This window comes from Pseudomonas xanthosomatis (assembly GCF_019139835.1).
In the GTDB taxonomy this organism is placed as follows: Bacteria; Pseudomonadota; Gammaproteobacteria; order Pseudomonadales; family Pseudomonadaceae; genus Aquipseudomonas; species Aquipseudomonas fakonensis.
The window spans coordinates 1,905,540-1,960,621 of record NZ_CP077075.1; the positions used below are offsets into that span (position 1 = coordinate 1,905,540).

A 55,082-nucleotide genomic window follows, 5' to 3' on the forward strand; every position below is an offset into this window, starting at 1 on the left:
GTTGAAGTTGAGTGCTGGCGTTAGTGCACAGGGTGATTGTGCGGATACAACACCAGGGTCAGTTCGCCATGGCAGCCGCAAGCCTTGGACTGGCAGCGGGTTGTCAGGCGAGGAGCGGAGTGCTTTGCCAGTATTCGAATACCGGGCCCGGCACGCCGCTGATTATAGCAATGCTCACGGCCAAGACCACGGGTAGTGCACCGGGCTGTGAAGTTGTACGAGTTCGTTAACCGATTGGTCCTTGCGCAACAGCGGAAGTTCAAACGGCTTTTATTGAAAGTTTCAGCTGCCAAGAGCGGAAATGAAAACCGGGGGCGGAAATGAAAAACGGCCTCGCGGTTGGGCGAGGCCGTTGCCTGGGACTTCTACGGTGGGTACCTGACCAGTCTCTCCAAAGAAGCCACATGTGGCAGGGGAAAGGTATAAGCAAAAGTGTCGGCGGTCAATTGCGATTATCGGCCGTTCGTTCGATAATCGCACAAGCTCCCGATTTTTTGAGGCATGCCCATGAATGACGAAACCAGCAGCCTGATGGCCATCGAGCCGCCACGCGGCACCAGCGCGGCGTTGGCCCCGCCAATCGTGGCGTCGCCGGCCAAGCGTATCCAGGCGTTTACCGGCGATCCGGATTTCATGACCTCGCTGGCCCGTGGCCTGGCGGTGATCCAGGCGTTCCAGGAGCGCAAGCGCCACCTGACCATCGCGCAGATCAGCCACCGCACGGAAATCCCCCGCGCCGCCGTGCGCCGATGCCTGCACACGCTGATCAAGCTGGGTTATGCCACTACTGACGGGCGCACCTATTCGCTGCTGCCCAAGGTACTGACCCTGGGCCATGCCTACCTTTCGTCGACGCCGCTGGCGGTGTCGGCACAGCCGTACCTGGACCGTATCAGTGACCAGTTGCACGAAGCGGCCAACATGGCCACCCTCGAAGGTGACGACATTCTTTATATAGCCCGTTCAGCGACAGTCGAGCGGCTGATTTCGGTGGACCTGTCGGTGGGCGGGCGCCTGCCGGCCTATTGCACCTCGATGGGCCGCATCCTGCTGGCGGCGCTGGATGACGCCAGCCTGCACGAATACCTCGAGCGCGCCGACCTCAAGGCCCGCACCAGCCGCACCCTGCATGACCACGACTCGTTGTTTGCCTGTATCCAGCAGGTGCGCGAGCAGGGCTGGTGCGTGGTGGACCAGGAGCTGGAGCAGGGCCTGCGCTCGATTGCCGTGCCGATCTACGATGCTTCCGGGCAGGTGCTGGCGGCGTTGAACGTCAGCACCCATGTGGGGCGGGTTAGCCGCACGGAGCTGGAGCAGCGCTTCTTGCCGATCCTGCTGGCCGCCAGCCGCGACCTGTGCCATCAGCTGTTTGGTTGAGGCATAACCCCTGTAGGAGCCGGCTTGTCGGCGATGAGGCCATCAGCATCAGTGCAAGGCTCACCGGCCCTATCGCCGGCAAGCCGGCTCCTGCAGGGTATCTGCTGGCTCTGGAACAGCGCCGTACCTGTAGGAGCTGGCTTGCCAGCGATCAGGCCCTGACAGGCGCAGCAAAAGAGATGGCCTGCACCATAATCGAACACCTCGCCACTTTCCTGTTCGATAAACGCACAATGTCGCTTGCGATGAATTGCGCAGCCCACGCCTGCTGATTAATGTCTTTCGCACAAGTCGGCTTTGCCGACCCAGACAATAACAACAGGGCCACAAAGGGCACCCCCATGACTACCCGCACACTCCCGTTGCACTCCGGCTGACCAAGGCCACCGCACCCTCAGACATTTCCCGTTCCTGCGCCTGAGCCGTACGCAGTAGCCTGCCTGCGCCTTTCATCCGGATAACAACAATGAACAAACCGCAATCCACCGTCGGCAACTGCCTCGACGTCCAGTCGTTCATCAACGACCAGCCGCTGTCCCGCTACCAGTGGCGGGTGGTGATTTTGTGTTTTCTGATCGTCTTCCTCGATGGCCTGGACACCGCAGCCATGGGCTTCATCGCACCGGCACTGTCCCAGGAGTGGGGCATCGACCGCGCAAGCCTGGGCCCGGTGATGAGCGCCGCGCTGATCGGCATGGTGTTCGGCGCCCTGGGCTCCGGCCCGCTGGCCGACCGCTTCGGGCGCAAGGGCGTGCTGGTGGGGGCGGTGCTGGTGTTCGGCGGCTTCAGCCTGGCCTCGGCCTACGCCACCAACGTCGACCAGTTGCTGGTGCTGCGCTTTCTGACCGGCCTGGGCCTGGGCGCCGGCATGCCAAATGCCACCACGCTGCTGTCTGAATACACCCCCGAGCGCCTCAAGTCGCTGCTGGTGACCAGCATGTTCTGCGGCTTCAACTTAGGTATGGCCGGCGGCGGCTTCATTTCCGCCAAGCTGATCCCGGCCTACGGCTGGCACAGCCTGCTGGTGATCGGCGGGGTGCTGCCGCTGCTGCTGGCGGTGGTGCTGCTGGCCTGGTTGCCGGAGTCGGCGCGCTTTCTGGTGGTGCGCAACCGCGGTACCGACAAAGTACGCAAGACCCTGGCCCCGATCGCCCCGGCAGTGGTGGCCCAGGCGTCGAGTTTCAGCGTGCCGGAGCAAAAGGTTGTGGCCGCGCGCAACGTGTTCGCGGTGATCTTCTCCGGCACCTTCGGGCTGGGCACCGTGCTGTTGTGGCTGACCTACTTCATGGGCCTGGTGATCGTCTACCTGCTGACCAGCTGGCTGCCGACCCTGATGCGTGACAGCGGCGCGAGCATGGAGCAGGCGGCGTTCATCGGCGCGCTGTTCCAGTTCGGTGGTGTGCTCAGCGCGGTGGCGGTGGGCTGGGCGATGGACCGTTTCAACCCGCACAAGGTGATCGGCATCTTCTACCTGCTGGCCGGGGTGTTCGCCTACGCGGTAGGGCAGAGCCTGGGCAACATCACCGTGCTGGCGACCCTGGTGCTGGTGGCGGGCATGTGCGTCAACGGCGCGCAATCGGCGATGCCGTCGCTGGCTGCGCGTTTCTACCCGACCCAGGCGCGCGCCACCGGGGTGTCGTGGATGCTCGGCATCGGCCGCTTCGGTGCGATTCTCGGGGCCTGGAGCGGGGCTACCCTGCTGGGGCTGGGCTGGAACTTCGAACAAGTGCTGACCGCGCTGCTGGTACCGGCGGCGCTGGCCACGGTCGGGGTGGTGGTGAAGGGGCTGGTGAGCCACGCCGACGCGACCTGATTCCCGTGTGGTGGCGCGATCCCCTGTAGGAGCGGCGCAAGGCCGCTCCTATCAAGACGCTCTCGCGCAGATGGATAGCAGGGCAACAAATGGTTCGATAATCGCACAAAAGTGCGATTATCGGATTGTCTGAACCCCGCCAGGCTCCTTAATCTGAGCTCATCGCAGCGACGCATCGGCCCGCTGCTCACCGACCGACTCGTCCTGACCAGGAGTCTCCAATGGCAGCAATCCTCTCGCTTCACGAGGCTGTGAAGCAGTTCATCCAGGATGGCGACACCATCGCCCTCGAAGGCTTCACCCACCTGATCCCGACCGCCGCCGGTCACGAGATCATCCGCCAGGGCAAGCGCGACCTCACACTGGTACGCATGACCCCGGACCTGATCTACGACCAGCTGATCGGTGCAGGTTGTGCGCGCAAGCTGATCTTCTCCTGGGGTGGCAACCCCGGTGTCGGCTCGCTGCACCGCCTGCGTGACGCGGTGGAAAAACAGTGGCCGCAGCCCCTGGAGATCGAAGAGCACAGCCACGCAGACCTTGCCAACGCCTATGTGGCCGGCGCTTCGGGCCTGCCGTTCGCGGTGCTGCGCGCCTATGCAGGTTCCGACCTGCCCAAGGTCAACCCGCTGATCAAGAGCGTTACCTGCCCGTTCACCGGCGAGGTGCTCGCCGCGGTACCGTCGGTACGCCCGGACGTGACCGTGATCCACGCGCAAAAGGCCGACCGCAAGGGCAACGTGCTGCTGTGGGGCATCCTTGGCGTGCAGAAGGAAGCCGCCCTGGCCGCCAAGCGCTGCATCGTCACCGTCGAAGAGATCGTCGATGACCTGAACGCCCCGATGAACGCCTGCGTGCTGCCGACCTGGGCCCTGAGCGCGGTGTGCCTGGTGCCAGGCGGCGCCCACCCGTCCTACGCCCATGGCTACTACGAGCGTGACAACCGCTTCTACCAGGCCTGGGACCCGATCGCCCGCAACCGCGAGTCGTTCACTGCCTGGATCGATACCTACATCCGTGGCACCGCCGATTTCAACGAATTCCAGGCCAAGCTGGCCAGCACCGCGGAGGCCGCGCAATGAGCTACTCCACTTCCGAAATGATGACAGTCGCCGCCGCCCGCCGGCTGCGCAACGGTGCCGTGTGTTTCGTCGGCATCGGCCTGCCGTCCAAGGCTGCCAACCTGGCGCGCCTTACCTCGTCGCCCGATGTGGTGCTGATCTACGAGTCCGGCCCGATCGGCGCCAAGCCGAGCGTGCTGCCGCTGTCGATCGGTGACGGCGAGCTGGCCGAGACCGCCGACACCGTGGTGCCCACCGGTGAAATCTTCCGCTACTGGCTGCAGGGCGGGCGCATCGACGTGGGCTTTCTGGGCGCTGCCCAGGTAGACCGCTTCGGCAACATCAACACCACCGTGGTGGGCGATTACTTCGCGCCCAAGACCCGCCTGCCGGGTGCCGGTGGCGCGCCGGAAATCGCCGGTTCCGCCAAGCAGGTGCTGATCATCCTCAAGCAGTCGCCGCGTGCTTTCGTCGACAAGCTCGACTTCATCACCTCGGTCGGCCATGGCGAAGGCGGCGATTCGCGCAAGCGCCTCGGCCTGCCCGGTGAAGGCCCGGTGGGCATCATCACCGACCTGTGCATCATGGAGCCGGAAGCCGGCACCCATGAGTTTGTGGTGACGTCGATCCACCCGGGGGTGACCCGTGAGCAAATCGTAGCTGCCACCGGCTGGGCAATCCGCTTTGCCGACGATGTGCAGCAAACCACGGCCCCGAGCGAGGTGGAGCTGACCGCCCTGCGCGACCTCGAAGCCCGCACCGCCGCCGCCCACGGGCAAGTGGCAGGAGAAGCCTGATGCGCGACGTATTCATCTGCGATGCCATCCGCACCCCCATCGGCCGCTTTGGCGGCGCCTTGGCCGGCGTGCGGGCCGACGACCTGGCCGCGGTGCCGCTCAAGGCGTTGATCGCGCGTAACCCGGGCGTGCAGTGGGAGCAGCTGGACGAGGTATTCTTCGGCTGCGCCAACCAGGCCGGTGAAGACAACCGCAACGTCGCGCGCATGGCCCTGCTGCTGGCCGGCCTGCCCGAGAGCATCCCCGGTGTGACCCTCAACCGCCTGTGCGCTTCGGGCATGGACGCTATCGGCACCGCGTTCCGCGCCATTGCCAGCGGCGAGATGGAGCTGGCGATTGCCGGCGGCGTCGAGTCGATGTCCCGCGCACCGTTTGTCATGGGCAAGGCCGAGAGCGGTTACTCGCGCAACATGAAGCTTGAGGACACCACCATTGGCTGGCGTTTCATCAACCCGCTGATGAAGAACCAGTACGGCGTCGACTCGATGCCCGAGACCGCAGACAACGTGGCCGACGACTATAAAGTGTCGCGCGCCGACCAGGACGCCTTCGCCGTGCGCAGCCAGCAGAAGGCCGCAGCAGCCCAAGCGGCGGGCTTCTTCGCCGAAGAGATCGTGCCGGTGCGCATCGCCCACAAGAAGGGCGAGACCGTGGTCGAACAGGACGAACACCTGCGCCCGGACACCACCCTGGAGGCGCTGGCCAAGCTCAAACCGGTCAACGGCCCGGACAAGACCGTCACCGCCGGCAACGCCTCGGGCGTCAACGACGGCGCCGCTGCGTTGATTCTGGCCTCGGCAGAGGCGGTGAAAAAGCACGGCTTGACCCCGCGTGCCCGGGTACTGGGCATGGCCAGTGCCGGTGTGGCGCCACGGGTGATGGGCATCGGCCCGGTGCCTGCGGTGCGCAAGCTGACCGAGCGCCTGGGCGTGGCGGTAGGCGATTTTGATGTGATCGAGCTCAACGAAGCCTTCGCCAGCCAGGGCCTGGCGGTGCTGCGTGAGCTGGGTGTGGCCGATGATGCGCCGCAGGTGAACCCCAACGGCGGTGCCATCGCCCTTGGCCACCCGCTGGGCATGAGCGGCGCGCGGTTGGTGCTGACGGCGCTGCACCAGCTGGAGAAAACTGGCGGGCGTAAAGGCCTGGCGACCATGTGCGTGGGCGTTGGGCAGGGCTTGGCATTGGCCATCGAGCGGGTTTGACCTGTACCTGTCTATCGCGGGGCAAGCCCGCTCCCACGCCTGTCACCCGTGGGAGCGGGCTTGCCCCGCGATAGGCCATCAGCCAAGACACAAGGCTAATGGCCAGCCCCCCAAGCGGAACGAGTGTGTTACTAGGTATGTCTAGACTTACCCAGGACCCTCCAGGAGCAAACCCACCATGACTTCCAGCTATTACACCGGCGAAGAACGCAGCAAACGCATCTTCGCCATCGTCGGTGCCTCATCGGGCAACCTGGTGGAATGGTTCGACTTCTACGTCTACGCCTTCTGCGCCATTTATTTTGCCCCGGCGTTCTTCCCCTCCGACGACCCCACCGTGCAGTTGCTCAACACCGCCGGTGTATTCGCCGCAGGCTTTTTGATGCGCCCGATCGGCGGCTGGATCTTCGGCCGCCTGGCCGACCGCCACGGGCGCAAGAACTCGCTGATGATCTCGGTGCTGATGATGTGTTTCGGCTCGCTGATGATCGCCTGCCTGCCGACTTACTCAAGCATCGGCACCCTGGCCCCGGCACTGCTGTTGCTGGCGCGGCTGATCCAGGGCCTGTCGGTGGGCGGTGAGTACGGCACCACCGCCACCTACATGAGCGAGGTGGCCCTGCGCGGCCAGCGCGGCTTCTTTGCCTCGTTCCAGTATGTGACCCTGATTGGCGGCCAGTTGCTGGCGGTGCTGGTGGTGGTGATCCTGCAGCAGTTGCTGACCGAAGACGAACTGCGCGCCTGGGGCTGGCGCATCCCGTTCGTGGTCGGCGCCATTGCTGCGTTGATCTCGCTGATGCTGCGCCGTTCGCTGCACGAGACCAGTAGCGCCGAAACCCGCAAGGACAAGGACGCCGGCACCATCAAGGGGCTGTTCCGCAACCACACCGCAGCCTTCATCACCGTGCTCGGCTACACCGCCGGCGGTTCGCTGATTTTCTACACCTTCACTACCTACATGCAGAAGTACCTGGTGAACACCGCCGGCATGAACGCCAAGAGCGCCAGTTTCGTGATGACCGGGGCGCTGTTCCTGTTCATGATTTTGCAGCCGGTGTTCGGCATGCTCTCCGACCGCATTGGCCGGCGTAACTCGATGCTGCTGTTCGGCGCCCTGGGTACGCTGTTCACCGTGCCGCTGCTGATGGCGCTGAAAACCGTGACCAGCCCGTTCATGGCCTTCGTGCTGGTGAGCCTGGCGCTGTGCATCGTCAGTTTCTACACCTCGATCAGCGGCCTGGTGAAGGCCGAGATGTTCCCGCCGCAGGTGCGTGCGCTGGGCGTGGGCCTGGCCTACGCGGTGGCCAACGCCGCCTTTGGCGGTTCGGCCGAGTACGTGGCCCTGGGCCTGAAGACCCTGGGCATGGAGAACACCTTCTACTGGTACGTGACGGCGATGATGGCGATTGCCTTCCTGTTCAGCCTGCGCCTGCCGAAACAGGCCGAGTACCTGCACCATGACCATTAAGGAAGTTGCATGAGCAACCAACTGTTCGACGCCTACTTCACAGCGCCCGCCATGCGCGAGGTGTTCTGCGACCGCGGCCGGCTGCAGGGCATGCTCGACTTCGAAGCGGCCCTGGCCCGCGCCGAGGCCGCTGCCGGGCTGGTACCGCATAGCGCGGTGGCGGCCATCGAGGCGGCCTGCAAGGCCGATCGTTATGACGCCGGCGCCCTGGCCCAGTCCATCGCCACGGCCGGCAACTCGGCGATCCCGCTGGTCAAGGCGCTGGGCAAGGTGATCGCCAGCGGTGTGCCGGAGGCCGAGCGCTACGTGCACCTGGGCGCCACCAGCCAGGACGCCATGGACACCGGGCTGGTGCTGCAACTGCGCGATGCCCTGGGGCTGATCGAAGGTGCCCTCGGCGAGCTGGCCGACAGCCTGGCCCGCCAGGCCCTGCAGCATGCCGACACGCCAATGGTGGGGCGCACCTGGTTGCAGCATGCAACGCCGGTGACCCTGGGCATGAAGCTGGCCGGTGTGCTCGGCGCGCTGACCCGCCACCGCGAACGCCTGAAAGAGCTGCGCCCACGCTTGCTGGTGCTGCAGTTCGGCGGTGCTTCCGGCAGCCTGGCGGCGCTGGGCAGCAAGGCGCTGCCGGTGGCCGAGGCGTTGGCCGAACAACTCAAGCTGAGCCTGCCCGAGCAGCCTTGGCACACCCAGCGTGACCGCCTGGTGGAATTCGCCTCGGTGCTGGGCATGATCGCCGGCAGCCTGGGCAAGTTCGGCCGTGATGTCAGCCTGCTGATGCAGACCGAAGCCGCTGAGCTGTTCGAGCCGTCGGCGCCGGGCAAGGGCGGTTCCTCGACCATGCCGCACAAGCGCAACCCGGTGGGCGCGGCGGTGCTGATCGGCGCCGCTACCCGTGTACCGGGGCTGGTGTCGACGCTGTTTGCCGCCATGCCCCAGGAGCACGAACGCAGCTTGGGCCTGTGGCACGCCGAGTGGGAAACCCTGCCGGAGATCTGCTGCCTGGTGTCCGGTGCGCTGCACCAGGCGCAACTGATCGCCGACGGCATGCAGGTGGATGCCGAACGCATACGTCGCAACCTCGACCTGACCCAGGGCCTGGTACTGGCAGAAGCTGTGAGCATCGTGCTGGCCCAGCGCCTGGGCCGCGATCGCGCCCACCATTTGCTCGAGCAATGCTGCCAGCGCGCGGTGGCCGAACAACGCCACCTGCGCGCGGTGCTGGGCGACGAGCCGCAGGTTAGCGCCGAACTGAGCGGCGAAGAACTCGACCGCCTGCTCGACCCTGCCCATTACCTCGGCCAGGCCCGCGTCTGGGTGGCGCGCGCCGTGGCTGAACATCAACGTTTCACTGCCTGAAGGAGACCGCTGTGGCGCACTTGCAACTGGCCGATGGCGTACTGAACTACCAACTCGATGGCCCGGCCGATGCACCCGTGCTGGTGCTGTCCAACTCCCTGGGCACCGACCTGGGCATGTGGGATGCGCAAGTCCCGGCCTGGAGCGAGCATTTTCGTGTATTGCGCTACGACACCCGTGGCCATGGCGCCTCGCTGGTCACCGATGGCCCGTACCGCATCGAACAGCTGGGCCAGGACGTGCTGGCGCTGCTCGATGCACTGGATATCGAACACGCGCACTTTGTCGGCCTGTCCATGGGCGGCCTGATCGGCCAATGGCTGGGCATCAATGCCGGCCACCGCCTGCACAGCCTGACCCTGTGCAACACCGCCGCCAAGATTGCCAACGACGAGGTGTGGAACACCCGCATCGACACCGTGCTCAAGGGCGGCCAGCAGGCCATGGCGGATTTGCGCGATGCCTCCATCGCGCGCTGGTTTACCCCGGCCTTTGCCCAGGCCCAACCCGCCGAGGCCCAGCGCATCTGCCAGATGCTGGCGCGAACCCGCCCTGAAGGCTACGCCGCCAACTGCGCGGCGGTGCGTGATGCAGACTACCGCGAGCAGCTGGCAAGCATCCAGGTGCCGACGCTGATCGTTGCCGGTACCGCGGATGTGGTCACCACCCCAGAGCATGGCCGCTTCATGCAAAGCCGCATCATCAATGCGACCTATGCCGAATTCCCGGCGGCGCACCTGTCCAACGTCGAAATCGGTGCGGCCTTCACCAGCCGTGTGCTCGACTTTTTGCTGGCCCGCTGAGGAACCTGCCATGGATGAGAAACAACGTTACGACGCTGGCATGCAGGTACGCCGCGCGGTGCTCGGCGATGCCCACGTGGACCGCAGCCTGGAAAAACTCAACGATTTCAACGGTGAGTTCCAGGAGATGATCACCCGCCACGCCTGGGGTGATATCTGGACCCGCCCGGGCCTGCCGCGGCACACCCGCAGCCTGATCACCATCGCCATGCTGATCGGCATGAACCGCAATGACGAACTCAAGCTGCACCTGCGTGCAGCGGCCAACAACGGAGTGACCCGTGACGAGATCAAGGAAGTGCTGATGCAGAGCGCGATCTATTGCGGCATTCCGGCGGCCAATGCCACCTTCCACCTGGCCGAGTCGGTGTGGGATGAGCTGGGGGTTGAGTCGCGTCAGTAACCGGCTGCCCGATTCACCTGTAGCCGGCTTGCCGGCGATGAGGCCAGTACAGGCAATGCAGTTGCCAGCCTGGGCCCTATCGCCGGCAAGCCGGCTCCTGCAGGGGTTATGCGTTGGCCTTGCGCTCGCGCAGCATCACCGGCCCGGCATTGGCCTCCACGGCCTTTTTCAGCTCGCCGCACAGCCCCAGCATGAACGCCAGCTCCGCCACCACGAACAGCGGCCCGACGATCAGCCCGCTGACATCGTCGACGAAGGCCGGCTTGCGCCCTTCGTACCAGTGGCCGACGAACTGGATGATCCAGCCCACCACGAATGCCCCCAGCCCGGCGCTCAGCCACAGCCCGGTGCCTTGCACCGCCAGCGCCTGCCCGGCCCACAGGCACAGGCCCAGCAGCAGCCCCATGACCAGCCCGAAGCGGGTGTCCAGGCGCAGGTAGAACCACACCGACCAGCCCGCCACCAGCAGCGCCGGCGACAGCCAGATACCCGCCACTTCCCAGCCGGGGCGTGACAGCAGGATGCTCACCGCCAGTACGATCAGCGGAATACCGACAAAATGCGTGGCGATGTTGCGTGGGTCGCGGTGGTAGGCGGCGTATTGACTCAGGTGTTCGACGAGGTTTTTCATTGTTGTTCCTCCATCAGGGGTAGGCCCAGCTTGCCCCGTTCATTCGTTGCGGTCTGTCGCCTGGGCGACAGAGTGCGTAAGCGAGGTGCCATGCTCGACCTGCGTCCCCAACTGCTGCACGGCCAGTGGTTCCGGCAATTGCCCGATGCGGTTCAGGATAGCCTGCTGGCTTTGGCCCGGGTGCGCGAGCTGGCGGCCGGGCAGTGCCTGTTCCAGCGCGGTGATGCGCCCTGCGGGTTGTATGCGGTGCTTGAGGGGGCGATGCGCGTGGGCGCGGTCAGCAGCGAAGGCAAGGAGGCGTTGCTGACGTTGGTGGAGGCGCCGCACTGGTTCGGCGAGATCAGCCTGTTCGATGGCCAGCCGCGCACCCATGATGCCTTCGCCGAGGGCCCGACGCGGTTGGTGTGGATACCCCAGGCGGCGCTGCTGCAGTGGCTGGAGCAACAGCCGCAATACTGGCGCGAGCTGGCCCTGTTGATGAGCCACAAGCTGCGCTGGGTGTTCGTTGCCCTGGAGCAGCAAAGCCTGCTGGCCGCAGCACCCCGGGTGGCGCACCGGTTGTTGCAGATCGCCGAAGGCTATGGCGAGCGCGATGTCGCCCAGTGGCGCTTGCAGCTGTCGCAAGAGCAGTTGGCGCTGATGCTGTCGCTGTCGCGCCAGACCATCAACCAGATCTTGAAGAACCTCGAGCAGGCCGGCGTGGTGCGCCTGGGCTATGGCGAGGTGGAGATTGTCGATGCGCAGCGATTGCGGGCGCTGGCGCAGCATCCAGGCTGACCAGGGTGTCGATCATCGCCCGCGCTGCCGGGGACAATCGGTAGCCGCTGCGGCTGACGATGCCGCAACGCACGCTCAGCACCTCCAGCCCCGGCGGCAGGTTGCGCCAGTGCAGGCGCACCAGCTGGCCTGCGGCCAGGTCTTCGGCCACCGCTTCTTCGCTGGCGCTGCCGATGGCGTCGCTGGCCAGTACCACGCTGCGCAGCACGGCCAGGTGTTCGGTTTGCAGGTGCGGGGTGAAGTCGCTGCGCCCGCTGAGGTTGGCCAGGCGCTTGCGCACGCCGGGGGCGAGCTGGGCGCAGGCCAGCGGGTAGCTGAACAGGTCGTTGGTCGACAGGCTGTCCTTGGCCAGCAGCGGGTGGCCGGGGCGGCAGAAGAACAGCCCCGGGCGCGGGTTGAGAGGCTCGGTGTGGAAGTTCGGGTCGGCCTCGAACGGGCGGATGTCGTCGACGAAAAATTCAATTTGCTCGCGGCGCAGGGCCTGGCCCAGTTGCTCGGCGTTGTCCACCCGTAGCGCGGTGCGGATGCCGGGGTGGCTGGCGATGAAGCGTTGCAGGGCTTCGGGCACCAGGCGCACGGCCAGTGCCGGGCCGCTGCCGAAGTGCAGTTCGCCGGCGTCGAGCTTGGTCATCTGCAGCACTTCGTTGTTCAACTGGGCGGCGCCTTGTACCAGGCGGCGGGCGTGTTGCAGCACCACCTGGCCTTCGGGGGTGGGCGGCAGGGCTTTATTGCCTCGATCAACGAGGGTGCAGCCAAAGGCTTGTTCCAGGTTCTGGATGGCGCGGCTGAAGGCCGGCTGGGTGATGCCCATGGCTTCGGCGGCGCGGACGAAACTGCGGTATTCGGTGAGGGCGATGAAGTAACGCAGTTGGCGCAGGTCCATGCTCGGGCTCTGGTGCGGGGGCAGGGCTCGGTTTTAGCTTTTGTTACATATAGCGTCAAAGAATGTTATTTGATTTATATATTCCATTTTGGATTATGCCGCTGCTCTCTCTGCAGGAGCCGGCAAGCCGGCTCCTACAGGTACGGACAGGCCTGAAGCGCATGAGGTCCCTGTGGGAGCGGGCTTGCCCGCGAAGAGGCCGGGCCTGCTAGAGCAGGTTCAGCGGATAACTCACGATCACCCGGTTCTCGTCGAACGCATTGGTGCTGAAGTCCCGGCGCATGGTCGAGTTGCGCCATTTCAGCGACAGGTCCTTGAAAGTCCCCGACTGCACCACGTAGGCAAGTTCGGTCTCCCGCGCCCATTCCTTGCCGTCATTCACCGCGCTGGTGTGCACGTTGTCGCCCTTGATGTAGCGGTTCATCAGGGTCAGCCCGGGAATGCCGACAGTGACGAAGTTGAAATCGTGGCGAACTTGCCAGGAGCGTTCCTTGGCGTTGTCGAAGCTGGCGTTGTAGCTGTCGTTGGCCAGGGTGCCGCCGCTGGTGCCGTTGACCCGCATCCAGGCGTTATCGCCGCTGACCTTCTGCAAGCCCACGTAGAAGGTGTGGCCCTGGTAGCGCGCCGAGAGCATCGCCGAGGCGGTGCGGTTGTCCAGCTCGCCTGCGCGTTCGCTGCCGTCTTCCTTGCCGATGAAATAGCCAAGGTTGGCGCCCAGGGTCCAGTCGCCGAGCGGCTGGCTGTGCACAAGGTTGAGGTACTGCTGGCGGTAGATGTCTTTGAGTTGCGCATCCCACAGGCCGACCATGGTGCGCTTGTCGTTGAAGGTGTACTCGCCGCCGGCGAAGTTGAAGCGGTCTGAGGTGATACCGGCGCGGCCCTGCATGAACATGTCTTCCATGCTGGCGTCGTTGCGCGGGCTGTTGCCGCGGAACTGGCCGGCATACACGGTCAGGCCGTCGATCTCTTTGGAGGTGAGCTGGCCACCACGGAAGGTCTGCGGCAGCGAGCGGCCATCGTCCGAGCGCAGGATGGGCAGCACCGGCATCCATTCGCCGATTTTCAGTTCGGTTTGCGACAGGCGCGTCTTGAAGGCCACGCCCAGGCGGCCGAAGTCGTCGGCCGGGCGGCCGTCGTCGTGCACCGGCAGCAGGTGGGTGCCGGCCGTGCCTTTGCCGCCGTCGAGCTTGATCGAGTACAGGCCCAGTACATCCACGCCAAAGCCGACGGTGCCTTGGGTGAAGCCGGAGCGGGCGTCGAGGATGAAGCTTTGGGTCCACTCTTCGGCCTTGCCCTGGGGGTTGGCCGGGTCGACGAAGTTGCGGTTGATGTAGAAGTTGCGCAGGTTGACGCTGGCCTTGGCGTCCTCGAAGAAACCGCTTTCGGCGGCCAGGGCGGGCAGGGCGCAGGACATGGCCAACAGGCCGGGCAGCAGTTGGCGTGCGGGGTGCAAAGTGCTCATGGGTGCGGACTCTTGTTTTTATTGGGCGAGCCGGTGCGCTGCGGGTGCGGGCCGCAGGGGCAGGGCGCTTTTTGTGAGAACTTGTGCAACGTTGCGTGGGCGATGGTGCGGGGCAGGGCGGGGGCGAGGCAATTCGTCGCAAGCGGAATGGGGCGATTATCGAACGTAATGTTCGAGGTAGTTAGTTTTGTACTGCCTGGGGAGGCCTCTTCGCGGGCAAGCCCGCTCCCACAGGATTGCGGTGTACCTGTGGGAGCGGGCTTGCCCGCGAAGAGGCTTGGCCTGCGGTACAAAAAAGCCCACCGCTAGGGTGGGCTCGATGTTACCGGCGCTGCGGTCAGCCTTGCGGGGCTTGCACCGACGCCTGCTGCTGGGTCTGCTCGTACCAGCCGCCGCCGAGGGCCTTGTACAGGTTGACCTCGCTGACCAGCTGCGACAGGCGGTCGCTGATCAGCGACTGCTGGGCGCTGAACAGGTTGCGCTGGGCGTCGAGGAAGGTCAGGTTGCTGTCGATACCGATGCGGTAGCGGCGCTCGGCCAGGCGGTAGTAGTCCTGGTTGGCGGCCACCAGGTCGCGCTGGGCCTGCAACTGCTCTTCGAACGTCTTGCGTGCGGCCAGGCCATCGGCGACTTCCTGGAAGGCGGTCTGGATGGTCTTTTCGTACTTGGCGACGTTGATGTCCTTCTGGATTTTCGAGTAATCCAGGCTGGCCTTCAGGCTGCCGGCGTTGAAGATCGGCAGGTTGATCTGCGGCTGGAACAGCCAGGTGCCCGAACCGCCCTTGAACAGCCCGCCCATGGTCGGGCTCAAGGTGCCGGCATTGGCGGTCAGGCTGATGCTCGGGAAGAACGCTGCGCGGGCGGCGCCGATGTTGGCGTTGGCGGCCTTGAGCAGGTGCTCGGCTTCCTGGATGTCCGGGCGGCGTTGCAGCAGCTCGGACGGCAGGCCCGCCGGCACTTCTGCCAGTTGGTCGGCGTCGAGCTTGAGCGGTGCCGGCAGGTTGCCGACGCCGGTACCCACCAGCACGGTCAGGCTGTTCAGGTCCTGGGCGACCAGGCGCTGGTACTGCGACAGCTTGACCCGCGCGCCTTCTACGGCAGTGCGGGCCTGGCTCAGGTCCAGGGCCGACGCTACGCCCACCTCGTTGCTGCGGCGGGTGAGGTTGTAGCTTTCTTCGTAGGTCTTCAGCGTGTCTTCGGTCAGCTTCAGCAGCGCCTGGTCGGCCTGCCAGGTGTAGTAGGCGTTGGCCACGCTGGCCACCAGGCTGATTTGCGTGGAGCGACGCGCCTGCTCGCTGGACAGGTAGGTTTCCAGGGCTTGCTGGGTGAGGCTGCGCACCCGGCCGAACAGGTCCAGCTCATAGGCGCTGACGCCCAGGGTGGCCGAGTACTGGCTGGTGATGTTGGCTTCGCCGGTTTGCGACAGGTCGGCCGGCACCCGCTGGCGGCTGCCGCTGCCGGTGGCCGAAACCGCCGGGTACAGGTCGGCGCGCTGGATGCGGTACTGGGCGCGGTAGGCGTCGATGTTCAACGCTGCCACGCGCAGGTCGCGGTTGTTCTCCAGCGAGCTCTGGATCAGCTGCTGCAGCGCCGGGTCGTGGAAGAACTGGCGCCAGCCCTGCTCGGCGGCGGCGACGTTGGCCGACTCGGTCGGCGAGTACGCAGGGCCCTGCGGCCACTGCGCAGCCACCGGCGCTTCGGGCGCCTGGTAGTCGGGGATTAGCGAGCAACCGCCGAGAATGAAGGCGGTAACCGCCAGGGACAACAAAGACTTGGTCATTGCCCAGCCTCATAACGTGGAGTTTCAGGAGTTTCTTTCGGTTCGTGCTCTTTGCTGCCGAACAGCGACGACACGGCGACGAAGAACAGCGGTACCCAGAAGATGGCAAGTACGGTGGCGCTGATCATGCCGCCGATCACGCCGGTACCGATGGCGTGCTGGCTACCGGCACCGGCGCCGTTGGCGATGGTCAACGGTACCACGCCGAGGATGAACGCCAGGGAGGTCATGATGATCGGGCGCAGACGCATGCGGCAGGCCTCGATGGCCGCGTCGTACAGGCTGCGGCCCTGTTCGTGCAGCTCTTTGGCGAACTCGACGATCAGGATGGCGTTTTTCGCCGCCAGACCGATGGTGGTGAGCAAGCCGACCAGGAAGTACACGTCGTTGGACAGCCCGCGCAGGCTGGTGGCGAGCAGTGCACCGATGATACCCAGCGGTACTACCAGCACGACCGCGATCGGGATCGACCAGCTTTCGTACAGCGCTGCCAGGCACAGGAACACGAACAGTACCGAGAGGGCGAACAGCGCCGGCATTTGCGAGCCGGAGAGTTTTTCCTCGTAGGACATGCCGGTCCAGGAGTAGCCGATGCCCGCAGGCAGTTCGCCGACGATACGCTCGACCTCGGCCATGGCTTCACCGGTACTGTAGCCCGGGGCTGGCGCACCGAGGATTTCCATTGCCTCGACGCCGTTGTAGCGCGAAAGCTTTGGCGAGCCGTAAGTCCATTCACCCTTGGCGAACGAGGAGAACGGCACCATTTCGCCGACGCCATTACGCACGTACCACTTCTGCAGGTCTTCGGGGCTCATCCGCGAGTTGGGCTGCCCCTGGATGTACACCTTCTTGACCCGGCCACGGTCGATGAAGTCGTTGACGTAGCTGGCACCCAGGGCGATCGACAGGGTGTTGTTGATGTCGGCGATGGTCACGCCCAGGGCGCTGGCACGTTCGTCATCGATGGTCAGCTGGTACTGCGGCTCGTCGTTCAGGCCGTTCGGGCGCACGGCGCTGAGGATCTTGCTTTGCGCGGCCAGCCCGAGGAACTGGTTGCGCGCCTCCATCAGTTTGGCGTGGCCGACACCGCCGCGGTCCTGCAGGAACACGTCGAAGCCGGTGGCGTTACCCAGCTCCAGTACCGCAGGCGGGGCGAAGGCGAACACCATGGCGTCGCGGAAGGTGAAGAAGTGCTGCTGGGCGCGCTGCGCCAGGGCGAACACGCTGTTCTCCTTGGAGCGCTCACCCCACGGCTTGAGCATGATGAAGGCCATGCCCGAGCTCTGGCCGCGGCCGGCGAAGTTGAAGCCGTTGACGGTGAACACCGAGGCCACGGTGTCGGACTCTTCCTTGAGCAGATACTCGCGCATCTGGTCGACCACCACCTGGGTGCGCTCGGCACTGGAACCGGCCGGGGTCTGTACCTGGGCGAACAGTACGCCCTGGTCTTCTTCAGGCAGGAACGCAGTGGGAATGCGGGCGAACAGCCAGATCATGCCGACCACGATCAGCGCGTAGGCCAGCAGGAACGGCACCTTGTTGCGCAAGATGGCGCCGACGCTGCGCTCGTAACCTTGCACGCCTTTGTCGAAGTTGCGGTTGAACCAGCCGAAGAAGCCGCCCTTGGCCACATGGTGCTCGCCCTTTTTCAACGGCTTGAGCATGGTGGCGCACAGCGCCGGGGTGAAGATCAGCGCGACCAGTACCGACAGGCCCATGGCCGAGACGATGGTGATCGAGAACTGGCGGTAGATCACACCGGTGGAGCCGCCGAAGAAGGCCATCGGCAGCAATACTGCCGAAAGCACCAGGGCGATACCTACCAGGGCTCCCTGGATCTGGCCCATGGAGCGCTTGGTGGCCTCCTTGGGCGGTAGCCCCTCCTCGGACATCACCCGCTCGACGTTCTCCACCACGACGATGGCATCGTCCACCAGCAAGCCGATTGCCAGCACCATGGCGAACATGGTCAGGGTGTTGATGCTGAAGCCGGCGGCGGCAAGGATGCCGAAGGTACCCAGCAACACCACCGGTACGGTCATGGTGGTGATGATGGTGGCGCGGAAGTTCTGCAGGAACAGGTACATCACCAGGAACACCAGTACCACGGCCTCGATCAGGGTGTGGATTACCCCGCTGATCGACTCGGTGACCACTGGGGTGGTGTCATACGGGAATACCGCTTTCACCCCTGGCGGGAAGAAGGGTTCCAGGTCGCTGATGGTCTTGCGCAGGGCCTTGGCGGTGTCCAGGGCGTTGGCGCCGGTGGCCAGTTTTACCGCAAGGCCGGAGGCCGGCTTGCCGTTGAACTGGGCGCTGACAGAGTAGTTTTCGCCACCCAGGCCGACCTGGGCAACGTCACCCAGGCGCACCTGGGAGCCGTCGCTGTTGACCTTGAGCAGGATCTTCTGGAACTGCTCGGCGGTTTGCAGGCGGGTCTTGCCGATGATGGTGGCGTTGAGCTGGGTGCCGGGCATGGCAGGCAGGCCGCCGAGCTGGCCGGAGGATACCTGCACGTTCTGCGCGGCCACGGCGGTTTTTACGTCTACCGGGGTCAGCTGGAACTTGTTGAGCTTGGCCGGATCCAGCCAGATACGCATGGCGTACTGGGCACCGAACACCTGGAAGTCACCCACGCCCGCGGTACGCGAGATCGGGTCCTGCATGTTGGAGACGATGTAGTTGGCCAGGTCGTCCTTGGTCATGCTGCCGTCTTCGGACACCAGGCCGATCACCAGCAGGAAGTTCTTCACGGCCTTGGTAACGCGGATACCCTGCTGCTGCACTTCTTGCGGCAGCAGCGGGGTGGCCAGGTTGAGCTTGTTCTGCACCTGCACCTGGGCGGTGTCGGCGTTGGTACCCTGCTCGAAGGTGGCGGTGATGGTCATGCTGCCGTCGGAGTTGCTCTCGGACGACACGTAACGCAGGTTGTCGATACCGTTGAGCTGCTGCTCGATGACCTGCACCACGGTGTCCTGCACGGTTTGCGCCGAGGCGCCCGGGTAGGTCACGGCGATGGCGATGGCCGGCGGCGCGATGCTGGGGTACTGGTTGATCGGCAGCTTCAGGATCGACAAGGCGCCGACCAGCATGATCACCAGTGCGATCACCCAGGCGAAGATCGGGCGATCGATAAAGAACTTCGACATGGTTTACTCCGCTTTGGCGTCTGCTTTCGCTGCGCTGGCCTGATCAGGGCTGCCCGGCTTCTTGACGTTGGTGGCTTCGCTGACCTTGACCTCGGCGCCCGGGCGCACGTACTGCAGGCCTTCGGTGATCAGGCGGTCACCCGGGTTCAGGCCTTCCTCGATCAGCCAGTCGCTGCCCAGGGTACGGCTGGCCTTGAGCTGGCGCAGTTCGACCTTGTTATCCTTGTTGACCACCAGGGCGGTCGGCGCGCCTTTGAGGTCGCGGGTAACGCCCTGTTGCGGGGCCAGGATGGCGTTGGCGTTGACACCGGCTTTCAGGCGGGCGTGGACGAACATGCCTGGCAGCAGGGTGTGGTCGGGGTTGGGGAAGATCGCGCGCAGGGTGACGGAACCGGTGGTTTCGTCCACCGCCACTTCGGAGAACTCCAGGCGGCCCTGTTGCTTGAACAGGCTGCCGTCTTCCAGCACCAGTTGCACTTGCGCTGCGTTGTCGCCAGCCTTTTGCAGTTGGCCGCTTTCCAGGTCACGGCGCAGCTTGAGCAATTCTGCGGTGGACTGGGTGACGTCGACGTAGATCGGGTCGAGCTGCTGGATGGTGGCCATGGCGTTGGTCTGGCCGTTGCTCACCAGGGCACCCTCGGTGAACGAAGAACGGCCGATGCGGCCGCTGATCGGGGCCAGCACCTTGGTGTAGCGCAGGTCGATCTGCGCGCTCTTGAGCGAAGCTTCGGCTTGCAATCGTTTGGCGTTGGCATCGTCGTACTCCTGCTTGGAGACGGCTTGCTCGTCGATCAGTTGCTTGTAGCGCTCGGCCAGCGAACGGGTTGCCTGCAGGTTGGCCTGGGCGTTGGCCAGCGTTGCCTCGTAGACGGCCGGGTCGATCTGGTAGAGCTGCTGCCCTTCCTTGACCTCGGTGCCCTCTTTGAACAGGCGCTTGAGAATGATGCCGTTGACCTGCGGGCGAACCTCGGCCACGCGGTAGGCGGTGGTGCGCCCCGGCAGTTCCGAGGTCAGGGTGAAGGCTTGCGGTTGCAGGGTGACGACGCCGACCTGAGGAGCCTGCGCTGCAGGCGGGGCTTCTTCTTTCTTACAGCCGCTGAGCAGAGTTGCCAGGGCGACGGCGGAAACCAGAGCGGTAACAGCTGGCTTGAATTGCATGAGGATCCTCGGGTCGCTGGAGCGGGGGAGCTCAAGAATATAGTGGAAGTGTTTGGTCAGAAGAATGCTATCGAGTGGATAAATAGCTTGCTAAGGAATATACTTACATTCATGGTTGTTTGTAAATACCGCAGGCGGGTTCGGGAAGACCGCCTCCTAGTAATCAATTGTTACCGGGAGATGCCCTGAAAGAGGCGTCCCCGGCCTGAAATCCGCCCGCCCGGCATGAGCGTCGGGCGGCCTGATGAGGTTGTGCTGCCATGGTCCGTCGAACCAAAGAAGAAGCCCAGGAAACCCGCGCCCAGATCATCGAGGCTGCGGAAAGGGCCTTCTATAAACGTGGGGTTGCGCGCACCACCCTGGCCGATATCGCCGAGCTCGCGGGGGTGACTCGCGGTGCGATCTACTGGCACTTCAGCAACAAGGCTGACCTGGTGCAGGCGCTGCTCGACAGCCTGCACGAAACCCATGACCATCTGGCGCGGGCCAGTGAAAGCGAAGACGAGCTGGACCCGCTCGGCTGCATGCGCAAGCTGCTGCTGCAAGTGTTCAACGAGCTGGTGCTCGACGCCCGGACCCGGCGTATCAATGAAATCCTGCATCACAAGTGCGAGTTCACCGATGACATGTGTGAGATTCGCCAGCAGCGCCAAAGCGCTGTGCTGGATTGCCACGAGGGCATCGCCCTGGCCCTGACCAACGCGGTGCGCCGCGAACAGTTGCCGGCAGACCTCGACTGCGAGCGGGCCGCGGTGGCGATGTTCGCCTACGTCGACGGCCTGATCGGGCGCTGGTTGCTGCTGCCGGACAGTTTCGATTTGCTGCGCGATGCCGAGAAGTGGGTCGACACCGGGCTGGATATGCTGCGCTTGAGCCCCGGGCTGCGCAAATGACACTTTGTGAAGGATTGTGAGGAAGTGTTGCCCACTGTCTATTAAGCGGGGATTAACAACCTCTGTACCGGCCTCATCGCCGGCAAGCCGGCTGCTACAGGTACGGCACGAGCCTGAAGCTCATGCAATCCATGTGGGAAGCGGCCTTGTGTCGCGATTGGGCTGCAGGGCAGCCCCAGGATCTCGACCTCATGAATAATCGCCGGGGCTGCTGTGCAGCCCAATCGCGACACAAGGCCGCTTCCCACGATCACGGGCACCTGCGAAAGGCTCCCTCAATTCTCAGCGCCCGCGCAATTGCCTGTCTGGCAACGCCAGCGCCGCCAGCAACCCCAGCACCGCCACCCCGGCGCTGCCCAGCAGCAGGTGCCTGAAGGTCTCCAGCAAGCGTGCCTGGGTCACAAGGTCTGCTTCGCCGGCTTTGAGGCTGCCCAGCAACGGGTTGCCGACCATCTCGAACCCGCCCATCTGCAGAAACGCCAGCAGCAGGCTGGACATGCACGCCACCCCCATTGCCCCGCCCAGCGAGCGGAACAGGTTGGTGGTGCTGGTGGCCACGCCGATATCCTTCGCTTGCACCGCGCTTTGGGTGCCCACCAGCGAGGTGGGGAACTGCAGCCCGCAGGCAATGCCGGTCAGCAGCATGAACAGCGCACTGAGCAGCCCCGCTTGCGGTGGTGTCAGGGCCATGGCTGCGATGGCCAGCGGCATCAGCACGGCGCCTGCAAGTATCTGCGGTTTGTAGCGCCCGGTGCGGCTGGTCATGCGCCCGCCGGTGAAGGCGCCCAAGGGCAGGCCCATGGCCAGCGGCAGCAGGTGCAGCGCCGCGCTGTCGGCGCCGGCACCAGTGATGCCCTGGTAGCGCAGCGGCATCAGCATGGTCAGCGAGATGGACTGAAAGCTTGCAAAGAAGATCACGCACCAGCACAGCACCGCCACCCGGTTGCCGAACAGGCTCATGGGCAGCAGCGGCTCGTGGCAACGGCGCTCGTGGGCGACGAACACCAGCAGCCCGAGCAGCGCACAACCCATCAATAGCAGCACCGGCTGCGACAGCCAGGCGTGCCCCTGGCCCACCAGCGTGATGCCCAGCAGCAGGCTGCCCAGGCCGATGATCATCAGCACCGCGCCGAGGTAATCCACCTGCGCCTGGCGCCGGCTCACCGCCAGCCCGTCCAGCGCCCGGTGGATCACCCAAAGCGCCACCAGCCCCAGCGGCAGGTTGATCCAGAACACCCAGCGCCACGACAGATACTCGGTCAACCAGCCACCCAGTACCGGCCCGGCGACGCTGGCCAGGGCATACATACTGCTGAAGTAGCCCTGATAGCGGCCGCGTTCGCGCGGTGGCACGAAGTCGCCGATGATCGCCTGGCTGACCGACACCATGCCGCCGGCACCGATGCCCTGCAGCACCCGCGCCAGCACCAGTTGCGGCATGTCCTGGGCCAGGGCGCAGGCCACCGAGGCCAGGGTGAACAGCGCGGTGCCGGTGAGGATCATGCGCCGACGCCCGTACAGGTCGCCCAGCTTGCCGTAGATCGGCACGGCGATGGTCATGGCCACCATGTAGCCGGAAATGACCCAGGCCAGCAGGCCGAAATCGTTGAACTGGGCGGAGATGGCCGGCATCGACACGGCGACGATGGTCTGGTCGAGGGCGCCGAGGAAGATCGCCAGCATCAGGGCGGTCAGGACGCTGCGCAGGACGGTGGGGGGCAGGGCGGCGGTCACGGGGTACCTTCTTGGTCGTAATCGCGAGGCATGCCCTGCGATCAACTGGTTTGCAATGGGCGGATTGTAACCTGAGTTAGGTAGCTTCCTATGTACTATGTGCATCGCCTATGCAAGATCGGCATTAGCACATTCACCATTAGCTGCATGGCCGCGTGATATCGTGCGAAGGCTGCAGAGGCTGAAACCCGTGGCCTGCACCAGCTTGGTGCAACAATTTGCCGCAGGGTTTCGCGTCGCTGTATGTCCACACCTTTTATTCCTCTACCTGCATGTCGAGCATGACCGCCCAAATGGCGACGGTTGTAACACTCAGGTGGACCCGATACAGGGGTCGGTTGTCAGCCGTTCAACATTTCTTATTACAAGCGGAGTGATCATGCCCAAGGCTTCCCACCACGATCTTCGTTTTGCCTTCCGCGAGCTGCTTGCCTCAGGTTCGTGCTATCACACCGCGTCGGTGTTCGACCCCATGTCCGCGCGCATCGCCTCGGACCTGGGCTTTGAAGTCGGTATTCTCGGCGGCTCGGTCGCCTCGTTGCAGGTGCTGGCCGCCCCCGATTTTGCGCTGATCACCCTCAGCGAATTCGTCGAGCAGGCCACCCGCATCGGCCGGGTTGCCCAACTGCCGGTGCTGGCCGATGCCGACCATGGCTACGGCAACGCGCTGAACGTGATGCGCACGGTGATCGAGCTGGAGCGCGCCGGCGTGGCTGCGCTGACCATCGAAGATACCCTGCTGCCGGCCCAGTTCGGCCGCAAGTCCACCGACCTGATTTCGGTTGAAGAAGGCGTGGGCAAGATCCGCGCTGCGCTCGAAGCCCGGGTCGACTCGGCCCTGGCCATCATCGCCCGGACCAACGCCGGGGTGCTGAGCACCGAAGAGATCATCGTGCGCACCCAGAGCTACCAGAAGGCCGGTGCCGACGGTATCTGCATGGTGGGGGTGAAGGACTTCGAGCAGTTGGAGCAGATTGCCGAACACCTGAGCGTACCGCTGATGCTGGTCACCTACGCCAACCCCAACCTGCGCGACGACGAGCGCCTGGCGCGCCTGGGCGTGCGTATCGTGGTCGATGGCCACGCCGCGTACTTTGCCGCGATCAAGGCTACCTACGACTGCCTGCGCCTGCAGCGCGGCCAGCAGAACAAGTCGGAAAACCTCAGCGCCACCGAGCTCTCGCACACCTACACCCAGCCGGAGGATTACATCCGCTGGGCCAAGGAATACATGAGCGTCGAGGAGTAACCGCGCAGGTTACCTGACGGCGCTCAAGGTGGCGGTGTGGGGCACGCAGTGCTCCTGCGCGCAACTGGCGGCGCTGTTGGGCTGGCTGCGCAGCAGTTCGACCCGCCAGCAGGCCGAGCCATACAGGCCGGCGACGGCGACAAGGGCGAAGACAAGGGCGCAACGCCTGGACTTGATGCTCATGGTGCGGACCTCCTGTTGCTGCAACAGGTGATACGTTCAAGCATAGGCCCGTCTGACAGAACTGCACGGGCCTCATCGCCGGCTACACCACCAACCCCCGATCCCACTCCGGCTCCCCGGCAAACCGTTCTGCGAGAAAATCCACCATGCTGCGCAAGGTCGCCGGCATGTGTTTGCGCGAGGTGTAAACGGCGTTCAGCATCAGTTCCCTGGGTTTGGCTTCGGGCAGCAGGTGCACCAGGTCACCGTCGCGAATGGCCGGCGCTGCCTGGTAGCTGGGCAGCATGGCGATACCCACGCCGGCCAGCGCCGCCTTTTGCAGGGTCAGGGCCTCGTTGGCGCTGAGGTTGCCCTGCACCGGCACCGCAAGCTCAACCCCATTCACTTCGAAGTGCCACAGGCTGTGGCCGAAGTAGGCGTGGGTCAGGCAGTTGTGCAGGCTCAGCTCCTCTACCCGCTGCGGCGTGCCATGTTCATTCAGATAAGCAGGGCTTGCGCAGATCACCGAGCGGCACACGCACAGGCGCCGGGCGATCAGGTTGGGGTCGACGTCGTTGCTGGTGCGAATGGCCAGGTCGATGCGCTCGTCCACCAGGTTGACGGTGCGGTCGAGCATCTGCAGCTCCACCTTCACCCCCGGGTAGCGCTTCACATAAGCGGCCAGTGCATCCACCAACTGGGCCTGGCCAAACGAGGTGCTGACGCTGATGCGCAGCTCGCCGCGCGGGGCGTCGTCGGGTTGGCGCACGGCCTCCTGCAGGTCGCCGGCCAGCTCCAGCATCTGCCGGCAGCGCGGTAGCGTCTCACTGCCTGCGGCGGTTAGGCTGAGCTTACGCGTGGTGCGTTGCATCAGGCGCGCACCCACCCACTCCTCAAGCTCCGCCAGGTAGCGCGAGACCACGGGCCTGGAAAGCTCCAGATGGTCAGCGGCGGCAGACTGGCTGCCCAGGTCTACGACGGTGACGAACACGCGCATGGCGTTGAGACGGTCCATTATTTGCCCGATTTCAGAAACAAACTATGTTGCAGCATCGCATTTTTTGTACCGGATCGGGCAACTAAGCTGTGCTGCATCTTCCCTCGCCGCAGGATTCACCGATGTCCCTGTTCACGCCTTTACGTAGCCTGCTGCTGGCCTGCGTCACCCTGGCAGGCCCGGCGCTGGCCGCCGAACCCCTGGCCCTCGATGTGTACAACCCAGGCGATGCAGCCATTTTTCCGGTCAGTTCGGTGATCGTCAGCGGCAAGCATGATGCCATCCTGGTCGATGCCCAGTTCGGCAAGGCCCAGGCTGCGCAGGTGGTCGAGCGCGTGCGGGCCTCCGGCAAGCAACTGACCACCATCTACATCAGCCATGGCGACCCGGACTATTACTTTGGCCTCGACACCCTGACCCAGGCGTTTCCCAAGGCCCGGGTGGTGGCCTCGGCCGCCACCGTTGCGCATATCCGCAAGACCATGGACGCCAAGCTTGCCTATTGGGGCCCGCAGATGGGCACCGACAAGCCAGCCAGGCTGGTGCTGCCGCAGGTGCTTGAAGGTAACCGCCTGGAGCTGGAGGGCCAGGCTCTGGAAGTGATCGGCCTGGACGGCCCGCAGCCAGACCGCAGTTTCGTGTGGATTCCGTCGATCAAGGCGGTGGTCGGTGGCGTGGTGGTGTCCGAGCATATCCACGTGTGGATGGCCGACACCCAGGGCGCCAAGTCCCATGCCGACTGGCTGGGCACGCTGGAGCGTATCGAGCGCCTGGCCCCGCGCACGGTGATCCCGGGGCACTACCTGGGTGACAGCAGCCGCTCGTTGCAGGCGGTGCGCTTTACCGCAGGCTACATTCGTGATTTCGACGCCGAAGCCGCCAAGGCCAGCAATGCTGCTGCGCTGGTGCAGGCGATGAAGCAGCGCTACCCCCACCTTGCCGATGAAAGCTCGCTGGAACTGGGAGCCAAGGTCGCCAAGGGCGAGATGAAGTGGTAACCCCTTTAACCTGACTGGAGTGTTTCCCATGAGCAAGATCGCAATCATCGGCGCCACCGGGCGTGCCGGCAGCCAACTGTTGGAAGAGGCCCTGCGCCGTGGCCACAGTGTGGTTGCCATTGCCCGCGACCCTTCGCAACTGCAAGGGCGTGAAGGCGTGACTGTCAAAGCATTGGACGCCAAGGACAGCGCCGCCCTGCAGGCCGCTGTGGCAGGCGTTGATGCAGTGCTGAGCGCTGCGCATTTTTCCACCCTCGCACCGCAGGCGATCATCGAGCCGGTCAAACGCGCCGGGGTGAAACGCCTGCTGGTGGTGGGCGGGGCGGGCAGCCTGCTGTTGCCGTCCGGCCACCGGGTGATCGACAGCCCGGAGTTCCCTGAGGCCTACAAGGCCGAGGCCAGCGCGGGGGTGAAGTTTCTCGATGCGCTGCGCCAGGAGCCGACCCTGGACTGGACCTTCCTGTCCCCCTCGGCGGAGTTCGTTGAAGGTGAGCGCAGCGGGCGCTACGCGTTGGGCAAGGACCACCTGCTGATCGGTGCCGACGGCAAGAGCTGGATCACCTTTGCCGACTATGCCATCGCCATGCTCGACGAGCTGGAAAAGCCGGCGCATTCGCGGGCGCGGTTCACAGTGGGCTACTGAGGCACCAGCAACCCACTGTAGGAACCGGCTTGCCGGCTCCTACAGGGCCTGGGCTTGCAGCCAGTCCAGCAACTCTCCAAGCCCCGCCGGCATGGCCTTGCCCGGGCTCACCAGGTAATAGCCTTTGCCGGTCATCACCTTCAGCCCGAACGGCATGCACAACCGGCCACTGCGCAGGTCATCGCCGATCAGCGCCCAGTCGCCGATGGCCACCCCGGTGCCTTGGGAGGCCATGGCCATGGCCATGTCCAGGGTCTCGAAATGCTGCCTCGGCCCCTGGGGCTCGAAGCCGGCCCCTGCTGCCTGCAACCACAGCCGCCAATCATGCTCGTCGCGGGACGGGTGCAGCAGCATGTGCCGCGCCAGGTCCTGCAACTGCTGCAAGGGCAACCTGTCTGCAAGCAGGGAAGGCGCGCACACCGGGGTCAGTTGCTCGTCGAACAGCTTGCGCACCTGCAAGCCCTGGTTGGGCGCGGCGCCATAAACCACTGCGGCGTCGAAGCCTTCATGGCGAAAATCCACGCCGTGCTGCACCGTGGTGGTCAACTCCACCGGTATATCCGGGCGCAGCGCCTGCCACTCCATCAGCCGCGGCAACAGCCAGCGCATCACGCAGGTGGGGGCCTTGAGCTGCAAGGCAGCGTTGCGCCCGCCCACTTCGCGCACGCCCTGTTCGATCAGGGCGAACACCTGCTGCACCCGCGGCAGCCAATCCTGGCCTTCGCGGGTGAGGGCCAGCCCCCGCGCCTGGCGCAGGAACAGCGGGTAGCCCAGGTGTTCCTCGAGCCCTGCAATCTGTCGGCTGACGGCGCCCTGGGTGATATGCAACTGCTGAGCCGCCCGAGTGAAGTTGCAATGCCGGGCGGTGATCAGGAAGGTGTGCAGGGCGGGCAAGGGCGGCAGGCGGTTCATTGGTGTTCAGCCATGACGTGAAGACATGCCTAGTATGTGTTTTTTTGCATTGTGGCAATAGCGGCCAATTGGTTCCATGAAGCCTGATTTCAACAAGAATCGGGTACTCGATAATGGCAACCTGTGGCGAAGTGCTGGTCAAACTCCTCGAAGGCTATGGCGTGGACCATGTCTTCGGCATTCCTGGCGTGCATACCGTCGAGCTGTATCGGGGCCTGGCGGCTTCGAGCATTCGCCACGTCACGCCGCGTCACGAGCAAGGCGCCGGCTTCATGGCCGACGGCTATTCGCGTACCCGTGGCAAGCCGGGTGTGTGCTTCATCATCACCGGCCCCGGCATGACCAACATCACCACCGCCATGGGCCAGGCCTATGCCGACTCGATACCCATGCTGGTGATCTCCAGCGTGCAGTCGCGCAGCGCGCTTGGCGGCGGGCGCGGCAAGCTGCACGAGCTGCCCAACCAGGCGGGCCTTGTGGCCGGTGTGGCGGCGTTTTCGCAGACGCTGATGAGCGCCGACGACCTGCCCCAGGTACTGGCCCGGGCCTTCGCTGTGTTCGACGGTGCCCGCCCGCGCCCGGTGCATATCGAGATCCCGCTGGATGTGCTGGTGGAGCCTGCCGACCACCTGCTGCCAGGCCGCCCGGTGCGTACCCTGCGTGCAGGGGCTGCGCCTGTTGCGGTGCGGCAGATGGCCGAGCGCCTGGCGGCGGCGCGTCGGCCGTTGATTCTGGCTGGCGGCGGTGCGCTGGCCGCCGGTGAACCGCTGGCCGCCCTGGCCGAGCACCTGCAGGCCCCGGTGGCGCTGACCATCAACGCCAAGGGCCTGCTGCCGGCCAGCCACCCGCTGCAGATCGGCTCCACCCAGACCCTGCCCGCCACCCGCGCACTGGTGGCTGAGGCCGACGTGGTGCTGGCCATTGGCACCGAGCTTGCCGAGACCGACTACGACGTGACCTTCAAGGGCGGTTTCGAAATTCCCGGCAGCTTGCTGCGCATCGACATCGACCCCGACCAGACCGTGCGCAATTATTTGCCAGAACTGGCCTTGGTGGCCGATGCCGAAACGGCGGCTGATGCCTTGCTCAAGGCCTTGCAGGCGCTGCCTGCGCCGGCCCGTGATGCCGGCTGGGGCAGTGCCCGCGCGGCCCGCTTGCGTGCGGACAACGCCGCCACCTGGGATGCACCCACCTTGAGCCAGACCCAGCTGCTGACCAGCATTTTGCAAACGCTGCCAGATGCCATTCTGGTAGGCGACTCGACCCAACCGGTATACACCGGCAACCTGACCCTGGACATGGCCCGCCCGCGCCGCTGGTTCAATGCCTCCACCGGCTACGGCACCCTGGGCTACGCCCTGCCGGCGGCCATGGGCGCCTGGCTGGGCAGCGCCGCTGCTGCGGCCGAGCGTGCGCCGGCGGTGTGCCTGATCGGTGATGGCGGCTTGCAGTTCACCCTGCCGGAGCTGGCCAGTGCGGTGGAGGCGCAGGTGCCGCTGATCGTGCTGCTGTGGAACAACCAGGGCTACGAGGAAATCAAGAAATACATGGTCAACCGGGCCATCGAGCCGGTGGGGGTGGACATCCATACCCCGGACTTCATTGGCGTGGCCCGGGCGCTGGGGGCCGCGGCTGAGGATGTGGGGGATGTGGCGCAGTTGCAGGCGGCGTTGTTGCGTGCGGTGGAGCGGCGGGGGCCGACGTTGATCCAGGTGGATCAGCAGCAGTGGCAAGGCGCAGTGAAAGGGTGATGGCTGCTGGCCCTATCGCCGGCAAGCCGGCTCTCATAGAACAAACGGCAACTCATTGATTTAACACGGTCCCTGTGGGAAGCGGCCTTGCCGGGGCGCCGCTTCCCACAGAGACCGTGGCGCATTTGCGAGACCAGTTCTCTGCGCGACAGCGCAGCCCGAAAGGGCTGGGTGATCTCCTACAGGAAGAGGCGCCAGCCTGTAGCCGGCCAGAGGCTAGTTTGCACTGGCGCGCAACCGCGCCACATCGCGAATCGGCGGTGCGCCGTACAACCGGCTGTACTCGCGGCTGAACTGCGACGGGCTTTCATAGCCCACCCGGTAGGCCGCCACTGCCGCCTCCAGCCCGTCGTTGAGCATCAACCGCCGCGCCTCCTGCAAGCGCAGCTGTTTTTGATACTGCAACGGGCTCATCGAGGTGACCGCCTTGAACCGGTGGTGCAGCGTCGATGTACTCAGGTTCACCTCCCGCGCCAGGTCCTCGATACGCAGCGGCTGCTGGTAATGCCGGTTAAGCCAGGCGATGGCCTGGCACACCCGGTGGGTCTGGCTGTTGGCCAGGGCGATCTCGTACAGGCGGTGGCCCTGGGGCCCGCGCAGCAGGCGGTAGAGGATTTCACGGCGGATCAGTGGGCCGAGCATCGGGATGTCCCGCGGGCTGTCCAGCAAACGTACCAGCCGCAGCAGGGCATCCAGCAGTTGCGGGTCGCTGCGCTCCACATACAGGCCTCGGCCGGAGGGCAGGTTGGGCACCAGCATCGGCCCGCTTTCGGCAATCAACTGGCTGATCTCGGCCGCGTCGAGGTCCAGGCGCAGGCCCAGGCTTGGGTTTTCCGGGCTTGCGTCCAGGCGCACGCCGCTGATCGGCAGGGTTACCGACACCACCATGTAGTGCAGCGGGTCGTAGGCGTATTGCTCGTCACCCAGAAACAGCGCCTTGCTGCCCTGCGCCAGGATGCACAGCGCCGGCTGCGCCAGGGTGGGCACCGAGCGCACGTTCTCGCGGTAGGCCGACAGGTACAGGTCCTGCACCGCCGACATCGGCCCATGGGGGCCACTGGCATGGCGCAGAATCAGCCCGGCCAGTTCCTGGCGCTGAAGTTCGAGCGAGGGTTCAAGAGGCGTGGTCATGGCGGGTTTCCTCGGAAGACCCGGCCAGCATAGGTTTGGGCAATGGCGGGCGCTAGTCGAATGCTGCACCTCGATTGCCTGATCCTGCAATACGGCAGGATCAGGCAATCGGCCGGCAGTAATGGCCTAACGGCCCGCGCGGGCGGGGCCCTAACCTTGGCAACCTGGTTTTCCCGCTCGCACTGCTTCAAGGAGATCGTTCATGACCCAACAGCAACCGGTCACACACCTGGCTTTCATCCGCGCCAGCAACGGTCGTTCGGCAGAACTCGGCATGCGCCTGCGCGACCTGCTCGAGCCATCGTTGCGCACGCCTGGCTGCCTGAGCTTCAGCGTGCAACGCTCGCAGGTCGATGCCGACCTGTGGCTGCTCAGCGGCAGCTGGAGCGACCAGCAGGCGATGAGCGGCTATTTCGCCTCGCCTACCCTGCAGGCCTTTGGCGAACTGGTGCAGGAGCAGTTCGTCAGCAGCCTCGACCTGCACACCTTTGCCTGAGGTGTAGAATGCCGCCCCTCGATCACAAGCGGAGTGCAGCATGGCACGTAGAGAATTCCCCCACTTCGAAGCTGTCTCGGCGATGGTGCCGGTCGAAGGTGGCGGCTACCACGCGGCAATCGCCGTCAAGGCCCTGAACCAGGGCGGCGCACCGCGCTTTCACAAGGTGCTGGATGGCCAGCTGTTCAAGGGCGCGATAGCCGCCGACGAGGCGGCCTGCGCTGAACTCGAACGCCTGCAGGGCGTGAGCGAAGACGGCGAACTGATCTTCTGATCAGGCCTGCGGGCGGCCCATCTTGAACAACTCGCCCAATGCGAAGTAGTCGGCCGGGCCGCCGCCACGCAAGATAGGTTCGGCGGCGGCGGTGTCGTAGATACCGTCCTTGAGCAGGTGTTCGGCGATGTGCACGGCCACCACCTCACCCAGGATCAACCAGCTCGGTACCGGCTCCTGGTCGGCGCGGGTCAGCTGGATGATCTGGCTTACCTTGCATTCGAAACTCACCGGGCTTTCACCCACTCGCGGCACCTTGACCACGTTCGAAGCGGCCGGGGTCAGGCCGCTGAGTGCGAATTCATCCACCTCTGCGGCCACCGGCGCGCAGCTCTGGTTCATCTGCTCGGCCAGCGGGCGGGTGGCCAGGTTCCAGACGAATTCGCCGGTCTGCTCGATGTTGTTCAGGCTGTCTTTGCGCCCGACGCTGCAGAAACCGATGATTGGCGGGATGTAGTTGAAGGCGTTGAAGAAGCTGTACGGCGCCAGGTTCAGGCGGCCGTCGCGGTCGTGGCTGGAGATCCAGCCGATGGGGCGCGGGCCGACGATGGCGTTGAACGGGTCGTGGGGCAGGCCGTGGCCTTTGGCGGGTTCGTAGTAGTACATCTGCGCGAGGCCCGGGGGCCATTCCTTTGCGGGGACGAGGCGCTTAGTGTGCCAAGGCTTTGCCTGGCTGGAAATGATCAAGCCCGGCAAAAGCCGGGCTGGTTGCACGCGTTCAGTGATCAGCTGAAGCGGTGGGCGTTGGTGCGCTCGAAGCCGTTTTCGGCGAAGCGCTGGCCGTTGGTGCGGTCGAAGCCGTCTTCGGCGAAGCGTTGGGCGTTGGTGCGGTCGAAGCCGTCTTCGGCGAAGCGTTGGCCGTTGGTGCGGTCGAAGCCGTCTTCGGCGAAGCGTTGGGCGTTGGTGTGGTCGAAACCGTCTTCGGCGTAGGTGGCCGATTGGCTCTGTACGGCGGCGAAGTTGTGGCCGTTGGTACGGTTGAAACCGTCTTCGGCAAAGGCACCAGTGGCCAGGACGGAGAGGGCGAGAGTGAGGATCAGTTTGTTTTTCATGGTGGTTGCTCCGAGGGTTTCGTTGGGGTTGTTTGTTTCTATGGATTCAATGCTACGCCGATTAATTTGATTAAAAAGCGCAAAAATTAACGCTTAAAAATCGATTTTATCGATGTGTTTGGGCATGGCTTGTCCCTGTTGGAGCCGGCTTGCTCCGGCGTGGTGCTGTTCTGGATCGCCTTCGTGCTGACCCGGCCGTTCGGTGCAACTCTGGGCGATGTGCTGACCAAGACCCACGAGAAGGGCGGGCTGGACTTCGGCACCATCGGCTCCTCGGCGGTGCTCGGCGGGGTGCTGTTGGTGCTGGTGCTTATGGCGACCTACTACCAGCGGCGTGAGCCGGTGCGGGTTACTTCCTGAGTCAGGCGCATTCGGCTCATTTTGTGAGCCGAATAAACCCGCTATTCGGCTCACAGCCACAAAAAAGGGGCGCCCCGCCAAGCGGAGCGCCCCTTTTGCGTCTTGCAGCGCAGCGATCAGTCAGTGGTGATGCGCGAGTGGTGCTTGGTGTCCTTCATGGTCACGTACACCAGCAGCGAGCAGGCGATGCAGGCGGTGACGTACCAGTAGAAGCCGCTTTCCATGCCGGCGCTCTTGAACCACAGGGCCACGTATTCTGCGGTGCCGCCGAAGATCGACACGGTCAGCGCGTACGGCAGGCCCACGCCCAGGGCGCGGATCTCGGTGGGGAACAGCTCGGCTTTCACCACGGCGTTGATCGAGGTGTAGCCGCTGACGATGATCAGCGCCGCCATGATCAGGAAGAACGCACCCCACCAGGTCTGGATGGTATGCAGGGTGCTGAGGATCGGCACGGTGAACAGGGTACCCAGCACGCCGAAGGCGATCAGGATCGGGCGCCGGCCGATCTTGTCGGACAGCCCGCCGATCACCGGCTGCAGGCACATGAACAGGAACAATGTGGCAGCCGAGATGGTGGTCGAGTCACCGATGCTCATGCCCACCGTGTTCACCAGGTACTTCTGCATGTAGGTGGTGTAGGTGTAGAAGGCCAGGGTGCCGCCCATGGTCAGGCCGACCACGGTCAGCAGCTCTTTGGGGTGGCGCATCAGGGTGCGCATCAGGCTTTCTTTGGACTTCTCTTTCTTGGTGAACGAGGCGGTTTCTTCCATGCCACGGCGCAGGTACAGCGCAACCACCGCGCACAGCGCGCCGATCACGAACGGCACACGCCAGCCCCAGGCATACAGCTCTTCGGTGGTCAGGGTGTTCTGCAGGATGATCAGCACCGCCAGAGCGATGAGCTGGCCGGAGATCAGGGTGACGTACTGGAAGCTGGAGAAGAAGCCACGGCGCTCCTTGCTGGCCATCTCGCTGAGATAGGTGGCCGAGGTGCCGTATTCGCCACCCACCGACAGGCCCTGCATCAGGCGGGCGATGACCAGCAGCACCGGCGCGGCGACGCCGATGGTTTCATAACCCGGGGTCAGGGCGATGACCAGCGAGCCTGCGCACATCAGCAGTACCGAGGCCATCAGCGCGGCCTTGCGGCCCTTGCGGTCGGCGTACAGGCCCATCAGCCAGCCACCGATCGGGCGCATGAGGAAGCCCACGGCGAAGATCGCGGCGGTGTTGAGCAGTTGTGCGGTGGTGTCGCCGGCGGGGAAGAAGGCCTTGGCGAAGTACAGGGAGAATGCGGCGTAGACGTACCAGTCGTACCATTCGACCATGTTGCCGATGGAACCACTGAAGATCGACTTGAGGCGGCTGGCGGTGGATTTTTCTGCGGCGGGCGCGGCGGCCGCCCCGGTGGGCAGGGTGCTGGCGTTATCCATCAGGGATACCTTCTCGTTGTTTTTGTGAGGCGCGCGTCGGGCGCGGCTTGAGAAGGGTTTTGCAGAAGCTGTGCCAAATGGGTGCGGGGTGATTCAAATGAGTGCGTGGCCGGCAAGCCGGCCCCTGCCGGGGCCTTGTGTAGCCTGGGTTACGCGTACCCCTGCAGGAGCCGGCTTGCCGGCAATGGGCTGCAAAGCAGCCCCGACAATCCCGGGGGCAATGAGCGAACTTCCGCTCATTCATTCAAATGACTAGGCAAAAATCCGCTCATTCAGCCTTCGAGAAAATCCTCACGCACCAGCCCGTGCCGCTGCATCTTCTCGTTCAGCGTACGCCTTGGCAGTTGCAGGGCCTCCATCACCCCCTTGATCTCGCCCTTGTGTTGACGCAGGGCGGCGCGCAGGCACTGGGCCTCGAACGCCTCCACCTGATCGCTCAAGGATTGCCCTTCGTTGACCGGCGCCAGGTCCGGCGAGCCCAGCCCCAGGGCATGGCGCTCGGCGGCGTTGGCCAGCTCGCGCACGTTGCCCGGCCAGTCATGGGCAAGCAGTTGCGCCAGTTGCGCACCGCTCGGCGCGGGGGCGCTGCGCCCCAGGCGCTCGGCGCAAGCGCGGGCGAAGTGCTCGAACAGCAACGGGATATCCTCGCGGCGCTCGCGCAGCGGTGCCAGGCGCAGTTCGGCGACGTTCAGGCGGTAGGCCAAGTCTTCACGAAAACGCCCGGCGCGGGCTTCTTCGAGCAGGTCGGGCTTGGTCGCGGCGATGATCCGCAAATCCACCTCGATGCTCTGGTTGGCGCCCAGGCGCTCCAGCTTGTGCTCCTGGATCACCCGCAGCAGCTTGGCTTGCTGGGCCAGCGGCATGCTCTCGATCTCGTCGAGGAACAGCGTGCCGCCGTTGGCGTACTCCAGCTTGCCGATGCGCTTGCCCTGGGCGCCGGTGAAGGCGCCGCTCTCGTGACCGAACAGCTCGGCTTCGAACAGCGCTTCGGGAATGGCGGCACAGTTGAGGGCGACGAAGGGCTTGCCGGCGCGCGGGCCGAAATCGTGAAGGCAGCGGGCCACACGCTCCTTGCCGCTGCCGGTTTCGCCGCGTATCAGCACGTTGACCGGCAGGCCGGCAAGGTCCAGCACCTGCCGGCGCAGTTGCTGCAGGCCCTGGGACATGCCGAGCAGGGTGGTTTCGAGCTGGGCCTTCAAGTCGGCCTGCTCGTGCAGGCGGCGGTTTTCCAGCACCAACTGGCGTTTTTCCAGGGCGCGGCCGAGGCTGCTCATCAGGTGCTGCGGGGTGAAGGGTTTTTCGAGGAAGTCATACGCCCCGTTGCGCATGGCTTCCACCGCCATGGGCACGTCGCCGTGGCCGGTCAGCAGAATCACCGGCAGGCCCGGGTCTTGCTGCTGCAGGCGTTCGAGCAGTTGCATGCCCGACAGCCCCGGCATGCGCACATCGCTGAGGATCACCCCGGGGAAGTTGTCCGGCAATTGCGCCAGGCATTCTTCGGCGCGGGCGAACAGCTGCACGCTGAACCCGGACAGGCTCAGCCACTGCTCCACCGCTGCGCGGATACTGGCTTCGTCATCGACGACGATCACTGAATTCAACATACAGGCTCCAGGTCGCGGGGCAGGGTGAGGGTGAAGCGGGCGCCGCCGGGCAGGTTCTCGACCTGCAGCGCGCCGCCGGCATCGGCGATTATGCCGTAGGAGATCGCCAGGCCCAGGCCCAGCCCTTCACCCACAGGTTTGGTGGTGAAGAACGGGTCGAACACCTTGGCAAGGTGGGCGTCGTCGATGCCGCCGCCGGAGTCCAGCACGCTCAGGCGCCAGTGCCCGCCGTCGGCTTCGATGCGGATCTCCAGGCGTTTGTAGCGCTTGTCGGCCATGGCGTCGAGGGCGTTGCGCAACAGGTTGATCAGCACTTGTTCCAGGCGGATGGCATCGCCGCGCACCCAGGCCGGGCGGGCCAGGTACAGGGCCACCTCGACCTCCTCGCTGCGGATGCGCGCCTCCAGCAGGTGCAACGCCTGGTCCACCACGCTGGCCAGGTCCAGGCGCTCGCGTAGCCCGCCGGGGCTGTTGCGCGCGAAGGTCTTGAGGTGGCCGGTGAGCGCGGCCATGCGCGTGAGCATCTGCTCCAGCGGCTCCAGGGCCTGGCGCGCCTGCTCGTGGCGGCCATGGTCGAGCAGCAGGCGCAGGGTTTCCAGCTGCATGCGCTGGGTGGTCAGCGGCTGGTTGATCTCGTGGGCCAGCGCTGCCGACATCTGTCCGAGGGCGGCCAGTTTGGCCGATTGCACCAGGCCTTCCTGGGCGGTGCGCAGCTCGCGGGTGCGCTCCTCGACCTGGCGCTTGAGCTCTTCGCGGCTGCGCTGGCGCAGGCGGGCCAGGCGCAGGCGCTGGCTGACGAACAATACCGCGAACACCAGGCTCAGCCACACCGCAGCGGCGCCCAGCGCTGCATTGCGCCCGTCCTCGGCCACCTGCGGCTTGCGCAGCAGGTGCAAGGTCCAGCCTTCGGCTTCCAGCGGCAGGCTCTCCCACAGGTATTCTGCCGGGCCGTCGGGGGCCTGCACCCGGGTCAGGTGGCTGTTGTCGGCAAAGCGGGTCATCACCTGGCGTTGCAGGGGCACCAGGGGCTGCTTGTCGTACTGGCGGGTTTCGGCAAGCTCGGCGCGGTCGGCGGGGCTCAGCGGTTGCAACTCGCGGTAGCGCCAGCCGTCCTGGTTGGCGATGAAGGTGATGCCGCGGGCATCGCTGACCAGCAGGATATCGCTGCCCTGGCGCCATTCGCGCTCAAGCTCGGGGAACTCCAGCTTGACCACCATGGCGCCGAGAAAGCGCCCGTGCTCGTCGTTCACCGCGCTGGATAAAAAGTAGCCCGGCACGCCGCTGGTCACGCCGACGGCGTAGAAGCGCCCGCTGCCCTGGCTGCGGGTTTGCTTGAAATAGGGCCGGAAGCCGTAGTTGGAACCGACGTAGGTGGTCGGCAGGCGCCAGTTGCTGGCGGCGATGGCAAGGCCGGTGCGGTCGAGCAGCTCCAGGGTGTCGGAGTTGGCCGCGGCGTTGATGCGTTCGAGCTTGCGGTTCAGGGTGTCCTGCACCTGCTCGGTGACCGGGCCGCGCAGGGCTTCGATCAGCTCCGGGTCCAGCGCCAGCACGGCGGGCAGGGCGCGGTAGCGTTCGATCAAGGTGTGCAGGGCGGTGGCGTACAGGCCCAGTTGCTGGTTGGCCCGGCGTGCGTCCAGCTGCATCGATTCGCGCTTGGCCTGGTGCATGGCCCAGCCGGCACTGAGCACGGTACCGACCACGATCAGCAGGATGATCAGGCCCAGGCGCAGGGCGCGCAAGGATGAGGGCATGGGGAGGGATCCGCAGGTTCGGTTTTCAGGCCCGGCCTCTTCGCGGGTAAACCCGCTCCTACAGGAATTTTGCTTGCTGTGGGAGCGGGCTTGCCCGCGAAGAAGCCAACACAGGTGTTACAGGAGTTCGAAGCTCTGCTGCTGCACATCCTGCGAGTCGAGACCGACCTGGATATTGAACTGCCCAGGCTCGGCCACGTGCTGCAGCTGGCTATTGTAGAACTTCAGGTCCTGTTCGCTGATGTCGAAGGTCAAGGTGCGCGCTTCGCCGGCTTTGAGCAGCAGCTTCTGGAAGTTCTTCAGCTCTTTCACCGGGCGGCTCATCGAGGCGCTTTCATCTTGCACGTACAACTGCACCACGGTCTCGCCGTCACGCTTGCCGGTGTTTTTCACCGTTACCTTGGCTTGCAAGGTGCCGCCGCGCTTGAGCTCTTTATGCGAAAGCTTGAGCCCCGACAGTTCGAACTTTGTGTAGCTCAGGCCATAGCCGAACGGGTACAGCGGGCCGTTGGGCTCCTCGAAGTACTGCGAGGTGTAGTTGCCTGGCTTGCCCGGGGTGAACGGGCGGCCGATGCGCATGTGGTTGTAGTACATCGGGATCTGCCCCACCGAACGCGGGAAGGTGATCGCCAGGCGCCCGGACGGGTTGTAGTCGCCGAACAGCACGTCGGCGATGGCGTTGCCGCCCTCGGTGCCGCTGAACCAGGTTTCCAGCAGGGCGTCGGCCTGTTCGCGCTCCCAGCCGATCGACAGCGGGCGGCCGTTCATCAGCACCAGCACCAGCGGCTTGCCGGTGGCTTTCAACGCCTTGATCAGGTCACGCTGCACCGCCGGGACTTCCAGGGTGGTGCGGCTGGAGGACTCGTGGGACATGCCGCGGGATTCGCCGACTACGGCCACCACTACATCGGACTGTTGTGCGGCCTTGACCGCTTCGTCGATCAGCACGCTGGCCGGGCGCGGGTCGTTGATGATCTCGGGGGCGGCGAAGTTGAGGAAGTTCAGGTAGTCGAACATCGCCTTGTCGCCGGTGACGTTCGAACCCTTGGCGTAGAGCACCTTGGCCTTGCCGGCCAGGGCCTGGGCCAGGCCTTCGCGCACGGTCACCGAGTGTTCCGGGCGACCGTCGGCGGCCCAGCTGCCCATCATGTCGATGGGGGCATCGGCCAGCGGGCCGACCAGGGCGATGGTGCCGGCCTTTTTCAGCGGCAGGGTGTCGTTGCGGTTTTCCAGCAGCACCAGGCTGCGGCGCGCCACGTCACGGGCGGCGTCGCGGTGCAGGCGGTCGTTGCCGTAGTAGTCGGCAAGGTCGGTTTCGGCCTTGCCGATGCGCACGTAAGGGTCTTTGAACAGGCCCATGTCGTACTTGGCGCCGAGCACCTCGCGCACTGCCTGGTTCAGTTCGGCCTGGCTCACTTCGCCGGATTCGAGCAACCCCGGCAGTTCTTCGCCGTACAGGGTGTCGTTCATGCTCATGTCGATGCCGGCCTTGATCGCCAGCTTGGCCGCTTCGCGGCCGTCGCGGGCCACGCCGTGGCGGATCAGCTCCTGGATGGCGCCGTGGTCGCTGATGGTCACGCCCTTGAAGCCCCACTCCTTGCGCAGCAGGTCGTTCATCAGCCAGGTGTTGGAGGTGGCCGGCACGCCGTTGATCGAGTTCAGCGCCACCATCACCCCGCCGGCACCGGCGTCGAGCGCGGCGCGATAGGGCGGCAGGTAGTCGTTGTACATCTTCACCGGGCTCATATCGACCGTGTTGTAGTCGCGCCCGCCTTCCACCGCGCCGTACAGGGCGAAGTGCTTGACGATGGCCATGATGCTGTCGGGGTTGGCGGGGCTCGAGCCTTGGAACGAGCGAACCATCACCTGGCCGATCTTCGAGGTCAGGTAGGTGTCTTCGCCGAAGCCTTCGCTGGTGCGGCCCCAGCGTGGGTCGCGGGCGATGTCGACCATCGGCGCGAAGGTCATGTCCAGGGCGTCGGCCGAGGCTTCGATGGCCGAGGTGCGGCCAACCTTGGCGATGGCGTCCATGTCCCAGGTGGCGGCCAGGCCCAGGCTGATGGGGAAGATGGTGCGCTCACCGTGGATGGTGTCGTAGGCGAAGAACATCGGGATCTTCAGGCGGCTGCGCATGGCAGCGTCCTGCATCGGCCGGTTCTCGGGGGCAGTGCGCGAGTTGAAGGTGCCGCCGATGCGCCCGGCGGCGATTTCTTCGCGGATCTTCTCGCGGGGCATCTCGGGGCTGATGCTGATCAGACGCAACTGGCCGATCTTCTCGGCTTCGGTCATCTGCCCGAGCAAGTGGTCGATGAACGCCTGCTTGTCCTGCAGGGGCGGGGCGGTGGGGGCGGCAAGGGCCGCCTGGCTGGCAAGGCCCAAGGCCAGGCCCAGCAAAGACAGTTTCATCGTCGATTCCGTTATAGAGGCCTTGCCGTACCCACGGTGATACGTGCGTGGCCGAAGTTGTTCAGGCGGCTGTTTGTTGTTCAGCGCTCCCCGGCGTCCGTTGTGCGCGGGCGGTGCTGTTTCGAACCTGTGGCAGCCGGCGATTATGCCTTATATATGCGCCCTGATGAGATACACTCTCGCCAGCCCGATGCCGGGATAACAACGATAAGAACGCTCAAGAGACGATGGCATGACCGAATACGAACAGCGCCAGATCGCCGAGGCGATCGCCCGCGCCGAGCGGCGCACCGACGCGGAACTGGTCACGGTGCTGGCCCGCCGCGCCGACGACTACCCCTATTTGCCCCTGCTGTGGGCCGCGCTGCTGGCGTTGGCGATCCCGCTGCTGCTGCACCGCTGGCAGGGCGGCATCGGCCTCAACGGTTTGTTACTGGCGCAGATGCTCACCTTCGTTGCCCTGTGTCTGCTGCTGCGCCACCCGCGGATTGCCGCCTGGCTGGTGCCGGCTATCCTGCGCCGGCGGCGTGCCTCGGGCCTGGCCCGCCAGCAGTTTCTCGAACTCAACCTGCAGCGCACGGCCGGCGCCACTGGCGTGCTGATTTTCGTCAGCGAAGCCGAACGGCATGTGGAAATCCTGGTCGATGAGGGCATAGCCCGGCACCTGCCGCCGCGCGCCCGTGAGCAAATCGTCGCGCGCTTCACCGAGCAGGTGTGTCAGGGCCATACGCTGCAGGGCTTCGTCGAGTGCATCGAGGCCTGCGGCGAGTTGCTCAGCGAGCATGTGCCGCCTACCCATGCGCGCAACGAGCTGCCCAACCGGCTGGTGATCCTCGACTGAGCCGCACCTGTCGCGAAAGCCTTCGCGATGGGCCGGCAGCCACGTAGAATGCGCGGCATTGCGCACCGCGCCCCCCGCATTCCGAGGCACCTGTTCCCCATGTCTTCCGCCATTTCCTCCGTCGCGCCCGATGCGCGTGACCAGTTCCTGAGCCTGCTGGCCGACGCCCTGCGCGACGCCAGCCTGGGCAAGCTGGTGCTGGCCCGCCATGTTGGCAGCGATGCCAGCCTGCAACGGATCATCGCCAAGCCGGTGCAGATCAAGGGCGAGGCCTGCCTGCAACTGGTCTACCGCCACCAGACCCGCGACATCACCCGCAACCTGCCACTGGCAGAAGTCGAGGCGTTCGTGGCGGCGCAACTGCCTGAGCAGTTTCGCAACGCGCACTTGTTCACCGCTGCCGGCGAGGTTCAGTTGGCCTTCAGCAAGAAGGGCAAGCCGATGCTTCAGCGCCACCTGGCGCAACAGGCCCCGCGCGAGGTGGCCGCAGCCGGGCATGACCGCGAGAAGAAGCGCTACCTGGAACTGACCCGGCCGTTTTTGCGTGACCTGGGCGTGACCGATGCGCAAGGCACGCTGATCCCGTCGATGTCGCGCAAGTGGAAGCAGATCAACAAGTTCATCGAGGTTTTCGACCACGCCCTGGCCGGTGCGCCGTTGGCGCCGGAGCAACCGTTGCGGGTGGCCGACTTCGGTTCGGGCAAGGGTTACCTGACCTTCGCCATGCACGATTACCTGCGCAACAGCCTGGGCCGTGAGGCCCAGGTGACTGGCGTTGAGCTGCGCCCGGACATGGTCGAGCTGTGCAACGGCGCCGCTGCGCGCCTGGAGCACCCGGGCCTGGTGTTCGAGTGCGGCGACGTGCGCAGCGTGGTGCCGGAGGCCATCGAGGTGATGATCGCCCTGCATGCCTGCGACGTGGCCACCGACTACGCCATCCACACCGGCATCCGCTGCAACGCGGCGATCATCATGTGCTCGCCATGCTGCCACAAGCAGATCCGCCCGCAACTGCACAGCCCCGGGCTGCTGCAGCCGATGCTGCAGTACGGCCTGCACCTGGGCCAGCAGGCCGAGATGCTCACCGACAGCCTGCGCGCGCTGTACCTGGAGGCCTGCGGTTATGAAACCAAGGTGTTCGAGTTCATCTCGTTGGAGCACACCAACAAGAACAAGATGATCTTGGCGGTGAAGCGGCGGCAGGTGCAGGACAACACTGCGCTGCTGGAAAAGATCGCTGAGCTGAAGGCGTTTTATGGGGTGAAGGAACACTGCCTGGAGACGTTGCTGCGGGATGATGGGTTGATCGCCTGCTGAGGCAAGAGCGTTGACTGTGGGAGAAATCCTGTTTCAGGCAGGACATTTCTGAAGCTGTCGATGCAGCAGAAAATCTAAATCCGGTGAACCTAGTCTGGTTTGGGTAAACGCCTGTCGGTGTTTTTTGGTTGTCGATTGACAACCATTTTCCCATGAGCATACTGGAGCGCATCGGATGGCCCGCCCCACGCATCCCAACAAGGAAGTCGAATACGCCCTGAGGCACGCTGAAGTGCAGGGCTGGAAAGTCATTACAGGGAGAGGCCATTGCTGGGGGCGCATCTATTGCCCCAACAATGATCGTGAATGCCGCTGCGGCGAGTTCTGCATCACCAGTGTGTGGTGCACGCCGCGCAATCCCGGCACGTTCGCCCGCCAATTGCGCCGGGTTGTGGACAACTGCACATCGGGTCGCGATCTCGCCAATCAACCAGCGGAGGAACCGTGATGGAATACGAATTCACCCTCAAGTATCAACTCGCCGACGACGAAGCACCTGAAACTTTGGTGGAGCGCCTGGGCGCTGCAGGTTGTGATGATGCGGTTGTCGGTACCGGCCAGCCAGGCCGCCTGGCGCTGGCCTTTGCCCGGGAGGCCGATAGCGCCCAGGCGGCACTGCAGAGTGCACTGGATGACGTGCGCAAGGTTCTGCCCCTGGCGCAGTTGATCGAGGCTACCCCCGACCTGGTGGGTTTGACCGACGTGGCGCAGCGGGTGGGCGTCACCCGGCAGAACATGCGCAAACTCATGTTGACCCACTACCGCAGTTTTCCCGCGCCAGTGCATGACGGTGGCACGGCGCTCTGGCACCTTGCCGATGTACTGGCCTGGATGCAGGCGCGTGGAGGTTACCCCGTGGAGCAACCGGTACTGGAGCTGGCTTCGGCCGCCATGCGCGTGAATATTCTCAGCGCTTACGAGCGCCTTGCGCAGTAACGCCAACCAACAGCTTCAATGACGCGCCCCAGGCACTTCGATCGCCAGCTGCGCGGTACCCAACGGGTGAGTGCTGGCATCGAAAAAGTGCAGCGCTGTCCCTTCGAGGTCGCCAAACCTGTCAACGAAATGCTGCTTTTGGTTGATCACCGACGCTTCGCTCAATGGCCGGATGGCAATGGCGATGTGTGCAGGGCGCGCCTGACGGATTGCCTCGACCAAGTGCTGGTCGCTGCTATCGAGGTGCTGGCCGAACAGGCACAACCCTTCACGTTCGCGGGCCAGTTCGCCCAGGCACCAGGACAGGTAGTCCGAATGGCGTATGGCGCCCAGCTTTTCGTCGCTGCGGCCTTCGTTGACGAACAGCGGCACCTCGCCTGGAATGTTCACCGCAAAGCCGTCGAACAGCTCGGCAGCATCGGCGCTGCGCTGGCGCGTGGTGCCGTCGGGTAGCTTGAGCAGGTGCAGGCCGCCGTGCAGGTGCAGTACCCGGGTGCCGCTGGTGCGGATGCGGCGAATGTCGAAGAAACCCTGTTCATCGAACTGCTCGGCAAAGCCTTGCGGCGCCTGCTGCACGGCCCAGGGCAGGATCAGGTCGTAGTTGCTGGTATAGACACTGCGGTAGCCGCGCAGGGCCTGGTTGATCGTGGCCAGCGTCGTTGCCGGCATCAGCGCCCAGGGCAGGTGCACGGTACGCACGGCATGGATCAGCGCTTCCTTGATCGAGTAGTAGCGGTTGAGCGGTGCGGTGGAGCTGATCGCCAGGGCGGCGTTGGCCCGAACTGTGTGGTTGAGGGTGCTCAGTACCGGCTCGAACAGTTCGGTGCCAAGCGACTTGAACAGTGCCTGGTCGCTGACGGCCAGGCCCTTCTTGCGCCCGGCGCGTTGGGCCTCTTCATACAGCGAGAAATAGCCGAACGGCTTCCACAGTGCGCGGCTGGCGCCGTTGCCCAGCAACAGGGCGCTGCTTGGGTGGCGCTGGTTGAGGTCGGCCCAGGCGGGCAGGTGGGCGTCGAGGGCAGGCATCGGCAGGTCCGTTGGCATGGCGGAAAACGCGGGGACTTTAGCATGTCATGGGCAGTGTGCGAGGGTATGGGGGCGGCAGATCAATGTAGGGTCAACGGGGTTGTATTGCCTGTACCGGCCTCATCGCCGGCATGCCGGCTCCTTCAGAGTCAGCACTGGCCTGAAAGTGATGCGTTCCAACCGGACGAAAGAGGACTTCGCCAATGCACAACCGCTTCACGCAATTACTTACCCTCACCTTGTTGCTGGCGGCCACCACCGCTTCGGCCAGCGATGGCAAGGCCCTGGCCGCCGCCCAAGGTATCCCGTACCCGGCCGTCATCGCCCACCGCGGCGCCTCGTTTTACGCCCCCGAATCCACAACCCCGGCCTACCTGCTGGCCCGCGAGCAGGGTGCCGACTACCTGGAAATGGACTTGCAACGCACCCGCGACGGCGTGCTGGTGGCGGTGCACGATGATGTGCTGGCGCGCACCAGTGATGTGGCCGAGCGCTTCCCCGAGCGTGCTGCCAGCCCGGTCAGCGCCTTCACCCTGGCCGAGCTCAAGTCGCTGGACGCCGGTAGCTGGTTCAACAAGGCTTACCCCGAGCGTGCCCGGGCTTCGTTCAAAGGGCAGCGCATCCTCACCCTCGATGAGGTGATCGACATCGCCGAAGCCAACCCCGAGCGCCATCCGGGCCTGTACATCGAGACCAAGCAGCCCGCGCAGTTTCCCGGTATCGAAAACGACTTGAAGACGCGCCTCGAGGCCCGAGGCTGGCTCGACAAGCCCGGGCGGGTGGTGCTGCAGACCTTCGACCGCAACAGCCTGGCACTGCTGCACAAGGCCATGCCGCAGACCCCGAAGATTCTCCTGCTGTGGGTGGCCAAGGGCAGTATCGAGCCGGCTTCCGGGCAGAATTTCGCCGATTCCGGTGAAAGCGACAAGGCAGCGTTCTACGCCCGTCAGCAGCCAAAAGACCGCGCCGAATTCGAACGCTGGCTGGATTACGCCAAAGCCGGCGGCGCCGTTGGCACCGGCCCTTCGGCCATGCGCAGCGGGCTTGGCGAGCAAAGCTACGCCGACCTGATCCAGCCCTGGATGAACCGGGCCAGCCATCAGCGCGGGCTGTTGGTGCACGTGTACACCCTTGACGACCCTGCAGACTTCGACAAGGCGCTCAAGGCCGGGGTGGACGGTATTTTCAGTAATCGCCCCGGGGCTTTCATGCGCTTTCTCGGACGCACCCCGGGCGGTGAGGGGCAGTTGCTGCGCCAGCTAGGCTATTAGCCGGCTCAGGGTGTCCCTGATGGCGCATTTCGCCAGATGCCGGCAGAGTGCCTGCCCCTTGCGCGCCCGCGCTGGGGGCATGTCACAAGGAGCCGGTGTGAAAATCAGGATCATGGCAGCGCTTGCCAGCAGCCTCTTGCTCGCCCAGTGGGCCCACGCCCAGGACATCTCTACGCTCTACCAGTCTTACGAAGACAAAGGCCGTTCCACCTTGAGCATGGATGAGCTGAACAAGCCGGTGCGTTTCGACGCAGTGGCACTGGGTGTCAGCAGCAGCTTGAACGGCACGCCGGTGCTGGCGGCTGGCAACGACGACGGCTATGAACTGGCCCGCCTGATCGGCGCCGACCAGGCCCAGGTGGCGCTGATGCAAGGCATGCGCACGGGGCAGAAAATCGCTGCCGAGTGCGTGCTGCAGTTCACCTCCGGCAGTGACTTTCTTGCCTTCAACCAATGCACATTCAACTGAACAAGGATGTTTCCATGAGAACTTCTCTTCGCCTTATCGCCCTGGCGGGCAGCCTGGCCGCCTGCTCCGTTTCGGCCGCCGAGGCCGACCAGGTGGCGCTGCTGACCAGCCTGGTCAAGTGCCAGGCCAGCGCGCAACAGGTGGCGCAGTTCAACAAGATGCTCGATGACCAGCAACTGACCCTGACCAAGGACGAAGCCCACAGCCCTTGGGGCGGTGCGGCCTGGCAGGTGAGCCCGGCGCTGAGCATCAACGGCGTTACCTCGGCCACCGTGGTGATGACTGACCGCTTCAGCTTCTTCCTGCAATCGGCCACCAGCACGCCGCAGGCCGATGCGGCCAAGCTGGCCAGCAGCCTCAAGCTGGAAAAGACCCTCGATACCGACGGCTACGTCGACTACCAGCGCAAGCTCGACAGCAAGGGCGCGCTGCGGGTGGTGTCCACCGAAGACAAAGACCGCGATCTGTACGTCGGCTGCAGCTACCCGCAGGGCTGAGGCCGGTCAGCCTGGCCCGGGGTTGCCCGCGCCATCGACAGTGGTGGGTCGTTGCCGGTTCCGGTTACGCCACACCCGATACGCCCGGATCCCTGCCCGCACCGAGCCGAACAGCAGCTTGTCTTCCATTTCCCTGGCCATCCCCGAGCGCACCAGCATGCGCAGGAAGGTGCCCCGTGCGCGGGCGATGGCGAAGTGGATGCCCTGGGCGGCCAGGGTGTCGCGTACCTCGCGCAGGGCGGCGATGCCGGTAACGTCGATACTGGTCACCGCTTCTGCGTCGAACAGCACTACCTGGGCCTGGTCCACCCCCTGTACGGCCTCCAGCAGGCGCATCTTGAAGTAGTCGGCATTGAAGAACAGGATCGCGTCATCGAAGCGGTATACCACCAGGCCCGGCACGGTGCGCGCATCCTTGTGCTGGCGCACGTCCACCTGGCCCTCGATGCCCGGCACCCAGCCCAGCACGGCGTCGGTGGGTTGGTAGATGCTGTACAGCAAGCGCAGGATCGCCAGGGTCACGGCGAACACGATGCCTGGCAACACGCCCAGGCCGAGCACGCCGACCGTGGTCAGCAGGCACAGCCAGAATTCGAAGCGGCTGAGCTTGTAGATGGTTTTGAGCGACCTGACGTCGATCAGCCCCCAACCGGCCATCAGCAGTACGGCGCCCAGGGCGGCCTGGGGAATCCAGGCCATGGGGGCGGTGAAGAACAGCAAAATCAAGGCGATCACCAGGGCGGCGATGATGCCCACCAGTTGGCTCTTGCCGCCGACCATGTCATTGACTGCGGTGCGCGAGTCGGCGCCGCTGATGGCAAAACCCTGGGAGATGCCGGCAGCCAGGTTGCTTACACCCAGGGCGACGAATTCGTGGTTGGCGTTGATTGCATAGCCGTGCCGCGCGGCAAAGCTGCGGGCGGTGAGCATGGCGCTGCAGAAACTGATGGTGGCGATGCCCAGGGCGTCGCGCAGCAGGCTTTTGGTTTCGGCCAGGTTGCTCTGCGGCCAGGCCAGCTCCGGGATGCCCGCCGGTACCGGGCCGAGAACCGCTACGCCAAAGCGGTCCAGGCCGAACAGCCCGGCCAGGGCGGTGAACACCACCACGGTGACCAGTGCCGCCGGTAGCCGTGGGTAGCGGCGCGGTAGCCAGATCAGCAGGCCCAGGCCGGCCAGGCCGATCAGCAGGGTCAGCCAGTGGATCTCGCCCAGGCGTTCGAGGAAATTGACCACGCTGAGGATGAACCCGTCACCCTCGATCTTGAACCCCACCACCTTCGACAACTGCCCGGCGATCAGGCTCAGGCCGATGCCGTTGAGGTAGCCGATGAGGATCGGCCGCGAGAAGAAGCTGGCGATGAACCCGGCCCGGGCCACGCCGGCGGCGATCAGCATCGCCCCCACCAGCACGGTGACGATCACCGACAACTCGGCGATGCGGTGTGGGTCGCCCATGGCCAATGGCGCCACGGCGCCGCCGATCATGGCGCAGGTGGCGGCGTCGGGGCCGACCATCAACTGTCGGGAGCTGCCGATCAGGGCGTACACGATCATTGGCAGAACACAGGCGTACAACCCGTACTGCGGCGGCAGGCCGACGATCTGCGCGTAGGCGATGGCGATAGGGATCTGGATGGCAGCCACCGACAAGCCGGCCTGCAGGTCGGCGTGGAACCACTCGCGGCGGTAGTGCAGCAGGTTGGCCAGGCCCGGAAGCCAGCGGGAGAGAAACATGGGCAGTCCTTTGGAGATGTTTCGAAAAGCGTAGGGCGTTTATGCGCGCAAGCCGTCTGGCTGGCAAGTGCGGCGTGGCCGGGCATTGAAATCGATCGGCGAGAGGGCGGCCATGGGCCAGATCAAAGAAGGAGGCAGAAACGAAAAAAGGAGCCATGGGCTCCTTTTGACAGCGATGACGTTATAGAAACGCCATGCGGGGAATACGATTTGGAGCGGGTAGAGGGAATCGAACCCTCAACTAAAGCTTGGGAAGCTTTCGTTTTGCCACTAAACTATACCCGCGTCAGCGCACGACTTTTTACCAGATCCCTCCTCGAAATAGAAGCCCAGGTTATAAAAAAAGCGGGTCGGCGCCCTGCTGCCTGCGGGTGGGTGGGGCAGCAAGACGCCGATGCGCTCAGATGGCCAGTGCATGCTGCCCCTGTACAGGTGTGTAGCGTTGACGGGGCTGGCGCACGGTCGGCTTGAGGAAGCCGAGCATCACGCTGCGGGTATCTTCACAGGCGCCCTTGTGTTCCATGTCGAGGAAGTGGCCGGCATCGCGGATCACGCTGAAGTGGCTCTGGCCGACGTGTTGGCTGAACTGGCGGGCATCTTCGACGGTGGTGTACTCGTCACGGTCGCCGTTGATGAACAGCACCGGAATGTCGATGTTGCGTGCAGCCCGCAGCGCCCGCTCCAGGTCGTGGTCGAGCACCTGGTTGATGTGAAACAGCATCTGCGTGTATTCGTGGCTGTCCAGGCTGCTGACATGCCGGTAGTTGAAGCGCTTGAACAGTGACGGCAAGTACTTGCCGATGGTGTCGTTGATCAGGTTGCCCACCTGGTAGCGGTCGCAGGCGGCCAGGTACTGGCAACCGCGCTCCAGGTAGTCGCGCATCGGTTCGTTGATCACCGGCGAGAACGAGCTGACGATGGCTTTTTTCACCCGCCGTGGCTGGTGCGCCAGCGCCAGCAACCCGCAGGCTCCGCCCCAGGAGAACGACATCACGTGGTCGGCCTGGAAGTGCTCGATCAGCTCGAGGAGGATGTGCGCCTCGGTCTCCTTGGTGAGCAAACGCTCCTGGCGGTTGTGCGGCTTGGACTTGCCGGCGTACGGCTGGTCGTACAGCACCACGTTGAATTGCGGATGCAGGTTGCGCACCGTCTGGGCAAAGGAAGCCGTCGTGGCCAGCGAGCCGTTGATCAGGATGATCGTCTTTTCGGCGCCTTCTGCGCGATGGAACTCCGTGTAAACCCGGTACTGCCCTTGGATATCAAGTACAGCGATTTCTGGCCTCATGTCGTCGACTCCTGGCGCAAAAAGGGTATTCGCGTCACCTAGGGTGCACGTGCTTTATGACAGGTAGGCATTTGCCTGGAAGTGAAAGCGGTGGGCCCTTGTGTCGATCCTTGACGCTTGTGTCGACGGTATTGTTGTGGCGGGCGATCTGCCGTGCCCCAGGGCATCGAGACCTTGGGTGGCTGGCAAAAAGGTGTCTTGGACTACGGTTGTGACTGTTGGGTCACATGCAGACCGACAAGTGAGCAGTCAAGCAGTGGGTACGGGGTCGCGCAAGTGCCGTTGAAGGGTTTTTTTGCCGGCGGTCGTGTAGTGCGGGCGCAGGGTGGCTACCCAATCGTTTGCGCGGGAAGTGGCTGATTGAGGGGCCGGACACGGTCCCTGTAGGAGCCGGCTTGCCGGCGATGAGGCCGGCGCAGGGAAATGCTGTTTCAGGCCCGGCCCTATCGCCGGCAAGCCGGCTCCCACAGCGGGCTGCGGGGCGATCAGACGGCTGCGATCTCTTCGCAGCTCAATGCCCTGAAAGCCCCGGGCGCCAGCTCAGGGTCCAGCACGATCTGCCCCATGCTCTCCCGGTGCAGCCCCACCACCTTGTTCTGGAAGTGCCCGAACATGCGCTTGACCTGGTGGTAGCGCCCCTCGACGATCGTCAGCCGCGCCTCGCGCGGCCCGAGTATGTCCAGCCGGGCAGGCTGGGTGGTGAGGTCTTCGAAGGCGAAGTACAGCCCCTCGCGGAAGGTATCGACGTAGTGCGCGCCGATCTCGTCCTCGGTGTGTACCCGGTACACCTTGGGCAGCTTGGTGGCCGGCTGGGTCAGCCGGCGTGACCACTGGCCGTCGTTGGTCAGCAGCAGCAACCCGGTGGTGTTGAAGTCCAGGCGCCCGGCGATGTGCAGGTCGTCGCGCAGCTCGCCGGGCAGCAGGTCGAGCACGGTGCGGTGCTCGGGGTCGCGGGTGGCGCTGACGCAGCCTTGCGGCTTGTGCAGCATCAGGTAACGCGCCGGGCGACCGGCCTGCAGCAGGTGTTCGTCCACCTCCACCCGGCTGAATTCGCGCACCTCGTGCAGCGGGTCGGCGGTGGCCACGCCATCCACGCGCACACGCCGTTGCACCAGCAGCAGGCGCACTTGCTGGCGGTTGTAGGCGGGCAGGTTGGCGAGGAAACGGTCAAGGCGCATGGCGGCAGGTCGGCTGGAATCGGCGCGCAGTCTAGCGGATTGCCGGCGGCTGCGCTGCCTTGAGCTGCTCGTCCACCTGGGCGCAGCGCGGGCACAGGCAGGCCTTGTCGCGCAGCTCGGCGGGCAGGGCCTCGAGCACGGCCGGGTCGATGCTCACCTCGAAGCACCAGCAGCCGCGCGCGGCCGTACGTGGGTCGGCCAGGCCGCATTGGTTGCTGGCACCGCAGGCGGGGCAGAGGGTGGTATCAGGCATGCTCGGTTCCGGGTGTTTCGCTGCAGACGCGGTTGCGTCCACCTTGTTTGGCACGGTACAGCGCGTGGTCGGCGCGAGTCAGCAGTGCGTGCAGCGAGTCGCCGCGTTGCAGGCCCGACAGGCCGATGCTGACGGTCAGGCGCAGCGGCTGGTCGGCGTAGCTGAAAATCAGCTGTTCGGTGCGACGGCGGATCTTCTCGGCCACTTCGATGGCCTGACGCCCCTCGGTTTCGCGCAGCAGCACGATGAACTCCTCGCCGCCCCAGCGGCAGAGTATATCGGACTGGCGCAGGCTGCCCTGCAGCACATTGGCGAACTGGCGCAGCACTTCGTCGCCGGCCAGGTGGCCGTGGGTGTCGTTGAGCGCCTTGAAGTGGTCGAGGTCGATCAGCAAGGCGACCAGTGGCGCGCTGTCGCGCTGGGCCTCGATCAGAGCCTGGCCGGCCAGCAGGTCGAAGCTGCGGCGGTTGGGCAGGCCGGTGAGGCTGTCCAGGGTGGCCAGCGCCTCGGCGTTGGCCTGGTGGCGCCTGACCATGGCGTCCAGCAGCGACAGCACCACCAGGGTGATCATGGTGCAGATGGCCAGGTTCAGGTACAGCGACTGGCGAATTCGGTCCAGGGCTTCGGTTTCGCGTTTGTCCACCAGCAGGTACCAGTCGAGCTCCGGCAGCAGGCGCACGTTCAGAAAATGCGCATGGCCCTCGTTGTCCTTGTATTCGTGGCTGCCGGCGGTCGGCGTCGGCAGGCGGCTCAGCAGGTCCTGCCATTGGTCGCTGTCGGCCAGTTGCTGGCCGGCACGCAGGCCGTGGGGGCCACCGCCGGTGCCGGTCAGCACGATCTTGCCCTGGCTGTCGGTGAACAGTACCGCCCGTTGGTAACGCCGCTGGTAGTCATCGATCAGCTTGACCACCGATTCCACGCTCAGGCCCACGCCCACCGCGCCGATGAAGCGCTGCTGGTAGTCGAGCACCTGGTGGTTGATGAACACGGTCAGCTTGTCCTGGTTGGCCATGTCCAGGTCGACGTTGATCTCGTAGGGCTGCTGCAGGTTGCGCAGGCGAAAGTACCAGGCATCGCGCCAGGCATCGGGCTTGACCTGCTTGAGCACACCCTTGGCCTGGTAGTAGGTGAGGGTGCGGTCGGAGACGAAAAAACTGGTGCAGGTGTTCTGGGTGTCCATCACCTCGCCGAGGTAGCGGGTGATGCGCTCAGGGTTTTGCTCGCCGGCCAGCACCCAGTCACGCAGGAAGGTGTTCTGCGCCATCATTGCCGAGATCTGCACCGGGCGGATCAGGTCTTTCTGGATTTCCGAATACACCGTGTCGGAGGTCAGTGGCAGTTCGGTGTTGACGATGCCGTCGCGGATCGCCCCGCGCGAGGCGTAGTAGCTCAGCAGCGAGGTGGCCAAAAAGCCGCTGGCCAGCAACAGCAGCAGGGTGAAGATCAGCGAGCGTTGCGAAAACAGGGCGGAAGGCGAGGGCATGATCGTCCCGTGATATGTGCCAGAGGTCACATTCTAGTGAGATGGCCGGGAAATGACTGCATGTTTTTCAGGGTTATACGAGCTGTTTCAAATTGTTGCTGAAATGGCACTGAATCCTGGCGCGGATGTCTTATCTGGTGTCGGTGATCGCATTCCCGCCGATGCCCGTCAGCGCCGCTGACCCGGGCACCCCAGCGGTCCAGGAGGCCGCCATGTACCCACGAATTCTGATCATTGTCCTGCTGGGGCTTTTGACCTCTGCCTGCGCGCCTTACTACGAGAGCGACGGCTATTACCGCAGCGACTATTACACCAGCGACCGCTACGTGTACCCGGGCTATTACCGCCAGGACCGCTACTACGTGGCGCCGCAACCGCGCTACTACTACCAGCCCGCGCCGCGTTACTACCAACCTGCGCCGCGTTATTACCGGCCGGAGCCTGCCCCGCATTACCGCCCGGGCCCGCCCCCGGGCAGGCCGGCGCAGTGGCAGGGCAACCCGCGGCATGACTATGGCAACCGTCAGCGCTATGACTATGGGCGTGACCGGGATCGCAACGACTATCGCAACAACAACCGGCGTAATGGCCAGGGGGATCGCTGGCATTCCAACGGGCAGGGCAATCGCGACCGTGGGCCCGGCAACGGGCGGGGCGGCGACCGCAACTGGCAGCGCTGAACTCTGGTTGAACCCTGTAGGAGATCACCCAGCCCTTTCGGGCTGCGCTGTCGCGCAGAGAACTAGTCTCGCAGATGTACCGCGGCCCCTGTGGGAAGCGGCCTTGTGTCGCGATGGGCTGCGCAGCAGCCCCGGTAATTTTGCATGAGGCTGAGGCCTTGGGGCCGCTTCGCGCCCCATCGCGACACAAGGCCGCTTCCCACGGGAACCGTGTTAAATCAATGAGTTGCAGTTTGTTCTATGGAGAGCCGGCTTGCCGGCGATGGGGCCCTGAAGCGTTGCACTGCAGGGCCGGCCTCATCGCCGGCAAGCCGGCTCCTACAGGTAACAAGACCCATCAACCGAGCATGTAAAAGGGCCCCTCAACCCAGATCGGCCAGCGGGTGCGGCCCGTCCCACACCTTGTTGAAATGCGCCTGCACCACCGCCGCCGGCACCTGCGCCACGTCTGGCCAGTGCCAGTGCGGGGTGTTGTCCTTGTCCAGCAACCGGGCGCGTACCCCTTCGCTGAATTCGGGGTGACGGCAGCAGTTCAGGCTCAGGGTGTATTCCATCTGGAACACCTGCGCCAGCGACAGGTGCCGGGCCCGGTGAATCTGCTCCCACACCAGGTGCGCCGTCAGCGGGCAGCCTTCGTGCAGGCGCTTGCCGGCATCGGCCAGCAACGGGTCGGCATGCCGGGCCAGGCCGCTCAGCGCTCGCCAGGCTGCCAACGGGTCGGCCACATCCAGCACCTCGTCGATGATGGCGCGCCGCGCCAGCAACTGCCCTTCGGGCAGCTCGGCCCAGGCACGGTGCTGCTCGGCCTTGAGCAGGCTGTTGAGTTGCAGTGCGGTCTGCTCCTGCCAGTTCAGTTGCAGCAGTTCATCGATCAGGGCTTGCTGTTGCTGTTCGCCTAGGAAACGATCGGCCAGGCCGAGATCAAGGGCATCGCGGGCGTTGATGGGGGCGCCGGTCAGCCCGAGAAACAACCCGAGCTTGCCGGGCAGGCGGGCGAGGAACCAGCTGGCGCCGACGTCCGGGTACAGGCCGATGCTGATTTCCGGCATGGCCAGCCGGCTGCTGGGGGTGACGATGCGTATTGCTGCGCCCTGCAACAGCCCCATACCGCCGCCCAGCACGTGGCCATGGCCCCAGCACAGCAGGGGTTTGCGGTAGGTGTGCAGGCGGTGGTCAAGGCGGTATTCGCTGGCAAAGAAGCTGGCCGCCAGCGCCGGCACGCTGTCGGGTTGTTCGCGGCAGGCCTGAGCCAGCGCGCGTACATCGCCGCCGGCGCAAAACGCCTTGGCGCCGTTGCCGCGCAGCAGTACGCAGACGATGCCGGGGTCGCGGGCCCAGGCGTCGAGCTGCTGGTCGAGCTGCTCGATCATGGGCAGGGTCAGGGCGTTGAGCGCCTTGGGGGCATCCAGGCTGGCGATGCCGATGCGGGCGCCGTCGGCGCCGGTGAGTACCTCGCAATGAATGGACATGGACTACCTCGCGCAAGTCGTCCCACCAGTATGGCCGGCGCCGGCAAAGCTGCCGGTCGCCGGTCGGCTGGATTGACAAGCCGGCCCAGCTTTCCTAGTGTCGCGCCACTTTGTTTCCGGACCATCCCATGACCGACGACGACCGCATCAAGCTCGAACCCAGCTGGAAGGCCGCCCTGCGCGACGAGTTCGACCAGCCCTACATGCACCAGCTGCGCGAGTTTTTGCGTGGCGAGTATGCTGCCGGCAAGGAGATTTACCCGCCGGGGCCGATGATCTTCAATGCACTGAATTCCACGCCGCTTACGCAGGTGAAAGTGGTCATTCTCGGCCAGGACCCGTACCACGGCCCGGGCCAGGCCCACGGCCTGTGCTTCTCGGTGCAGCCGGGGGTACCCACACCGCCGTCGCTGGTGAATATCTATAAAGAGCTGCAGCGCGACCTCAACCTGCCGATCCCGAACCACGGTTACCTGCAAAGCTGGGCCGACCAAGGCGTATTGATGCTCAACACCACCATGACCGTGGAGCGCGCCAATGCGGCGTCGCATGCCAGGAAGGGCTGGGAGTTCTTCACCGACCGGGTCATCCAGGTGGTCAGCGAGCAGTGCCCGAACGTGGTGTTTCTGCTGTGGGGCGCCCATGCCCAGAGCAAGCAGAAGCTGATC

The 55,082-nt window shown here is 64.9% G+C and carries 50 protein-coding genes, 1 tRNA gene and 1 pseudogene (1 of these 52 only partly in view); 27 read left to right on the top strand and 25 right to left on the bottom strand.

Annotated features, from left to right (window positions below; translation table 11 throughout):
- The first annotated feature begins 531 nt into the window (after nt 1–531).
- From pcaR to pcaC, 9 genes are all read left to right on the top strand, one after another.
- The gene (gene pcaR / locus KSS93_RS08505) at nt 532–1,377 is read left to right on the top strand and encodes a pca regulon transcriptional regulator PcaR (RefSeq protein ID WP_437182121.1); all 846 of its coding nucleotides are present in this window, start codon (nt 532–534) and stop codon (nt 1,375–1,377) included.
- Nucleotides 1,378–1,843: 466 nt separating this feature from the next.
- Nucleotides 1,844–3,190 carry a 4-hydroxybenzoate transporter PcaK gene (pcaK, locus tag KSS93_RS08510; RefSeq protein WP_217887905.1) on the top strand — a complete coding sequence of 449 codons (1,347 nt, stop codon included), beginning with the start codon at nt 1,844–1,846 and terminating at the stop codon, nt 3,188–3,190.
- 221 nt (nt 3,191–3,411) lie between these two features.
- Complete coding sequence (locus KSS93_RS08515) at nt 3,412–4,272, top strand: CoA transferase subunit A (RefSeq protein ID WP_217887906.1); 861 nt, start codon at nt 3,412–3,414, stop codon at nt 4,270–4,272.
- Complete coding sequence (locus KSS93_RS08520; RefSeq protein WP_217887907.1) at nt 4,269–5,048, top strand: CoA-transferase subunit beta; 780 nt, start codon at nt 4,269–4,271, stop codon at nt 5,046–5,048. Before KSS93_RS08515 ends, KSS93_RS08520 begins: the two co-directional genes overlap by 4 nt.
- Nucleotides 5,045–6,250 carry a 3-oxoadipyl-CoA thiolase gene (gene pcaF / locus KSS93_RS08525; RefSeq protein WP_217888702.1) on the top strand — a complete coding sequence of 402 codons (1,206 nt, stop codon included), beginning with the start codon at nt 5,045–5,047 and terminating at the stop codon, nt 6,248–6,250. The genes KSS93_RS08520 and pcaF overlap by 4 nt, the downstream gene beginning before the upstream one ends.
- Before the next feature lie 178 nt (nt 6,251–6,428).
- Nucleotides 6,429–7,718 carry an MFS family transporter gene (locus tag KSS93_RS08530; protein ID WP_217887908.1) on the top strand — a complete coding sequence of 430 codons (1,290 nt, stop codon included), beginning with the start codon at nt 6,429–6,431 and terminating at the stop codon, nt 7,716–7,718.
- Nucleotides 7,719–7,727: 9 nt separating this feature from the next.
- Nucleotides 7,728–9,080 (top strand): 3-carboxy-cis,cis-muconate cycloisomerase, encoded by a 1,353-nt coding sequence (locus KSS93_RS08535; protein WP_217887909.1) that lies wholly within the window; start codon nt 7,728–7,730, stop codon nt 9,078–9,080.
- 11 nt (nt 9,081–9,091) lie between these two features.
- Nucleotides 9,092–9,883 carry a 3-oxoadipate enol-lactonase gene (gene pcaD, locus KSS93_RS08540; RefSeq protein WP_217887910.1) on the top strand — a complete coding sequence of 264 codons (792 nt, stop codon included), beginning with the start codon at nt 9,092–9,094 and terminating at the stop codon, nt 9,881–9,883.
- 10 nt (nt 9,884–9,893) lie between these two features.
- Nucleotides 9,894–10,286, top strand: a complete 393-nt coding sequence (gene pcaC / locus KSS93_RS08545) for a 4-carboxymuconolactone decarboxylase (protein ID WP_010952489.1) — start codon at nt 9,894–9,896, stop codon at nt 10,284–10,286.
- A 106-nt stretch (nt 10,287–10,392) separates the two neighbouring features.
- Here pcaC and KSS93_RS08550 read toward each other — a convergent pair whose 3' ends face one another.
- Nucleotides 10,393–10,917: an Mpo1 family 2-hydroxy fatty acid dioxygenase gene (locus KSS93_RS08550; RefSeq protein ID WP_217887911.1), complete on the bottom strand. Its 525-nt coding sequence runs from the start codon at nt 10,915–10,917 to the stop codon at nt 10,393–10,395.
- A 90-nt stretch (nt 10,918–11,007) separates the two neighbouring features.
- Here KSS93_RS08550 and KSS93_RS08555 point away from each other — a divergent pair, with 90 nt between their 5' ends.
- On the top strand, nt 11,008–11,694 hold the full coding sequence (locus tag KSS93_RS08555) for a Crp/Fnr family transcriptional regulator (RefSeq protein WP_217887912.1): 687 nt from the start codon (nt 11,008–11,010) through the stop codon (nt 11,692–11,694).
- Here KSS93_RS08555 and KSS93_RS08560 read toward each other — a convergent pair.
- From KSS93_RS08560 to ttgA, 5 genes are all read right to left on the bottom strand, one after another.
- Nucleotides 11,582–12,577, bottom strand: coding sequence for a LysR family transcriptional regulator (locus KSS93_RS08560; protein ID WP_217887913.1), 996 nt, complete (start codon nt 12,575–12,577; stop codon nt 11,582–11,584). The two genes, KSS93_RS08555 and KSS93_RS08560, sit on opposite strands and share 113 nt — an antisense overlap.
- Nucleotides 12,578–12,785: 208 nt before the next feature.
- Nucleotides 12,786–14,039, bottom strand: a complete 1,254-nt coding sequence (locus tag KSS93_RS08565; RefSeq protein WP_217887914.1) for an OprD family porin — start codon at nt 14,037–14,039, stop codon at nt 12,786–12,788.
- A 337-nt stretch (nt 14,040–14,376) separates the two neighbouring features.
- The gene (locus KSS93_RS08570; RefSeq protein WP_217887915.1) at nt 14,377–15,819 is read right to left on the bottom strand and encodes an AdeC/AdeK/OprM family multidrug efflux complex outer membrane factor; all 1,443 of its coding nucleotides are present in this window, start codon (nt 15,817–15,819) and stop codon (nt 14,377–14,379) included.
- Complete coding sequence (gene ttgB, locus KSS93_RS08575; RefSeq protein WP_217887916.1) at nt 15,816–18,968, bottom strand: multidrug efflux RND transporter permease subunit TtgB; 3,153 nt, start codon at nt 18,966–18,968, stop codon at nt 15,816–15,818. The genes KSS93_RS08570 and ttgB overlap by 4 nt, the downstream gene beginning before the upstream one ends.
- 3 nt (nt 18,969–18,971) lie before the next feature.
- Nucleotides 18,972–20,126, bottom strand: coding sequence for an efflux RND transporter periplasmic adaptor subunit (gene ttgA / locus KSS93_RS08580; RefSeq protein ID WP_217841995.1), 1,155 nt, complete (start codon nt 20,124–20,126; stop codon nt 18,972–18,974).
- Nucleotides 20,127–20,386: 260 nt separating this feature from the next.
- Here ttgA and ttgR point away from each other — a divergent pair, with 260 nt between their 5' ends.
- Complete coding sequence (gene ttgR / locus KSS93_RS08585) at nt 20,387–21,019, top strand: TetR family transcriptional regulator (protein ID WP_217841996.1); 633 nt, start codon at nt 20,387–20,389, stop codon at nt 21,017–21,019.
- Nucleotides 21,020–21,301: 282 nt separating this feature from the next.
- On the opposite strand, the gene KSS93_RS08590 is transcribed toward ttgR, so the two are convergent.
- The gene (locus tag KSS93_RS08590; RefSeq protein ID WP_217887917.1) at nt 21,302–22,753 is read right to left on the bottom strand and encodes an MDR family MFS transporter; all 1,452 of its coding nucleotides are present in this window, start codon (nt 22,751–22,753) and stop codon (nt 21,302–21,304) included.
- 379 nt (nt 22,754–23,132) lie between these two features.
- Between KSS93_RS08590 and KSS93_RS08595 the strand changes: the two genes are divergently transcribed.
- Nucleotides 23,133–24,002: an isocitrate lyase/PEP mutase family protein gene (locus tag KSS93_RS08595; protein WP_217841998.1), complete on the top strand. Its 870-nt coding sequence runs from the start codon at nt 23,133–23,135 to the stop codon at nt 24,000–24,002.
- A 9-nt stretch (nt 24,003–24,011) separates the two neighbouring features.
- Here KSS93_RS08595 and KSS93_RS08600 read toward each other — a convergent pair whose 3' ends face one another.
- Nucleotides 24,012–24,185: a hypothetical protein gene (locus KSS93_RS08600; RefSeq protein ID WP_217841999.1), complete on the bottom strand. Its 174-nt coding sequence runs from the start codon at nt 24,183–24,185 to the stop codon at nt 24,012–24,014.
- Nucleotides 24,186–24,267: 82 nt separating this feature from the next.
- Nucleotides 24,268–25,179, bottom strand: coding sequence for a LysR family transcriptional regulator (locus tag KSS93_RS08605; protein WP_217887918.1), 912 nt, complete (start codon nt 25,177–25,179; stop codon nt 24,268–24,270).
- Nucleotides 25,180–25,283: 104 nt separating this feature from the next.
- Here KSS93_RS08605 and KSS93_RS08610 point away from each other — a divergent pair, with 104 nt between their 5' ends.
- On the top strand, nt 25,284–26,159 hold the full coding sequence (locus tag KSS93_RS08610) for an MBL fold metallo-hydrolase (RefSeq protein WP_217887919.1): 876 nt from the start codon (nt 25,284–25,286) through the stop codon (nt 26,157–26,159).
- A 28-nt stretch (nt 26,160–26,187) separates the two neighbouring features.
- Nucleotides 26,188–26,802, top strand: a complete 615-nt coding sequence (locus KSS93_RS08615) for an NAD(P)-dependent oxidoreductase (RefSeq protein ID WP_217887920.1) — start codon at nt 26,188–26,190, stop codon at nt 26,800–26,802.
- Nucleotides 26,803–26,841: 39 nt separating this feature from the next.
- Here the strand turns inward: KSS93_RS08615 and KSS93_RS08620 are convergent, their stop codons facing one another.
- Entirely contained in the window at nt 26,842–27,714 is an 873-nt protein-coding gene (locus KSS93_RS08620) for a LysR substrate-binding domain-containing protein (RefSeq protein WP_217887921.1), read from the bottom strand.
- Nucleotides 27,715–27,827: 113 nt separating this feature from the next.
- Here KSS93_RS08620 and KSS93_RS08625 point away from each other — a divergent pair, with 113 nt between their 5' ends.
- Nucleotides 27,828–29,465, top strand: coding sequence for a 5-guanidino-2-oxopentanoate decarboxylase (locus tag KSS93_RS08625; RefSeq protein WP_217887922.1), 1,638 nt, complete (start codon nt 27,828–27,830; stop codon nt 29,463–29,465).
- 216 nt (nt 29,466–29,681) lie between these two features.
- On the opposite strand, the gene KSS93_RS08630 is transcribed toward KSS93_RS08625, so the two are convergent.
- Complete coding sequence (locus tag KSS93_RS08630; protein ID WP_217887923.1) at nt 29,682–30,596, bottom strand: AraC family transcriptional regulator; 915 nt, start codon at nt 30,594–30,596, stop codon at nt 29,682–29,684.
- Between the two features lie 202 nt (nt 30,597–30,798).
- On the opposite strand from KSS93_RS08630, the gene KSS93_RS08635 reads away from it, so the two are divergent.
- Complete coding sequence (locus KSS93_RS08635; protein WP_217842006.1) at nt 30,799–31,092, top strand: putative quinol monooxygenase; 294 nt, start codon at nt 30,799–30,801, stop codon at nt 31,090–31,092.
- Between the two features lie 40 nt (nt 31,093–31,132).
- The gene (locus KSS93_RS08640; RefSeq protein WP_217887924.1) at nt 31,133–31,366 is read left to right on the top strand and encodes a hypothetical protein; all 234 of its coding nucleotides are present in this window, start codon (nt 31,133–31,135) and stop codon (nt 31,364–31,366) included.
- Here the strand turns inward: KSS93_RS08640 and KSS93_RS08645 are convergent, their stop codons facing one another.
- The gene (locus KSS93_RS08645; RefSeq protein WP_217887925.1) at nt 31,367–31,972 is read right to left on the bottom strand and encodes a flavin reductase family protein; all 606 of its coding nucleotides are present in this window, start codon (nt 31,970–31,972) and stop codon (nt 31,367–31,369) included. It abuts the gene before it with no gap.
- 119 nt (nt 31,973–32,091) lie between these two features.
- Complete coding sequence (locus tag KSS93_RS08650; protein WP_217887926.1) at nt 32,092–32,418, bottom strand: hypothetical protein; 327 nt, start codon at nt 32,416–32,418, stop codon at nt 32,092–32,094.
- Between the two features lie 153 nt (nt 32,419–32,571).
- On the opposite strand from KSS93_RS08650, the pseudogene KSS93_RS08655 reads away from it, so the two are divergent.
- Nucleotides 32,572–32,778 (top strand): annotated as a pseudogene (locus tag KSS93_RS08655) (hypothetical protein); the annotation flags it as partial.
- Nucleotides 32,779–32,894: 116 nt separating this feature from the next.
- Here the strand turns inward: KSS93_RS08655 and KSS93_RS08660 are convergent.
- The 4 genes from KSS93_RS08660 to bglX all read right to left on the bottom strand — a co-directional run bounded on the left by KSS93_RS08660 (nt 32,895) and on the right by bglX (nt 39,975).
- Entirely contained in the window at nt 32,895–34,214 is a 1,320-nt protein-coding gene (locus tag KSS93_RS08660) for an MFS transporter (protein WP_217887927.1), read from the bottom strand.
- A gap of 272 nt (nt 34,215–34,486) precedes the next feature.
- Entirely contained in the window at nt 34,487–35,818 is a 1,332-nt protein-coding gene (locus tag KSS93_RS08665; RefSeq protein ID WP_217887928.1) for a sigma-54-dependent transcriptional regulator, read from the bottom strand.
- Nucleotides 35,812–37,569: a sensor histidine kinase gene (locus KSS93_RS08670; protein WP_217887929.1), complete on the bottom strand. Its 1,758-nt coding sequence runs from the start codon at nt 37,567–37,569 to the stop codon at nt 35,812–35,814. The genes KSS93_RS08665 and KSS93_RS08670 overlap by 7 nt, the downstream gene beginning before the upstream one ends.
- A 117-nt stretch (nt 37,570–37,686) precedes the next feature.
- Nucleotides 37,687–39,975, bottom strand: coding sequence for a beta-glucosidase BglX (gene bglX / locus KSS93_RS08675; RefSeq protein ID WP_217887930.1), 2,289 nt, complete (start codon nt 39,973–39,975; stop codon nt 37,687–37,689).
- A gap of 232 nt (nt 39,976–40,207) precedes the next feature.
- Between bglX and KSS93_RS08680 the strand changes: the two genes are divergently transcribed.
- From KSS93_RS08680 to KSS93_RS08695, 4 genes are all read left to right on the top strand, one after another.
- Nucleotides 40,208–40,816: a TPM domain-containing protein gene (locus tag KSS93_RS08680; protein ID WP_217887931.1), complete on the top strand. Its 609-nt coding sequence runs from the start codon at nt 40,208–40,210 to the stop codon at nt 40,814–40,816.
- A 99-nt stretch (nt 40,817–40,915) separates the two neighbouring features.
- Nucleotides 40,916–42,133, top strand: coding sequence for a class I SAM-dependent methyltransferase (locus KSS93_RS08685; protein ID WP_217887932.1), 1,218 nt, complete (start codon nt 40,916–40,918; stop codon nt 42,131–42,133).
- A 175-nt stretch (nt 42,134–42,308) separates the two neighbouring features.
- Nucleotides 42,309–42,581: a hypothetical protein gene (locus KSS93_RS08690; protein WP_217887933.1), complete on the top strand. Its 273-nt coding sequence runs from the start codon at nt 42,309–42,311 to the stop codon at nt 42,579–42,581.
- Nucleotides 42,581–43,069, top strand: a complete 489-nt coding sequence (locus tag KSS93_RS08695; RefSeq protein ID WP_217887934.1) for a helix-turn-helix transcriptional regulator — start codon at nt 42,581–42,583, stop codon at nt 43,067–43,069. Before KSS93_RS08690 ends, KSS93_RS08695 begins: the two co-directional genes overlap by 1 nt.
- Nucleotides 43,070–43,084: 15 nt before the next feature.
- Here the strand turns inward: KSS93_RS08695 and KSS93_RS08700 are convergent, their stop codons facing one another.
- Nucleotides 43,085–44,095, bottom strand: coding sequence for a DUF4917 family protein (locus KSS93_RS08700; RefSeq protein WP_217887935.1), 1,011 nt, complete (start codon nt 44,093–44,095; stop codon nt 43,085–43,087).
- A 203-nt stretch (nt 44,096–44,298) separates the two neighbouring features.
- On the opposite strand from KSS93_RS08700, the gene KSS93_RS08705 reads away from it, so the two are divergent.
- From KSS93_RS08705 to KSS93_RS08715, 3 genes are all read left to right on the top strand, one after another.
- Nucleotides 44,299–45,366 (top strand): glycerophosphodiester phosphodiesterase, encoded by a 1,068-nt coding sequence (locus tag KSS93_RS08705; protein ID WP_217887936.1) that lies wholly within the window; start codon nt 44,299–44,301, stop codon nt 45,364–45,366.
- A 97-nt stretch (nt 45,367–45,463) separates the two neighbouring features.
- Nucleotides 45,464–45,835 carry a hypothetical protein gene (locus KSS93_RS08710; RefSeq protein WP_225917319.1) on the top strand — a complete coding sequence of 124 codons (372 nt, stop codon included), beginning with the start codon at nt 45,464–45,466 and terminating at the stop codon, nt 45,833–45,835.
- Between the two features lie 14 nt (nt 45,836–45,849).
- On the top strand, nt 45,850–46,332 hold the full coding sequence (locus tag KSS93_RS08715) for a hypothetical protein (RefSeq protein ID WP_217887938.1): 483 nt from the start codon (nt 45,850–45,852) through the stop codon (nt 46,330–46,332).
- Nucleotides 46,333–46,338: 6 nt separating this feature from the next.
- Here the strand turns inward: KSS93_RS08715 and KSS93_RS08720 are convergent, their stop codons facing one another.
- The 6 genes from KSS93_RS08720 to KSS93_RS08745 all read right to left on the bottom strand — a co-directional run bounded on the left by KSS93_RS08720 (nt 46,339) and on the right by KSS93_RS08745 (nt 52,265).
- A complete protein-coding gene (locus tag KSS93_RS08720; protein WP_217887939.1) occupies nt 46,339–48,066 on the bottom strand; it encodes a SulP family inorganic anion transporter in 1,728 nt (575 codons plus the stop codon).
- Between the two features lie 211 nt (nt 48,067–48,277).
- Nucleotides 48,278–48,351: transfer RNA gene (locus KSS93_RS08725), tRNA-Gly, on the bottom strand.
- A 115-nt stretch (nt 48,352–48,466) separates the two neighbouring features.
- Nucleotides 48,467–49,351: an alpha/beta fold hydrolase gene (locus tag KSS93_RS08730; protein WP_217887940.1), complete on the bottom strand. Its 885-nt coding sequence runs from the start codon at nt 49,349–49,351 to the stop codon at nt 48,467–48,469.
- Between the two features lie 485 nt (nt 49,352–49,836).
- Nucleotides 49,837–50,529 carry a 16S rRNA pseudouridine(516) synthase gene (locus tag KSS93_RS08735; protein WP_217887941.1) on the bottom strand — a complete coding sequence of 231 codons (693 nt, stop codon included), beginning with the start codon at nt 50,527–50,529 and terminating at the stop codon, nt 49,837–49,839.
- 31 nt (nt 50,530–50,560) lie between these two features.
- Nucleotides 50,561–50,782, bottom strand: coding sequence for a cysteine-rich CWC family protein (locus KSS93_RS08740; RefSeq protein WP_217887942.1), 222 nt, complete (start codon nt 50,780–50,782; stop codon nt 50,561–50,563).
- The gene (locus KSS93_RS08745) at nt 50,775–52,265 is read right to left on the bottom strand and encodes a sensor domain-containing diguanylate cyclase (protein WP_217887943.1); all 1,491 of its coding nucleotides are present in this window, start codon (nt 52,263–52,265) and stop codon (nt 50,775–50,777) included. The genes KSS93_RS08740 and KSS93_RS08745 overlap by 8 nt, the downstream gene beginning before the upstream one ends.
- Nucleotides 52,266–52,477: 212 nt before the next feature.
- Between KSS93_RS08745 and KSS93_RS08750 the strand changes: the two genes are divergently transcribed.
- Nucleotides 52,478–52,945, top strand: a complete 468-nt coding sequence (locus KSS93_RS08750; protein WP_217887944.1) for a hypothetical protein — start codon at nt 52,478–52,480, stop codon at nt 52,943–52,945.
- A 362-nt stretch (nt 52,946–53,307) separates the two neighbouring features.
- Here KSS93_RS08750 and dspII read toward each other — a convergent pair whose 3' ends face one another.
- Nucleotides 53,308–54,414: an enoyl-CoA hydratase/isomerase DspII gene (gene dspII / locus KSS93_RS08755; RefSeq protein ID WP_217887945.1), complete on the bottom strand. Its 1,107-nt coding sequence runs from the start codon at nt 54,412–54,414 to the stop codon at nt 53,308–53,310.
- A 128-nt stretch (nt 54,415–54,542) separates the two neighbouring features.
- Between dspII and ung the strand changes: the two genes are divergently transcribed.
- Nucleotides 54,543–55,082: the 5' portion of a uracil-DNA glycosylase gene (gene ung / locus KSS93_RS08760; protein ID WP_217887946.1), read on the top strand. Its footprint extends 153 nt past the window's final position; the window shows 540 of its 693 coding nt (coding positions 1–540); its start codon is at nt 54,543–54,545; its stop codon lies off the right edge, out of view.

What these genes read in the sequence shown, in the direction of transcription:
- pcaR (WP_437182121.1), top strand. Translation starts at nt 532, where the DNA reads ATGGCCATCGAGCCGCCACGCGGCACCAGCGCGGCGTTGGCCCCGCCA.
- KSS93_RS08660 (WP_217887927.1), bottom strand. Translation starts at nt 34,214, where the DNA reads ATGGATAACGCCAGCACCCTGCCCACCGGGGCGGCCGCCGCGCCCGCC.
- KSS93_RS08730 (WP_217887940.1), bottom strand. Translation starts at nt 49,351, where the DNA reads ATGAGGCCAGAAATCGCTGTACTTGATATCCAAGGGCAGTACCGGGTT.
- KSS93_RS08665 (WP_217887928.1), bottom strand. Translation starts at nt 35,818, where the DNA reads ATGTTGAATTCAGTGATCGTCGTCGATGACGAAGCCAGTATCCGCGCA.
- bglX (WP_217887930.1), bottom strand. Translation starts at nt 39,975, where the DNA reads ATGAAACTGTCTTTGCTGGGCCTGGCCTTGGGCCTTGCCAGCCAGGCG.
- KSS93_RS08690 (WP_217887933.1), top strand. Translation starts at nt 42,309, where the DNA reads ATGGCCCGCCCCACGCATCCCAACAAGGAAGTCGAATACGCCCTGAGG.
- ttgA (WP_217841995.1), bottom strand. Translation starts at nt 20,126, where the DNA reads ATGCAATTCAAGCCAGCTGTTACCGCTCTGGTTTCCGCCGTCGCCCTG.
- KSS93_RS08680 (WP_217887931.1), top strand. Translation starts at nt 40,208, where the DNA reads ATGACCGAATACGAACAGCGCCAGATCGCCGAGGCGATCGCCCGCGCC.
- KSS93_RS08615 (WP_217887920.1), top strand. Translation starts at nt 26,188, where the DNA reads ATGAGCAAGATCGCAATCATCGGCGCCACCGGGCGTGCCGGCAGCCAA.
- KSS93_RS08750 (WP_217887944.1), top strand. Translation starts at nt 52,478, where the DNA reads ATGTACCCACGAATTCTGATCATTGTCCTGCTGGGGCTTTTGACCTCT.
- KSS93_RS08685 (WP_217887932.1), top strand. Translation starts at nt 40,916, where the DNA reads ATGTCTTCCGCCATTTCCTCCGTCGCGCCCGATGCGCGTGACCAGTTC.
- KSS93_RS08565 (WP_217887914.1), bottom strand. Translation starts at nt 14,039, where the DNA reads ATGAGCACTTTGCACCCCGCACGCCAACTGCTGCCCGGCCTGTTGGCC.
- dspII (WP_217887945.1), bottom strand. Translation starts at nt 54,414, where the DNA reads ATGTCCATTCATTGCGAGGTACTCACCGGCGCCGACGGCGCCCGCATC.
- KSS93_RS08530 (WP_217887908.1), top strand. Translation starts at nt 6,429, where the DNA reads ATGACTTCCAGCTATTACACCGGCGAAGAACGCAGCAAACGCATCTTC.
- ttgB (WP_217887916.1), bottom strand. Translation starts at nt 18,968, where the DNA reads ATGTCGAAGTTCTTTATCGATCGCCCGATCTTCGCCTGGGTGATCGCA.
- KSS93_RS08625 (WP_217887922.1), top strand. Translation starts at nt 27,828, where the DNA reads ATGGCAACCTGTGGCGAAGTGCTGGTCAAACTCCTCGAAGGCTATGGC.
- KSS93_RS08650 (WP_217887926.1), bottom strand. Translation starts at nt 32,418, where the DNA reads ATGAAAAACAAACTGATCCTCACTCTCGCCCTCTCCGTCCTGGCCACT.
- KSS93_RS08695 (WP_217887934.1), top strand. Translation starts at nt 42,581, where the DNA reads ATGGAATACGAATTCACCCTCAAGTATCAACTCGCCGACGACGAAGCA.
- ttgR (WP_217841996.1), top strand. Translation starts at nt 20,387, where the DNA reads ATGGTCCGTCGAACCAAAGAAGAAGCCCAGGAAACCCGCGCCCAGATC.
- KSS93_RS08535 (WP_217887909.1), top strand. Translation starts at nt 7,728, where the DNA reads ATGAGCAACCAACTGTTCGACGCCTACTTCACAGCGCCCGCCATGCGC.
- KSS93_RS08635 (WP_217842006.1), top strand. Translation starts at nt 30,799, where the DNA reads ATGACCCAACAGCAACCGGTCACACACCTGGCTTTCATCCGCGCCAGC.
- pcaK (WP_217887905.1), top strand. Translation starts at nt 1,844, where the DNA reads ATGAACAAACCGCAATCCACCGTCGGCAACTGCCTCGACGTCCAGTCG.
- KSS93_RS08645 (WP_217887925.1), bottom strand. Translation starts at nt 31,972, where the DNA reads ATGTACTACTACGAACCCGCCAAAGGCCACGGCCTGCCCCACGACCCG.
- KSS93_RS08620 (WP_217887921.1), bottom strand. Translation starts at nt 27,714, where the DNA reads ATGAACCGCCTGCCGCCCTTGCCCGCCCTGCACACCTTCCTGATCACC.
- KSS93_RS08570 (WP_217887915.1), bottom strand. Translation starts at nt 15,819, where the DNA reads ATGACCAAGTCTTTGTTGTCCCTGGCGGTTACCGCCTTCATTCTCGGC.
- KSS93_RS08670 (WP_217887929.1), bottom strand. Translation starts at nt 37,569, where the DNA reads ATGCCCTCATCCTTGCGCGCCCTGCGCCTGGGCCTGATCATCCTGCTG.
- KSS93_RS08640 (WP_217887924.1), top strand. Translation starts at nt 31,133, where the DNA reads ATGGCACGTAGAGAATTCCCCCACTTCGAAGCTGTCTCGGCGATGGTG.
- KSS93_RS08700 (WP_217887935.1), bottom strand. Translation starts at nt 44,095, where the DNA reads ATGCCTGCCCTCGACGCCCACCTGCCCGCCTGGGCCGACCTCAACCAG.
- KSS93_RS08595 (WP_217841998.1), top strand. Translation starts at nt 23,133, where the DNA reads ATGCCCAAGGCTTCCCACCACGATCTTCGTTTTGCCTTCCGCGAGCTG.
- KSS93_RS08605 (WP_217887918.1), bottom strand. Translation starts at nt 25,179, where the DNA reads ATGGACCGTCTCAACGCCATGCGCGTGTTCGTCACCGTCGTAGACCTG.
- KSS93_RS08550 (WP_217887911.1), bottom strand. Translation starts at nt 10,917, where the DNA reads ATGAAAAACCTCGTCGAACACCTGAGTCAATACGCCGCCTACCACCGC.
- KSS93_RS08715 (WP_217887938.1), top strand. Translation starts at nt 45,850, where the DNA reads ATGAGAACTTCTCTTCGCCTTATCGCCCTGGCGGGCAGCCTGGCCGCC.
- KSS93_RS08720 (WP_217887939.1), bottom strand. Translation starts at nt 48,066, where the DNA reads ATGTTTCTCTCCCGCTGGCTTCCGGGCCTGGCCAACCTGCTGCACTAC.
- KSS93_RS08560 (WP_217887913.1), bottom strand. Translation starts at nt 12,577, where the DNA reads ATGGACCTGCGCCAACTGCGTTACTTCATCGCCCTCACCGAATACCGC.
- KSS93_RS08520 (WP_217887907.1), top strand. Translation starts at nt 4,269, where the DNA reads ATGAGCTACTCCACTTCCGAAATGATGACAGTCGCCGCCGCCCGCCGG.
- KSS93_RS08705 (WP_217887936.1), top strand. Translation starts at nt 44,299, where the DNA reads ATGCACAACCGCTTCACGCAATTACTTACCCTCACCTTGTTGCTGGCG.
- KSS93_RS08740 (WP_217887942.1), bottom strand. Translation starts at nt 50,782, where the DNA reads ATGCCTGATACCACCCTCTGCCCCGCCTGCGGTGCCAGCAACCAATGC.
- KSS93_RS08610 (WP_217887919.1), top strand. Translation starts at nt 25,284, where the DNA reads ATGTCCCTGTTCACGCCTTTACGTAGCCTGCTGCTGGCCTGCGTCACC.
- KSS93_RS08735 (WP_217887941.1), bottom strand. Translation starts at nt 50,529, where the DNA reads ATGCGCCTTGACCGTTTCCTCGCCAACCTGCCCGCCTACAACCGCCAG.
- pcaC (WP_010952489.1), top strand. Translation starts at nt 9,894, where the DNA reads ATGGATGAGAAACAACGTTACGACGCTGGCATGCAGGTACGCCGCGCG.
- KSS93_RS08515 (WP_217887906.1), top strand. Translation starts at nt 3,412, where the DNA reads ATGGCAGCAATCCTCTCGCTTCACGAGGCTGTGAAGCAGTTCATCCAG.
- KSS93_RS08555 (WP_217887912.1), top strand. Translation starts at nt 11,008, where the DNA reads ATGCTCGACCTGCGTCCCCAACTGCTGCACGGCCAGTGGTTCCGGCAA.
- KSS93_RS08745 (WP_217887943.1), bottom strand. Translation starts at nt 52,265, where the DNA reads ATGCCCTCGCCTTCCGCCCTGTTTTCGCAACGCTCGCTGATCTTCACC.
- KSS93_RS08630 (WP_217887923.1), bottom strand. Translation starts at nt 30,596, where the DNA reads ATGACCACGCCTCTTGAACCCTCGCTCGAACTTCAGCGCCAGGAACTG.
- KSS93_RS08600 (WP_217841999.1), bottom strand. Translation starts at nt 24,185, where the DNA reads ATGAGCATCAAGTCCAGGCGTTGCGCCCTTGTCTTCGCCCTTGTCGCC.